The organism is Anaerosphaera multitolerans (genome assembly GCF_004006535.1).
In the GTDB taxonomy this organism is placed as follows: Bacteria; Bacillota; Clostridia; order Tissierellales; family Peptoniphilaceae; genus Anaerosphaera; species Anaerosphaera multitolerans.
On sequence record NZ_RLIH01000001.1, the window covers coordinates 1 to 57,671 of the forward strand.

The 57,671-nt window shown below is 34.0% G+C and carries 51 protein-coding genes, 1 tRNA gene and 1 pseudogene (1 of these 53 running past the window's edge); 20 read left to right on the forward strand and 33 right to left on the reverse strand.

Annotation, left to right across the window (positions count from 1 at the left end; translation table 11 throughout):
- Window positions 1-7: 7 nt before the first annotated feature.
- Both EF514_RS00005 and EF514_RS00010 read right to left on the reverse strand, forming a co-directional pair.
- Window positions 8-889, reverse strand: coding sequence for a DegV family protein (locus EF514_RS00005; RefSeq protein ID WP_127722536.1), 882 nt, complete (start codon window positions 887-889; stop codon window positions 8-10).
- A gap of 141 nt (window positions 890-1,030) precedes the next feature.
- Window positions 1,031-3,061 (reverse strand): urocanate hydratase, encoded by a 2,031-nt coding sequence (locus tag EF514_RS00010; protein ID WP_127722543.1) that lies wholly within the window; start codon window positions 3,059-3,061, stop codon window positions 1,031-1,033.
- Between the two features lie 274 nt (window positions 3,062-3,335).
- Here EF514_RS00010 and hutI point away from each other — a divergent pair, with 274 nt between their 5' ends.
- Window positions 3,336-4,601, forward strand: a complete 1,266-nt coding sequence (gene hutI / locus EF514_RS00015) for an imidazolonepropionase (RefSeq protein ID WP_127722545.1) — start codon at window positions 3,336-3,338, stop codon at window positions 4,599-4,601.
- A 99-nt stretch (window positions 4,602-4,700) separates the two neighbouring features.
- Window positions 4,701-4,777 (forward strand) — tRNA-Arg (locus EF514_RS00020).
- Window positions 4,778-4,968: 191 nt separating this feature from the next.
- On the opposite strand, the gene EF514_RS00025 is transcribed toward EF514_RS00020, so the two are convergent.
- Entirely contained in the window at window positions 4,969-5,253 is a 285-nt protein-coding gene (locus EF514_RS00025; RefSeq protein ID WP_127722547.1) for a hypothetical protein, read from the reverse strand.
- A 161-nt stretch (window positions 5,254-5,414) separates the two neighbouring features.
- On the opposite strand from EF514_RS00025, the gene EF514_RS10700 reads away from it, so the two are divergent.
- The 3 genes from EF514_RS10700 to EF514_RS00030 all read left to right on the forward strand — a co-directional run bounded on the left by EF514_RS10700 (window position 5,415) and on the right by EF514_RS00030 (window position 7,880).
- Complete coding sequence (locus tag EF514_RS10700) at window positions 5,415-5,564, forward strand: hypothetical protein (protein ID WP_164845500.1); 150 nt, start codon at window positions 5,415-5,417, stop codon at window positions 5,562-5,564.
- A 626-nt stretch (window positions 5,565-6,190) separates the two neighbouring features.
- On the forward strand, window positions 6,191-6,364 hold the full coding sequence (locus EF514_RS10705) for a hypothetical protein (protein ID WP_164845501.1): 174 nt from the start codon (window positions 6,191-6,193) through the stop codon (window positions 6,362-6,364).
- A gap of 115 nt (window positions 6,365-6,479) precedes the next feature.
- Window positions 6,480-7,880, forward strand: a complete 1,401-nt coding sequence (locus EF514_RS00030; protein ID WP_164845502.1) for an aldehyde dehydrogenase family protein — start codon at window positions 6,480-6,482, stop codon at window positions 7,878-7,880.
- A gap of 215 nt (window positions 7,881-8,095) precedes the next feature.
- Here the strand turns inward: EF514_RS00030 and EF514_RS00035 are convergent, their stop codons facing one another.
- Both EF514_RS00035 and EF514_RS00040 read right to left on the reverse strand, forming a co-directional pair.
- A complete protein-coding gene (locus EF514_RS00035) occupies window positions 8,096-8,704 on the reverse strand; it encodes a LexA family protein (protein ID WP_127722551.1) in 609 nt (202 codons plus the stop codon).
- Between the two features lie 158 nt (window positions 8,705-8,862).
- The gene (locus EF514_RS00040; protein ID WP_127722553.1) at window positions 8,863-10,407 is read right to left on the reverse strand and encodes an AbgT family transporter; all 1,545 of its coding nucleotides are present in this window, start codon (window positions 10,405-10,407) and stop codon (window positions 8,863-8,865) included.
- A gap of 284 nt (window positions 10,408-10,691) precedes the next feature.
- Between EF514_RS00040 and sdaAB the strand changes: the two genes are divergently transcribed.
- The 3 genes from sdaAB to EF514_RS00055 are packed head-to-tail and all read left to right on the forward strand — an operon-like array spanning window position 10,692 to window position 13,472.
- Window positions 10,692-11,360, forward strand: a complete 669-nt coding sequence (gene sdaAB / locus EF514_RS00045; protein WP_127722555.1) for an L-serine ammonia-lyase, iron-sulfur-dependent subunit beta — start codon at window positions 10,692-10,694, stop codon at window positions 11,358-11,360.
- A 3-nt stretch (window positions 11,361-11,363) separates the two neighbouring features.
- Window positions 11,364-12,236 (forward strand): L-serine ammonia-lyase, iron-sulfur-dependent, subunit alpha, encoded by an 873-nt coding sequence (gene sdaAA / locus EF514_RS00050; protein ID WP_127722557.1) that lies wholly within the window; start codon window positions 11,364-11,366, stop codon window positions 12,234-12,236.
- Window positions 12,237-12,251: 15 nt separating this feature from the next.
- Window positions 12,252-13,472: a dicarboxylate/amino acid:cation symporter gene (locus EF514_RS00055; RefSeq protein ID WP_127722559.1), complete on the forward strand. Its 1,221-nt coding sequence runs from the start codon at window positions 12,252-12,254 to the stop codon at window positions 13,470-13,472.
- A 24-nt stretch (window positions 13,473-13,496) separates the two neighbouring features.
- Here EF514_RS00055 and EF514_RS00060 read toward each other — a convergent pair whose 3' ends face one another.
- Together EF514_RS00060 and EF514_RS00065 are read right to left on the reverse strand one after the other, a co-directional pair.
- Window positions 13,497-14,231: an acetyltransferase domain-containing protein gene (locus tag EF514_RS00060; RefSeq protein WP_127722561.1), complete on the reverse strand. Its 735-nt coding sequence runs from the start codon at window positions 14,229-14,231 to the stop codon at window positions 13,497-13,499.
- On the reverse strand, window positions 14,224-15,072 hold the full coding sequence (locus EF514_RS00065; protein ID WP_127722563.1) for a deoxyribonuclease IV: 849 nt from the start codon (window positions 15,070-15,072) through the stop codon (window positions 14,224-14,226). Before EF514_RS00065 ends, EF514_RS00060 begins: the two co-directional genes overlap by 8 nt.
- A gap of 140 nt (window positions 15,073-15,212) precedes the next feature.
- Here EF514_RS00065 and EF514_RS00070 point away from each other — a divergent pair, with 140 nt between their 5' ends.
- The 8 genes from EF514_RS00070 (at window position 15,213) to EF514_RS00105 (ending at window position 22,724) form a co-directional block, all read left to right on the forward strand.
- Window positions 15,213-15,902, forward strand: a complete 690-nt coding sequence (locus tag EF514_RS00070) for a response regulator (RefSeq protein ID WP_127722565.1) — start codon at window positions 15,213-15,215, stop codon at window positions 15,900-15,902.
- A 2-nt stretch (window positions 15,903-15,904) separates the two neighbouring features.
- Window positions 15,905-17,683: a HAMP domain-containing sensor histidine kinase gene (locus tag EF514_RS00075; protein WP_127722567.1), complete on the forward strand. Its 1,779-nt coding sequence runs from the start codon at window positions 15,905-15,907 to the stop codon at window positions 17,681-17,683.
- Window positions 17,684-17,691: 8 nt separating this feature from the next.
- Window positions 17,692-19,068 (forward strand): hypothetical protein, encoded by a 1,377-nt coding sequence (locus EF514_RS00080; RefSeq protein ID WP_127722569.1) that lies wholly within the window; start codon window positions 17,692-17,694, stop codon window positions 19,066-19,068.
- A gap of 1 nt (window position 19,069) precedes the next feature.
- Window positions 19,070-19,921 carry a two-component system regulatory protein YycI gene (locus EF514_RS00085; RefSeq protein WP_127722571.1) on the forward strand — a complete coding sequence of 284 codons (852 nt, stop codon included), beginning with the start codon at window positions 19,070-19,072 and terminating at the stop codon, window positions 19,919-19,921.
- A 77-nt stretch (window positions 19,922-19,998) separates the two neighbouring features.
- On the forward strand, window positions 19,999-20,784 hold the full coding sequence (locus EF514_RS00090) for an MBL fold metallo-hydrolase (protein ID WP_127722573.1): 786 nt from the start codon (window positions 19,999-20,001) through the stop codon (window positions 20,782-20,784).
- 8 nt (window positions 20,785-20,792) lie between these two features.
- Window positions 20,793-21,542 carry a 5'/3'-nucleotidase SurE gene (surE, locus tag EF514_RS00095; protein WP_127722575.1) on the forward strand — a complete coding sequence of 250 codons (750 nt, stop codon included), beginning with the start codon at window positions 20,793-20,795 and terminating at the stop codon, window positions 21,540-21,542.
- Window positions 21,535-21,837, forward strand: a complete 303-nt coding sequence (locus EF514_RS00100) for a hypothetical protein (protein ID WP_127722577.1) — start codon at window positions 21,535-21,537, stop codon at window positions 21,835-21,837. The genes surE and EF514_RS00100 overlap by 8 nt, the downstream gene beginning before the upstream one ends.
- Complete coding sequence (locus EF514_RS00105; RefSeq protein ID WP_127722579.1) at window positions 21,834-22,724, forward strand: alpha/beta fold hydrolase; 891 nt, start codon at window positions 21,834-21,836, stop codon at window positions 22,722-22,724. The genes EF514_RS00100 and EF514_RS00105 overlap by 4 nt, the downstream gene beginning before the upstream one ends.
- Before the next feature lie 18 nt (window positions 22,725-22,742).
- Here EF514_RS00105 and EF514_RS00110 read toward each other — a convergent pair whose 3' ends face one another.
- Window positions 22,743-23,759, reverse strand: a complete 1,017-nt coding sequence (locus tag EF514_RS00110) for a threonine aldolase family protein (RefSeq protein WP_127722581.1) — start codon at window positions 23,757-23,759, stop codon at window positions 22,743-22,745.
- Between the two features lie 130 nt (window positions 23,760-23,889).
- On the opposite strand from EF514_RS00110, the gene EF514_RS00115 reads away from it, so the two are divergent.
- A complete protein-coding gene (locus EF514_RS00115; RefSeq protein WP_127722583.1) occupies window positions 23,890-24,963 on the forward strand; it encodes a pyridoxal phosphate-dependent aminotransferase in 1,074 nt (357 codons plus the stop codon).
- 27 nt (window positions 24,964-24,990) lie between these two features.
- Here EF514_RS00115 and EF514_RS00120 read toward each other — a convergent pair whose 3' ends face one another.
- The 3 genes and pseudogenes from EF514_RS00120 to EF514_RS00130 form a co-directional block, all read right to left on the reverse strand.
- The gene (locus tag EF514_RS00120; RefSeq protein WP_127722586.1) at window positions 24,991-26,181 is read right to left on the reverse strand and encodes a M20 family metallo-hydrolase; all 1,191 of its coding nucleotides are present in this window, start codon (window positions 26,179-26,181) and stop codon (window positions 24,991-24,993) included.
- 32 nt (window positions 26,182-26,213) lie between these two features.
- Window positions 26,214-26,684 (reverse strand): annotated as a pseudogene (locus tag EF514_RS00125) (NAD(P)-dependent oxidoreductase); the annotation flags it as partial.
- A 12-nt stretch (window positions 26,685-26,696) separates the two neighbouring features.
- On the reverse strand, window positions 26,697-27,155 hold the full coding sequence (locus EF514_RS00130; protein WP_164845503.1) for a Rossmann-fold NAD(P)-binding domain-containing protein: 459 nt from the start codon (window positions 27,153-27,155) through the stop codon (window positions 26,697-26,699).
- 120 nt (window positions 27,156-27,275) lie between these two features.
- Between EF514_RS00130 and EF514_RS00135 the strand changes: the two genes are divergently transcribed.
- Window positions 27,276-28,877 (forward strand): SH3 domain-containing protein, encoded by a 1,602-nt coding sequence (locus tag EF514_RS00135; protein WP_164845504.1) that lies wholly within the window; start codon window positions 27,276-27,278, stop codon window positions 28,875-28,877.
- Window positions 28,878-28,970: 93 nt separating this feature from the next.
- On the opposite strand, the gene EF514_RS00140 is transcribed toward EF514_RS00135, so the two are convergent.
- The 9 genes from EF514_RS00140 to EF514_RS00180 all read right to left on the reverse strand — a co-directional run bounded on the left by EF514_RS00140 (window position 28,971) and on the right by EF514_RS00180 (window position 43,141).
- On the reverse strand, window positions 28,971-30,269 hold the full coding sequence (locus EF514_RS00140) for an SLC13 family permease (protein WP_127722594.1): 1,299 nt from the start codon (window positions 30,267-30,269) through the stop codon (window positions 28,971-28,973).
- A gap of 2 nt (window positions 30,270-30,271) precedes the next feature.
- Complete coding sequence (locus tag EF514_RS00145) at window positions 30,272-31,102, reverse strand: DUF6282 family protein (protein ID WP_240648975.1); 831 nt, start codon at window positions 31,100-31,102, stop codon at window positions 30,272-30,274.
- 1 nt (window position 31,103) lies between these two features.
- The gene (locus tag EF514_RS00150; protein ID WP_127722598.1) at window positions 31,104-33,407 is read right to left on the reverse strand and encodes a hydratase; all 2,304 of its coding nucleotides are present in this window, start codon (window positions 33,405-33,407) and stop codon (window positions 31,104-31,106) included.
- A gap of 136 nt (window positions 33,408-33,543) precedes the next feature.
- Window positions 33,544-34,461, reverse strand: coding sequence for a LysR family transcriptional regulator (locus tag EF514_RS00155; RefSeq protein ID WP_127722600.1), 918 nt, complete (start codon window positions 34,459-34,461; stop codon window positions 33,544-33,546).
- 252 nt (window positions 34,462-34,713) lie between these two features.
- Window positions 34,714-38,214: a pyruvate:ferredoxin (flavodoxin) oxidoreductase gene (gene nifJ / locus EF514_RS00160; RefSeq protein WP_127722602.1), complete on the reverse strand. Its 3,501-nt coding sequence runs from the start codon at window positions 38,212-38,214 to the stop codon at window positions 34,714-34,716.
- A gap of 24 nt (window positions 38,215-38,238) precedes the next feature.
- Complete coding sequence (locus tag EF514_RS00165) at window positions 38,239-38,889, reverse strand: aspartate/glutamate racemase family protein (protein WP_127722604.1); 651 nt, start codon at window positions 38,887-38,889, stop codon at window positions 38,239-38,241.
- 79 nt (window positions 38,890-38,968) lie between these two features.
- On the reverse strand, window positions 38,969-40,162 hold the full coding sequence (gene megL, locus EF514_RS00170; RefSeq protein WP_205666340.1) for a methionine gamma-lyase: 1,194 nt from the start codon (window positions 40,160-40,162) through the stop codon (window positions 38,969-38,971).
- 195 nt (window positions 40,163-40,357) lie between these two features.
- Entirely contained in the window at window positions 40,358-41,569 is a 1,212-nt protein-coding gene (locus EF514_RS00175) for a Na+/H+ antiporter NhaC family protein (protein WP_240648968.1), read from the reverse strand.
- 30 nt (window positions 41,570-41,599) lie between these two features.
- The gene (locus EF514_RS00180) at window positions 41,600-43,141 is read right to left on the reverse strand and encodes a sigma-54 interaction domain-containing protein (protein ID WP_205666341.1); all 1,542 of its coding nucleotides are present in this window, start codon (window positions 43,139-43,141) and stop codon (window positions 41,600-41,602) included.
- Between the two features lie 221 nt (window positions 43,142-43,362).
- Here EF514_RS00180 and EF514_RS00185 point away from each other — a divergent pair, with 221 nt between their 5' ends.
- Window positions 43,363-44,670, forward strand: coding sequence for a Na+/H+ antiporter NhaC family protein (locus tag EF514_RS00185; protein ID WP_127722608.1), 1,308 nt, complete (start codon window positions 43,363-43,365; stop codon window positions 44,668-44,670).
- A gap of 20 nt (window positions 44,671-44,690) precedes the next feature.
- Here the strand turns inward: EF514_RS00185 and EF514_RS00190 are convergent, their stop codons facing one another.
- Window positions 44,691-45,203 carry a dihydrofolate reductase gene (locus tag EF514_RS00190; protein ID WP_127722610.1) on the reverse strand — a complete coding sequence of 171 codons (513 nt, stop codon included), beginning with the start codon at window positions 45,201-45,203 and terminating at the stop codon, window positions 44,691-44,693.
- Between the two features lie 14 nt (window positions 45,204-45,217).
- Window positions 45,218-45,529: a hypothetical protein gene (locus tag EF514_RS00195; RefSeq protein ID WP_127722612.1), complete on the reverse strand. Its 312-nt coding sequence runs from the start codon at window positions 45,527-45,529 to the stop codon at window positions 45,218-45,220.
- A 375-nt stretch (window positions 45,530-45,904) separates the two neighbouring features.
- Here EF514_RS00195 and EF514_RS00200 point away from each other — a divergent pair, with 375 nt between their 5' ends.
- Window positions 45,905-47,521: an alkaline phosphatase gene (locus tag EF514_RS00200; protein WP_127722614.1), complete on the forward strand. Its 1,617-nt coding sequence runs from the start codon at window positions 45,905-45,907 to the stop codon at window positions 47,519-47,521.
- Window positions 47,522-47,748: 227 nt separating this feature from the next.
- Here EF514_RS00200 and EF514_RS00205 read toward each other — a convergent pair whose 3' ends face one another.
- The 11 genes from EF514_RS00205 to EF514_RS00255 form a co-directional block, all read right to left on the reverse strand.
- Complete coding sequence (locus tag EF514_RS00205; RefSeq protein ID WP_127722616.1) at window positions 47,749-48,687, reverse strand: magnesium transporter CorA family protein; 939 nt, start codon at window positions 48,685-48,687, stop codon at window positions 47,749-47,751.
- Between the two features lie 306 nt (window positions 48,688-48,993).
- Window positions 48,994-49,626 (reverse strand): V-type ATP synthase subunit D, encoded by a 633-nt coding sequence (locus tag EF514_RS00210; RefSeq protein WP_127722618.1) that lies wholly within the window; start codon window positions 49,624-49,626, stop codon window positions 48,994-48,996.
- 10 nt (window positions 49,627-49,636) lie between these two features.
- A complete protein-coding gene (locus tag EF514_RS00215; RefSeq protein ID WP_127722620.1) occupies window positions 49,637-51,016 on the reverse strand; it encodes a V-type ATP synthase subunit B in 1,380 nt (459 codons plus the stop codon).
- Between the two features lie 4 nt (window positions 51,017-51,020).
- Complete coding sequence (locus EF514_RS00220) at window positions 51,021-52,784, reverse strand: V-type ATP synthase subunit A (RefSeq protein ID WP_127722622.1); 1,764 nt, start codon at window positions 52,782-52,784, stop codon at window positions 51,021-51,023.
- The gene (locus EF514_RS00225) at window positions 52,781-53,407 is read right to left on the reverse strand and encodes a hypothetical protein (RefSeq protein WP_127722624.1); all 627 of its coding nucleotides are present in this window, start codon (window positions 53,405-53,407) and stop codon (window positions 52,781-52,783) included. The genes EF514_RS00220 and EF514_RS00225 overlap by 4 nt, the downstream gene beginning before the upstream one ends.
- An 11-nt stretch (window positions 53,408-53,418) precedes the next feature.
- Complete coding sequence (locus EF514_RS00230) at window positions 53,419-53,727, reverse strand: V-type ATP synthase subunit F (RefSeq protein ID WP_127722626.1); 309 nt, start codon at window positions 53,725-53,727, stop codon at window positions 53,419-53,421.
- Entirely contained in the window at window positions 53,727-54,149 is a 423-nt protein-coding gene (locus EF514_RS00235; protein ID WP_127722628.1) for an ATP synthase subunit C, read from the reverse strand. Before EF514_RS00235 ends, EF514_RS00230 begins: the two co-directional genes overlap by 1 nt.
- Window positions 54,150-56,084, reverse strand: a complete 1,935-nt coding sequence (locus EF514_RS00240; RefSeq protein WP_240648969.1) for a V-type ATP synthase subunit I — start codon at window positions 56,082-56,084, stop codon at window positions 54,150-54,152. It lies immediately after the preceding gene.
- Between the two features lie 14 nt (window positions 56,085-56,098).
- Window positions 56,099-57,127 (reverse strand): V-type ATPase subunit, encoded by a 1,029-nt coding sequence (locus EF514_RS00245; RefSeq protein WP_127722632.1) that lies wholly within the window; start codon window positions 57,125-57,127, stop codon window positions 56,099-56,101.
- Entirely contained in the window at window positions 57,120-57,449 is a 330-nt protein-coding gene (locus EF514_RS00250; protein ID WP_127722634.1) for a hypothetical protein, read from the reverse strand. The genes EF514_RS00245 and EF514_RS00250 overlap by 8 nt, the downstream gene beginning before the upstream one ends.
- A 97-nt stretch (window positions 57,450-57,546) precedes the next feature.
- On the reverse strand, window positions 57,547-57,671 hold the final stretch of the coding sequence (locus EF514_RS00255) for a glycoside hydrolase family 73 protein (protein ID WP_127722636.1). The gene runs 451 nt beyond the window's last position; only the last 125 of its 576 coding nucleotides appear in the window; the start codon falls outside the window, past its right edge; its stop codon occupies window positions 57,547-57,549.

The following is a 57,671-nucleotide window of genomic DNA, read 5'->3' on the forward strand; positions in this document are numbered from 1 at the left end:
ATTATATTTATTCCAAATATTTATGAAACTTTTCCGGTATCTCCTTATCCAAATATCCTGCTCCGGCTATATCAGGTCCCGTGTGGGCTCCTATGGCACATCCCAATTGCTGAGGCATAATATTAATCACCAAATTTTCCTCCAGCAACTTTAAAAAGGGTTCAATTGCAGTAATTTCTTCTCCATATATAGGAAAGATATAATCATAGGACCTACTTTTTTCTATAGAAGTCTTTATTATTTCAAGCATTCTCTTATAGGCTTTGTGGTTCCCTCTGGATAATTCTTTAACTTGTAATTTCTTATCTGTAACGTCTATTAATGGTCTTATATTTAAAAGTTTTCCTACAGAACGTGCTGTCCTTGAAACTCTTCCTCCTCTATATAAGTACTCCATATCTGATACTGTAAAAATGTGTTTTATGTTTTTAACTAAAAAATCTAAAAGTTCCACCAATTCATTAAAATCAGCTCCATTTTTAGCAGCCATAGCCGCATAGTAGGTTACAAGTCCAAAACCCACTGATGCTGATTGAGAGTCTATTGAAACCATTTCTCTATTAGGGTACTTTTCTTTTATACTTTCTATTGCCAAAAGTGAATTGCTATATCCACCTGTAATACCTGATGAGAGAGAAATATATATGAAGTCTCCTTCCTCGGCAGCCTTTTCAAAACTTGTCAAATAATCATACATGGGGATTTGAGCAGTTTTAAAATCTTCCCCCAGTCTTTGTTTTTTAAACAGTTCGGTATTTTTTAAATCTAAACCGTCTCTATATTCTATTCCTTTATTAGTTACTATTATATTAAGGATATCTATATCAAATTTTTCTACAACTTCTTTAGGCAAGTCGCAACCTGAATCTGCAATAATTTTTACTTTCATTCTCCAACCTCTCTTTACTTCATATAATTTTATACTAACAGGTTGCATTTTTCTATGACTTTTAAAATAATTAGAAATTTTTTAGAATTATTAAAACTCAAAAAAGGAAGGCTAGATGCCTTCCTTAAAATATTTTATATCTTACTTTTCAAATACCTTTGCAACTGATTTTTTAACTAAATCTTCATCAGCTAAATAAGGAATAGTAATGTGAGCTTCGTCTTCGTGTTTCTTGTTAAACTCAATTGATGTTGACATTGCATTGTCATTTCTTGCCCAGTTACGTCTTGCAACTCCACCAATTACGTCCCAGCTCATTGAAAGTTTGATTATTTCATCAACTCTTTCTGAACCGTCAAGTACTAGTCCGAATCCACCGTTAATTGATTTACCAATACCTACTCCACCACCGTTGTGAAGAGCTATTAAACTCATTCCTCTTGCAGCGTTTCCGGCATAACATTGAACAGCCATATCAGCAGTTACGTTTGAACCGTCTTTAATATTAGAAGTTTCTCTAAATGGAGAGTCAGTTCCAGATACGTCATGGTGGTCACGACCTATCATTACAGGACCAACTTTTCCTTCTCTTACTAACTTGTTAAATGCAAGCGCAATGTTAACTCTTCCCTCTTCGTCTTGGTAAAGAATTCTAGCTTCAGTTCCAACTACTAATTGGTTCTTTTCAGCATCTCTAATCCAGTTATAGTTATCTCTATCTTGGTATCTTCTTGTAGGATCAATTGCTTCCATAGCAGCGTGGTCAGTAGTTACTAAGTCTTCATGTTTACCGCTTAAGCAAACCCATCTAAATGGTCCATATCCGTAATCAAATAGAAGAGGTCCCATAATATCTTCAACATATGAAGGCCAAATAAATCCGTCTTTATCGTCTACGCCGTTTTTAGAAATTTCCTTAACACCGGCATCGTAAATAGCTTTCATAAATGAGTTACCGTAGTCAAAGAAATAAACTCCCTTAGAAACTAATGATTTAATTACGTTATAGTGTCTTACAAGTGTTTCATCTACTAATTTAACGAATTGATCGTGATCTTCTCCAAGCATTCTTGTTCTTTCTTCAAAAGTAATTCCTGCTGGACAATATCCTCCACCATATACGTTATGGCAAGAAGTTTGGTCGGAAAGAAGATCTATATGGAAGTTATGCTCATCCATGTACTCAAGCAAGTCAACTATATTACCATGATATGCAATTGACATAGCTTCTTCTTTTTCAAGGTATTCCTTAGCTATTTCACAAGCTTCTGCAGGAGTTCTAGCAAGTTTAGAAATCCAACCTTGCTCAAGTCTGGTTTCAATTCTTGAAATGTCAACTTCAGCTACAATTGCAACTGCATTTGCAATTTCTCCAGCCTTACCTTGAGCACCACTCATTCCGCCAAGTCCTGATGTAACGAATAACTTTCCTCTTAAATCTCCCTCAGCCGGGATACCTAGCTTTAATCTACCAGCGTTAAGAATAGTATTAAATGTTCCGTGAACTATTCCTTGAGGTCCAATGTACATCCAACCACCAGCAGTCATTTGACCGTAGTTAGTAACTCCCATTTCCTCAGCAACTTCCCAATCTTCAAGGTTATCATACTCACCAATTAATAAACCGTTTGTAATTATAACTCTTGGAGAATTTGGTCTTGATTTAAATAGTCCAAGCGGATGACCAGATTCAACTACTAAAGTTTGTTCTTGAGTCATTTCCTCTAAATATCTCATAATTAAATTGTACTGCATCCAGTTTTGGCAAACTTGTCCTGTTTCACCATAAGTAACTAATTCATAAGGATAAAGAGCAATTTCAAAGTCAAGGTTGTTGTCAATCATAACTTGGAACGCCTTTCCCTCTATACAATTTCCCTTATACTCGTCAATTGGTTTTCCGTAAATTCTTCCCTCAGGTCTAAATCTGTAACCGTAAATTCTTCCAGTAGTAGTAAGTTCTTCTAGGAACTCAGGAATTAATTCTTCATGGAATTTTTCAGGAATGTATCTTAGTGCGTTTTTTAGAGCCACTTCAGTTTGTGCTTGAGATAGACGGAATCCTCTATCCGGAGCTCTACGAATTCCCTCTTGGAATTTTGGCATTTCTGGTAGTTCGTCAAATTCAAGTTTAATTTTCATTGAACTTGCAATTTCATTGTTACTAATCATTTTTTATTCCTCCTCTTTATATTAAAATATTCTAATAACTGGTCTTTTGATAACATCTTACTTATTGTCCGTCTTTAAATTGTCTACTCATATAAATTTATTATTTTAATTATTTTCCACGTAATTGCAAAAGTTTGCAAATCATTTTAAATTATTTGACACTTATTAGATATTAGCTCTTTATTATGATTATAACAGTATTAGTGATATAATTGTAGTTGAATGGGTAAAATTACAGTAAATATTAATTTGAAAATAATAATAGGAGGTTATAATGGCAGCTAATAAAATATTATATAATTTAAATGAAATTTTTTGTCCAGTAGACCCTGGCCACCCTTTAAAAGGTGCTGAAATGAACGAAGCCAAAATACTGAAAAACGGTTATATTGCCATAGCCGACGGAAAAATTTTAGAAGTTGGAGAAGGAGAGGTTCCTAAAAACCTTATTGACGATAAAACAGAAATGGTTGACCTAACAGGTCGTATTGCAACTCCAGGCTTAATCGATTGTCATACTCACTTGGTATACGGCGGAAGTAGGGAAAATGAATTCGCTAAAAAATTAAACGGAGTTTCCTATATTGACATATTAAAAGAAGGTGGAGGAATTCTTGCAACTCAAACTGCAACTCAAAAAGCTTCTTTTGAAAATCTATACGACAAATCCAAAAAACTACTTGAGCATATGATGTACCACGGAGTAACTACAGTTGAGGCAAAATCAGGTTACGGTCTAGACTGGGAAAATGAAAAGAAACAACTTGAAGTTGCTAAAAAACTAGACGAAGATATGCCAATTGATTTAGTTTCCACTTTTATGGGAGCTCATGCAATACCTAAGGAATACATTGACAATCCGGATGCCTTTATTGATGAAGTAATTGGAATGCTTCCAAAAGTAAAAGAGGAAAATCTTGCGGAATTTGTAGATATATTCTGTGAAACCGGAGTTTTTACAGCTGAACAATCCTATAAACTGTTAAAGGCAGCTCAAGAACAAGGATTTAAAACACGTATCCACGCTGATGAAATCGACTCTATTGGCGGAAGTGTTGTAGCAGCAGATTTAAAAACTACAAGCGCCGAACACTTAATGGTAATAACTGATGAAGATATTAAAAAGCTTGCAGATGCAGGAGTAATCGGAAATTTACTTCCGGGAACTACTTTTTCATTAATGGCTGAGCAATATGCTCCGGCTAGAAAAATGCTTGATGCAGGTATGGCTATAACTTTAACCACAGACTCAAACCCGGGTTCATGTCCTATGGCAAACTTACAATTTATAATGCAACTTGGATGTCTTGCTATGAAACTTACACCAATTGAAGTTTATAATGCAGTTACTATAAACGCTGCTTATTCAGTGGCAAGAGCTGATAGAATCGGTAGTTTAGACGTTGGTAAAGACGCTGATATAACTATCTTTGATGCTCCGAACTTAGACTACACACTTTATTTCTTTGCTACAAACCTATGTAGTGAAGTTTATAAAAAAGGTGAATTAGTAGTTAAAGATCGTCAAATAGTTAAATAAAACTTTAGGAAATTTTTAAAGGGCAAAGTGTAACTACATTTTGCCCTTTATTTGACTTTGAATTTATATTATAATAAAATACATCAAGTTATTAAGTAAGCATGCATAGCTCAGTAGGATAGAGCGACGCTCTCCTAAAGCGTAGGTCGGGGGTTCGACTCCCTCTGCGTGCACCAAGTATAAGTGTATTTTCCTAAGTGGTTCTATATCGTTGGAAAATACACTTTTTATTTTTATGTATCGTTGCATTGCGCTAGCATTACACAGCAAATAAAACTCCAAAATAAATGTAAAAAATATACATCCAGCATAAAAGTATAGAAGATAAAATAAATCTAATCCAAGATACTAAAACAATCTCCCTTAATTACAAAATATAAAATTTAATTGTTGCAATTACTATTATTAATAATATCAGTTGAAGGGCAAATAGCAGCAGAGGCATTCGTTTTAATATTTCTCTCTTTATGATGCCATACAATATTACAAAAATAACATAGCCAATACATATGTAATATAAAAGTTTAAACCATTTTATATCAATATTAACTATTGATTTACTCAAAAAAACCATTGCTTGAAAGATTAAAATCAAAAGACAGCTTAAGATTAAAAAAACATATATCCTTTTATTTACTTTTTTATTTGCCATAACATTCACTCCAAACTAACCCTAACAATTAATAATTTAAATAATTTTATATTCTCTAGTAAAAGTACCTGCCCATAATATATAGTTCTATTAAATTTCATTGATAAGTCTTTATATGTAACTTATATAATAATATTCTATTTTAAAATACCGCTAAAGTTATGCCACGCTACATTAAAATTGGAGGTGATACTGTGTTTGATATTTATACCCTTAAAAATTATTTAAATAACGAAAATGCAGGCTTTGAAATTATAAATCGTTCTACCACTATATTTACACTTAAAGATGCTAAAAAAACTTCGATATGAGTAAAGCAGCTCCAACATTAACTGTAGAATGTGAAAATCAACTTATGTCATTAATTACAACATCAAAATCCAAAGTTGATCTTGATAAATTTAAGAAATAGATTACAAAATAGGTTTCATCCCTCTAGTCGCTCTTAATATTCCCTGTATCTTTAATAATGATCTCTTAGTCTTAAACTATATCTATAGTGAAACAGGAGATGAATTTTGTACTTTAAAAATCAAACCTCATAATGTGAACAATCTAAATAATCTAGTATATATTTTTAATGGCGATTAAAATAAACCTGAGGAAAAAGTTAATCCTCAAGCTTGTTGTTTTTAACTTCTTAATTTAATGAGTTGCTTTCTTTGTATTGTTTTCTCTATCTATCTTCTTTTCATATAAAATTTTCTTTAGCTTTCCCAGTAATTAATATATTTACTATTAGAAAACTACAAAGGTATTTATTATAAATTCTGTTCCTAATTTAAGCTACTATATCCATAAGTTTACTTCTTTAAAAAATAGGAATTTCAAGTTACTCTTAAATGCGAAATTTTAAAAATTTTAAAGCCATTAGCTCTCTAAAGTTTGTAATCAAGCGTTTTTCAAGCTATAATTATTATAAGGATAGGTGATTATTATGAAAAAGAAAGAGAGGATACAGACGTCTTTTAAGTTAGATGCTCAGGTGTTAAAAGAGTTGAAAATATACTGTATAAATCATAATACTACCATGCAAAAATTAATAGAGGACTATATAGTTAATTTATTGAAAGAAGAAGGAAATCAACAGCTGTCAATGTTTAAATCTTAGAGTTTTCTTTCACAGATTAACTTAGATTTATATTAAATTTTTATGCCATAACTCTTTTCATTTCTCAAAACTTCTTTTAATGGGTATATATGGAAAAAAGAATGGAGGTCCTATTTTGAAAGATTATAATTTATATATTAATGGAAAATGGATTCCCTCACAAGGCAATGACTTTATAGAGGTTGAAAATCCTGCCACTAGGGAAATCCTCGCAAAAGTGCCGGCTGCAACGGAAAATGATGTTCTACTTGCAATAAAGGGCAGCAAAAGCAGCTTTCCAATGTGGAGTAAGACCGACCCCTTAGAGCGCTTAAACTATGTAAGAAAAATCTATGACTACCTTGTTAAACACAAAGACGAAATTTCCAAAACACTTTCATTGGAATTAGGTTGTCCTCTAAGTTTTGGAAAGAATCGCCATGTTGAACCCTATCTTGCTAATATTGAAAATTACTTTGAAATTGCAGAAAATTATTCCTATGCGGAAGACAATAAGGATTTTAAAATCTACAGAGAACCTGTAGGTGTTATAGCTTGTATAACACCGTGGAATTATCCCTTCGGTCAAATTGTAAAAAAAGTAATTCCGGGACTGTTAACGGGAAATACGATTTTATTAAAGCCAAGTAAGAGAACTCCTCTTACAGCTTACTACTTTGCAGAAGCGGCTGAATACGCAAAACTTCCTCCGGGAGTGTTTCAACTGTTGCCGGGAAGAGGCGGAGAAGTGGGAAATATTCTTGCAAGAGACAGCGATGTGGATATGGTAACTTTTACAGGCTCCACTTCAGGCGGTAAAGAAATCGGAAAGCTGGCCTTGGATACAGTTAAGAAAATCACCTTGGAGTTGGGCGGAAAATCTGCGGCAGTTGTACTTGAGGGAGCTGATTTAAAAATGTCTTTGAAAAAGGTATTGGACACTGTATATTTAAACGTAGGCCAAACTTGCTCCGCTAAGAGCAGATTAGTTGCTCCCAGAAGTCTAAAGCCAGAAATTGAAAAACATTTAATTGAACTTACAAAGAGCTATAAATTCGGTAATCCCGAAGATGAAAGTACAGATGTCGGTCCTCTGCAATCAAAAGCCCAGTTTGAAAAAGTAAGCAGATATATTGAAATAGGAAAAGAAGAAGCTAGATTACTATATGAGGGTGAGATTCCTAAAGGTGAAGGATACTATATTGGACCTGTAATATTTACAGATGTAGCTCCTAAATCAAAAATAGCACAGGAGGAAATCTTCGGTCCTGTACTCTCTGTAATTTACTATGATACTTTGGAAGAGGCTATTGAAATAGGAAACGACAGCATCTACGGCCTTTCAGGTATGGTATTCGGACCTGAAAAAGAAGCTCTGGAAGTTGCAAGACAAATCCGCACCGGACAAATTCAAATAAACGATGGAGTCTTCAGTCAAAATGCTCCTTTTGGCGGCTATAAGCAGTCCGGTCTCGGTAGAGAGGGAAGTAAGTACGGTTTTGAAGAATTTTTAGAAATTAAAGCAATATTTATGTAATATAAACCCATAGCAATGCTGTGGGTTTATATTGTCTTCTTATTGAAATACTTTTAATCCCGTTTTTTGCTACCTATTATAAATATTAAAATTATAATTACAAAGGGCGCTGTAAGTTTATAGATATATGAACTTAAAATAGTCCCGCCAAATACAGGTTCCTTTATTCCCCGTGGAACTAAGCTAGATTTTATTTAAGACAAATAAATCTATTCTTAAATTTTAACTCTAATTTCTACAGCCACTCCGATTATTTCCACAGACAATTCCTTAATTTCTTCATTGCTGTAAAAATGAGGCGGATATACAGAAGTGTTATAGCCTATAAGTTCAATTCCCTCTTTATACTTCTTTACTTGTTTTAATGTAGCTATGTCATCTCCTACTAAGACTATTGCCAATTCACCATTTTCACAGTCACTTTGTCTTTTTACAATTGCCACATCGCCATCTACAAAACGCGGCATCATACTTACTCCCTTAATTCTAAGAGCAAAAAATTCTCCTTTATCCTGCCATTCACTGGGGATTTCTTCATAACCTATTATCTCTTCTCTTGAAAAAATTTTACTATTCCTTGAAATAATACGATATAGGGGAATTTCAACTGTCTCCCTTTCCCCTTTTTTATTTAAACCCAATAAGTACTTTGGTGATACTTCTAAAATTTTCGTAAGTTTAATTAGTTCTTCATCTCTTATTGCCCTGCTGCCCTTTTCAATTCTATTCATTACACTTACGCTTATGTCCATTTTTTGCGCCAAATCTCTTTGCGTTAAATTTAACTCTTTTCTCTTGCTTTTTATTCTGTTTTCTATACTCAAGCTCCCACCCCTTATCCCTTTTAAATTCTACGCTAATTCTATGATATTTCTAATTTTGAAATTTTTCAACTAAAAAGATAATTTAAACAATAAAAACACCCTGTATTGAAATTTATTGTAAATCAATACAGGGTATTTAACCTTGTCAATTTTTAATCTTAGATAAATAATGGAGCTTCAGGTCCTACAGGAAGTCCAATTAACATCCAAAGTATCATCATAATTGTCCAAGAAATTAAGAATGCCATTGAATAAGGCAACATCATTGAAATCAAAGTTCCAAGTCCGGAATCTTTTTCATATTTTTGCATAAATACAACTATCATTGCAAAGTAACTCATAAGCGGAGTTATTATATTAGTAGAAGAGTCTCCTATACGGTAAGCCACTTGCGTAAGTGCCGGATGAAGTCCCAACTTGTACATCATAGGCACGAATATCGGAGCCATTATCGCCCACTTTGCAGAAGCTGAACCCATAAAAAGATTTAGGAAAGCTGCCACTAAAATAAACAATATAATTAGCGGTATTCCCGTAAGTCCTATACTTTCTAAAAATTCCGCTCCCTTTACTGAAACTATAACTCCCAAGTTAGTCTTCCCAAAGAATGCCACAAACTGAGATGCAAAGAATGCAAGTACCATGTAAGCTCCCATGGATTCCATTGCACTTGTCATAGCTGTTACCAAATCATGCGTTGTTTTAATTTTCCCAACAGTCTTACCGTAAACATATCCGGGAACCAAGAATAAAAGTAAAATCGCAGGAATTAAACCGTTGTTTAGGAAATTATTTAATTTCATTTTACCTGATGCTTCATCTAACGCTCTAAATACTGCATTTTTAGGGAACATTAAGAAAGCCATTATTGCTACAAAAATTAAAAGTGCTATTAAGGCATTTCTAAGGCCTTTATTTTCCAACGGAGTAACTTCACTTCTGTCAGGCTCATATTCACCTGTATAAGTACCTAAATTCTTTTCTACTATTTTGTCAGTTACAAATGTACCAACTATAGTAAGTACAAAAGTTGAAACAAATAGGAAGTACCAGTTACAAGTAGGCGCCAACACCATGTCTATTCCGCCTGCCTTTAAAGCTTCATTGGTAATTCCTGTAAGTAAGGGATCTGTAGTTCCAAGCGCCAAGTTTGCAGAGAAACCGCCTGATACTCCGGCAAAAGCCGCTGCAAGTCCTGCAAGAGGGTGACGTCCCGCCATTGCAAATATCATTGCCCCTATGGGAATAACTACAACGTATCCCGCATCAGATGCAATATTTGACATAATACCTGTAAATACTACTATAGGTGTCAATATTTTCTTATTTGCATTTAAAAGTAATTTTTTAAGAGTTGCATCAAAAAGACCAGTCCATTCAGCCACACCAACTCCCAGCATAGCTACAAGCACTGTTCCTAAAGGAGCAAATCCCGTAAAGTTTGTCGTTGCAGAGTTGAAAATATATGCAAGTCCCTCTGCATTGAAAAGTGATAATGCACTTACAGTAACCTCTTCAGCCGCCTTAGCATCATAGTAGGTTACAGTTGTACCCATTCTTGATACTATTTCGGAAGCTATAATTACTACAACCGATAAAATAACAAATAATATTGCCGGGTGTGGAAGCTTATTTCCAATTCTCTCAACGCCCTTTAAAAAGCCTCCTACTTCTTGATTATTTTTGCTTTGTCCTTTTTTCATAATTCAAACTCCTCCTCGACTAAAGTATACTATAAATTTTTATTTCCTTGCAATCGTTTCTTCAAAAGGTAGTAAGAATATACATTAATTTACTTAGGTAAAGGAATTATTTATTTCCTCCTTTATTCTTTCTCTATATTTGCCGAAAAATAGACTATAGAATTTACCTAAAGGACCTGTTAAATTTATTATTTTTTTACTTATCAGCTCCCTTTGTTTATTGCAATGAATGTGAATTTACTGTATTATAATGTAAGTATAAATATTTTGAGGGGGTTTTGATAATGGTAGAATATAGTGCTTTTGATGTACTTGGTCCTATAATGGTCGGTCCTTCCAGTTCACATACTGCTGGAGCTTGTAGAATAGCCAATACAGCACAGAAAATTTGTGGCAACGATTTCAAGTCCGTTGAATTTCTTCTCCACGGTTCCTTTGCACTTACATATAAGGGCCACGGAACGGATAAGGCTTTAGTTGGCGGAATTATGGGATATGAACCTGATGACGATAGAATAAGGTCTTCTTTTGAAATTGCCAAGGAAAAAGGAGTGGACTTTAAAGTAAAAACAGTTAATCTTGGAGAGGAATACCATCCCAACAGTGTAAAGGTGGTTTTTCACTTTGAAGACAAGCCAGATGAATATGTAATAGGTTCCTCCATAGGCGGTGGAGCTATAACCATAGTAAATATCAATGGAATTCCCATTGAATTTAGAGGAGAATTTTCCACACTTCTACTTAAATACAACGAACAACAGGGAGTTCTCTCCTTTGTATCTTCCCTTTTAGCTGAACGTAACTACAATATTGAGTCCATTAATACGGAAAAAGACAAATTAACTGATGTAGTTACTTTGACCATTGAAATAGACAAACCGCTTACAGAAGATTTAAAAACTGCAATTTTAGATGACGATAGATTTTTAACTACAAAATATGTGGAGGTGTAATATATGTACAATACTGCTAAGGAGATTATAGATACTTGTAAGGAAAAGAATTGTCATATATATGATTTGGTTTTAGATGAAGAGATGAAAAGATCTAAAAAAAGTGAAGCTGAAGTAAGGGCACACCTTGATGAAATTATAAAAGTTATGACCGATTCCGCTTTGGAAAACTTAAATAAAAAAAATACTACAAGGTTTCAAATGACTGACGGCTTTGCACAAATGTGTAATAAGTATCAGGAAAATGAAGAACCTATAATAGGTAAGTTTTTAATGAAGACTATGGCTATGGCCTTTTCCACAAGTGAAGTAAACGATGCTATGGGAAAAGTTGTAGCGGCCCCTACTGCCGGTTCATCGGGAATTATGCCCGCTACTATTGTAGCTGCTAAGGAAAAGTATGATTTGGATAATGAAGTTATTCAAAACGGACTATTGACTTCTATTGCAATTGGGCAGATAATAGCTAAATACGCTACTTTCGCTGGCGCAGAAGGTGGCTGTCAGGCAGAATGCGGTTCAGCTTCAGCAATGGCTGCAAGCGCTCTTGTATCTATGCTTGGCGGAACACCTGAACAAGCTCTTCACGCAGCAAGTATTACCTTGGTAAATATCCTTGGACTTGTATGCGATCCTATAGCCGGACTGGTACAGTACCCTTGCACCTTTAGAAATGCTTCAGGAGTAATTAATGCATTTATTTCAGCTGATATGGCACTGGCTGGGGTTACATCTTTAGTTCCTTTTGATGAAGTTACTCAAGCAATGGGAGAAGTAGGACGTGCAATGCATGAGTCTTTAAGAGAAACAGGTATAGGCGGACTCGCAGGCACTAAGACCGGCAAGAGAATAAGAAGAGAATTCTTAGAAAAATAATAAGGAGCGATTAAAATGGGAGAAACAAAAAAGAAATTTAAGTTAGGACTCATTCCCAAGTTAATTATTGCAATTATACTTGGTATTCTAGTTGGTTCCTACTTACCGGAAATGGTAACTAAAATAGCTGTTACTATTTCAGCAAACTTCGGCAAATTTCTTAACTTCATAATACCTTTAATGATTATTGCCTTCGTAACTAAGGGTATTGCCGATTTATCAGAAGGAGCGGGAAAATTACTGCTTGTAACTGTTTTGTTGGCTTACATTTCAACTTTAATAGGTGGCTCTTTGTCCTTCTTTATGGCAAAGACAATTTTCCCTAGTTTCTTAGATCCATCTATGGTTGAACAAATTCAAAGTGCAACTGAGAAAAATTTAACAGCTATATTTGAAATACCTCTGGAACCTATTATTGATGTAACATCAGCACTGGTACTTGCATTTCTACTTGGTCTATGTGTTTCAATTTTAAGACAGACAGGTTCAGGAGACGGTTTTTATAAGTTGATAAATGAATTTAATGAAATTATTAACATGGTACTTTCAAAAGCAATCATACCTTTACTTCCATTGTTCATTTTCGGAAACTTTACAAATATGGCCTACTCCGGTTCAGTATTTGCAATACTTCAAATATTTATAAAAATATTCGTATGTATTATAATACTGCACATACTTTATATTTCAGCCATGTTTATAGTGGCAGGAGCATATACGGGAAAGAATCCTTTTAAAGCAATTAAAAATGCATTCCCTGCATATTTAACAGCTGTTGGTACTCAATCCTCTGCTGCAACTATTCCTGTAAACGTGGAATGTAACAGAAAAATAGGAGTATCTAAACAAATTAGAGAATTTGTAATTCCTCTATGTGCCACTGTTCACTTACCGGGCTCTATGATTACACTTACAGCCTGCGTATACACTTTACTTGAAATGTATCAAATGCCTCATGGCTTTGGTCTGATAATTCAATTTATAGCCATCCTTGGTATTGCCATGGTTGCAGCACCTGGAGCTCCGGGAGGAGCAGTTATGAGTGCTCTTCCATTCCTACCTGTAGTGGGAATTGCAACTGACAGTCCACTGGCTTCAATATTGATAACTCTATATATCACCCAAGACAGTTTCGGTACTGCTGCCAACGTTACAGGTGATAATGCCATTTCAATGATGGTGGAAAAAATCTACTATAAACACATTGTAAAAAGACCTATACCTACAGAAGATTAAAAAAAGAGCCTCAGGGCTCTTTTTTTAAACAAACCTACTTACTATATAAATTACTCCATAGATTACCACTTGGTGTGCTAAGTAGATAATTAAACTTTTCTCACCTATATAGGATAGGATATTCGGTCTTCCCGCCGCTTTTAAATATCCTCCTTTTAAAAGTATAAAGCCCAAATAAAATCCTGCTAAAAAAATTAAAAACCAAGGTATTAAAGGAAAGTAATCAAGAGAAGTAAAGGTGCTATCAGGAAGTCCTATAGGAAATGTATATTTAGAGATATAGAGGATTCTCGGAAGAAAAATTCTATAGTTCCCAAAGCCCAAGTAGCCCCTTGGGAGATTAAAAAATATAAAAAATAAAATAGTAAATAAAACCGCACCTAACTTACTGTTTATTTTTACAAGATACTTTTCTAAAAGGCCTACTAATATTATTGACGCACCTATAAGGCTTAAAATTCCAAACAATACATATTCTTCGGGATTAAAAATATAAGTTATAATCGTAATTATAATTCCCAAAATAAATATTTGGAGCCCTCTTTTTTTATAGTCGCTGTAAAATCTTAAACTCACGCCTGAAACCAATAGAAAAATTACAACAGTGCCTCTTTGCCAAAGACTGATTCCAAAACCTCTAAAAAAATTGATGTCATAGTTAAAAAAATAAACTAAATCGTAAAATAAATGGTAGAGAATCATACTTAAAACCATAAGTCCCCTAACCATATCCAAGTAATAATTTCTCCCCTTATTCATAGTCGTCCCTAAGAGATTTTAAAAGTAACACTTCATCCCTATGCCCCCAATTGTCCAAAGGTGTCTCTAAGTAGAAAGGCAAATTTCTTAAATCCCTATGGTTTATTATTTTTTTAAAGGCCTCTATTCCTAAAGTTCCCTTTCCTATTTCCTCATGTCTATCTTTGTGTGATCCCATTGGGTTTTTAGAATCATTTAAGTGAATGGCCTTTAGTTTTTCAAGTCCTATTATACTGTCAAATTCCTTTAAGACACCCTCTAAATCAGAAACTATATCGCACCCTGCATCATAGATATGGCAGGTATCTAAACAAACTCCCAACTTATCTTTTAACTCCACTTTGTCAATTATTTTTTTAAGCTCCTCAAAACTTCGCCCCACTTCAGTACCCTTGCCGCTCATAGTTTCTAAAAGCACAGTGGTCTGCATCTCAGGAAATAAAATTTTATTTAGAAGTGAAGAAATCTCCTCAACAGCATAATCTATTCCCTGTTTTAAGTGGCTTCCCGGATGAAAATTATAAAGATGTCCCGGAAAGTATTCCATTCTTTTAATATCATCTTCCATTACTTCAAAGGCAAATTCCCTTACATATTCCTTATCGGAACAGGGATTTAAAGTATAGGGAGCATGACAGAGCATTGGACCGAAGGAACTTTCCTCCATTAGTTCCTTTAACCTGTCGGCATCTTTATAGTCAAAGTCCTTAGCCTTTGAACCTCTCGGATTTCTCATAAAAAATTGAAATGTATTTGACTGCGCTTCCACTGCATAATTAAACAGCCCTTCAAATCCTTTGTCCATAGATTGATGAGCTCCTATTATAAATTTATCTTTCATTCTATACCTCTAATTTTTATTCTTGTCTATAGTTATTATAATACCCTAAAAATTAAAAAAATTATTATTTTATGAGCAAATCTGCTACAATGTGTATATGCGAGAATTGAACCTTTGAATATACTGACAAGGAGGATATTATGAACGAAAAAATTCTTGTAGTAGATGATGAAGAGGCGATTGCCGAAATAATTGAATATAATTTAAAAAGAGAAGGATACAGCGTAACTCTTGCCTTTGACGGTAAAGAGGGCCTTGATATTTTAGAAAAGGAAAGCTTTGATTTAATAATATTAGATGTGATGATGCCGAAAATTGACGGTTTTACAGTTTTAAAGGAGCTTAGAAAAAATTTTCGAACTCCTGTAATTATGCTTACAGCCAAAGATGATGAAGTAGATAAAATTCTAGGTCTTGAACTTGGAGCTGACGACTATGTAGTAAAGCCTTTTTCCATGAGAGAATTAGTGGCGCGTGTTAAAGCTATTTTAAGAAGACGCGATTTTGAAGTGTCCAATATTGAAGAGCCTCAAATTATAGAAGCTCAGGACTTAATTATAGACCTTACAAAGTATGAAATTCGTAAAAAGGGAAAGGTTGTAGAGCTTACTTTAAGAGAATATGAACTTTTAAAGTATCTGGCATCCCATCCGGGACAGGTTTTTTCCAGAGAAGTTCTTTTAAATGAAGTTTGGGAATACGGATATTACGGAGATATTAGAACAGTGGACGTAACTGTTAGAAGACTTAGAGAAAAAATAGAGGATAAGGGAAAGGATTATAAATATATACTTACTAAGCGCGGAGTGGGTTATTATTTTGGAGGATAGTCATGTTTAACAGTATAAAGTATAGATTTATAACTATATATTTTCTACTTGTACTCGTATGTATATCCATAGTTGGAGCCTTTATTGTAAATAGACTGGAATTTCAACAAATTCAAAATATCACCGACAATATGAGCCAAAGTCTTACGTCTATTACCAATACCTCCCATTATATGAGCAGTTCCGATTGGAAGGAACAAAGTTTTCAATTTGAAAATACTTTTGAAAGCTGGCAACTTCCTTCAGGAGAGGTTATCTATGCCATAGATGCCAGTGAACCTCCTGTTATTATTGCATCTTCCAATCGAAATAAAAACATACACGGGCAAAATGCTCTTTCCTTTAAGGCAACAGATCCCAGTTTAGTTTTAAAAGGGCTTTCGGGAGAGGAAGCAAATGCCACTATTTCCAATGAGGATTCCGACAAAAGAGAAAAACACATTGTAAAACCGATTTTCACCTCTGAGGGAAATGTAAACGGAATTCTCTATATGACTTCACAACTATCACCTGTATATCAAATAATAGATTATGCAAAGGTGATACTGGGTTATGCCACTGCACTGGCGCTTTTAGTAACTATAATTTTAGGTTATATACTTGCCAATTCCATTACCGAGCCCATAAGAGACCTTACAAGTAAGGCTTCAAAAATGGCAAAGGGCGATTTCAGCCAGAAGTTTGAAGTTAAAAGCGATGATGAAATCGGACAACTGGGCTCCATGTTTAACTACTTAACTGAAGAATTAAATACCACTATAAATCAAATGAATTTGGAAAAAAGTAAGCTCAACACCATTTTTAACTATATGGCAGAGGGTGTAATTGCCGTGGACAGACAGGGGTTTTTAATCCATGCCAATCCCATAGCAAGACAAATTTTAATCTTAGGCGATAATTACCTCTATAAGAAAATCGACCTTACGGAATTAAATATTTCCAATATTAACTACTATGACGACTCCACTCTTGAGGGAGAAAACAAAATTGAAATTGATGACAATTTTTACAAAGTCAAGTACGCTCCCTATAAGAGAGAGGATAACGCCAACTTGGGATTGATTGTAGTGTTACAGGACATTACCAACGAACATAAATTGGATATGATGAGAAAGGAATTTGTGGCCAATGTGTCTCATGAATTAAAGACGCCTATAACCACTATTAAGTCCTATAGCGAAACCCTACTGGAGTCTTCCTTGGAAGAAGAGGAAGTCAACCACTTTATAAGTATTATAAATAGAGAAAATAACAGAATGGAACGTATAGTTGCCGACTTACTGCAACTGTCCAATATAGATTATGGAAATTCCAATTGGCATATTGAAGAAATTGACACCTATTCCGCCATAGGCGAGACCTTGGAAAGTCTTTCACTGCTTATTGACGAAAAGAATCTTTCCATTAAATTGGACATTCCAATGGATATTAAGGACATATTTGCCGATAAACATGCCCTTAATCAAATCCTTATGAATATAATTTCCAATGCGGTGAAGTACAGTAACGCAGATGGGAAAATAAATATTTCCGCCACTTCAAATCACTTTAATGTAAATATAAAAGTTCAAGATAACGGAATCGGCATTCCGGAAGAAGATTTAAATAGAATATTTGAAAGATTTTACAGAGTTGAAAAAAGCAGAAGCAGATCCATGGGCGGTACAGGACTGGGACTTTCCATTGCAAAGGAACTAATTGACGCCATGGGCGGAGACATTAAAATTCAATCTCAGCTAAAGGAAGGAACTACTGTAACTTTGACTTTCAAAGCTGCATAGGTGGTAGTATGAAGAAAAAAGATATTTTATTAAATATAGTACTTGTACTTCTTGTGGCTCTTACTATTTTTCAATCCAGCTACCTTTGGTTTAGTTTTCCAAAATCTAAGGACAGCGGACTAAGTGAGGAAATTTACAATCCCGAGGAACTTTTTATAGAAATTTTAAAGCCGAAAAAGCTGATTGTCAATTTCGGAGAACACAGACACACAGTACTTCACAACTTTGACGATATCTATAGGGAATATTTAGATACAATTTCAATGATATACAACGAAACCAAGGAAGAGGATTTAATTTCCATAACCCTTGATGAATACTTGGAGCTTCAACAGCAAAGGTCCATTGTTTTTGAATTTAACAAGGTAGTTACTGGAAATATATTTAGAAACCTATTGGGATTTTCAAATAATGAAAATAATGAAACTGAAAATATTCCCATTGAGAAAGTCTATATCTCCAATTCCGAAATAATTATTGGAAATAATAAGGGTTATTTTAGAACCAAGGTCCCAAATCAAAAAAACATAAGTAATACCCTAAGCTATATTGAGGGTGAGGGCTATAATAATTACAACAATTTTTATGAACTTTATGGCATTAAAAAAAATCTATACTATCCTCAGAAAAATATTATTCCCATTAAGGACGTTTATTTTTCAAGCAGTCTGCTAAATGAGGAAGATATAAGGGAACAAAATAAAATTAAAAATACTTTGGCAGAGCGATTTTTAAATCAAAATATTGATTATATTAGAGAAACCACACAGGATAACGGGACTCGCTTTGACTATGATGGGAAGGTACTGACTGTAACTGATAATTCCATTATAATATTTCAAGATTCTTCCAACTTTGAAGCAATTGAAAGAAATCTTTATATTTCTCTAAAGCGCGCCATAAATTTTATAGCAAATAAAGTTGGGATACCTGAAGACCTTTATATCAGCTCCGTAAACCCCATAAAAGACGGAGATAATTTAGGTTATAAAATAACTTTTAATTTAACGGACAATTCCGTTCCTATAGTAGTAGACGATGAAGAAATGCAGAATTACATTGAATTGGAAGTTTACCTGGACCATGTAAAGTCCTATAGACAGGTTTACAGACAGACTGAAACCGACCCTGATATAAACTATGAAAATACTAGAATACTGCCTTTGGAAACCATTGTATCAAATAATAAAGTCCTCTTTGTAAATGATGAGTCCACAAAAAGTACAGAGGATATAATTTTAAATATTTCAGATATAAACTTAGTATACCTATACAACTCTGCCTCTGAAGATGAAAACAAACTGGATATTGCAATGGAAATAGACTATGAAAAAAGAACTTTGTTCTTTTCTTTGGAATCAGGTAAATTTATAATGGAGAGATAAAATGGATTGGTCAAAAGCTAAACGAATTTTAATTGTTGCTTTGTTAATTACAAATGTAATCTTATTTGGAAATCTCTCTTTTAACTACTACTACAAGAGAGATAAGACGACTACAAATGAATTTATAGATAAGACTGTAGAATTGCTTGGAGAAAAGGATATAAAAATTGATGCTTACATTCCCAAAAACAAAAGCAATCTTCCCTCTTTAAGAGTGGAATTTGAAACCTATTCCGCTTCCAATATTAATGAGAGATTTTTTGATTCCCTGGGAACTATTACTGAGCCCAGTGTAGATTACAATAAGATAAGTTACGGCGATGAACTTATAAGTATTATAAACTCAAGAACTATACGCTATGAAAATTCAAGTACAAGGGGAGATTACAATATTGAAAACTCAACTCAGGCGGAAAATTTAATAAAGGATTTTTTAATAGACCATAAATTCGACTTTACAAATATGCAGCGTACTTTTGTATCTGAGGAGGACGGAAGATATTATATAAACTATTCCAAAACCTATGACGATATAGTAATTGAAAGGTCTCACTGTCGCTTTGTAGTGGATAAATCCATTGGAATTATTTCTATGGACAGACTTTGGTTAAATGTAATAGATAAATCACAATCGGAAATCCATTTAAGTTCTGCTCCCAAGGCGCTGCTTACCTTACTTGACGACAGCGAAAACTACGGAAAGACCATAGTAAATATAGATGAATGCTTTTATTTCGACCCCGAAGCTCAAGGCTACGTTGAAGATATTACTAAGGCAACTCAGGGAAGAGCCATTCCCGCATGGAGAATCCAATTTGATGATGGCGAAAGTATAGAGGTGGATAATTATTAATCCGCCTTTTTCAAATTTACAATTAAAATACACTAACCTACTACTTTTTATGGTAAAATGTATCTCTGGAGGTTCATATGAAATTTTGTTCATTAGCAAGTGGCTCAAGTGGAAACTGTGAATACATTGAGTATAAAAACACTAAAATTTTAATAGATGCCGGATTATCGGGAAAAAAAATAGAAGAACTGCTTAACTCAATAGATGTTAAAGCCAGTGAAATAGATGCAATATTTGTAACTCATGAGCATATTGACCATATAAAAGGTGTGGGAGTTCTTTCCAGAAGGTATGGCACTAAGGTTTTTGCAACGCCTGAGACCTTTAATAGGATGTTGCCTACAACTAAGGAAATAAAAACTGAAAATTCTTTTTTCTTTGAAAACTCAAAACCCTTTCACTTTAAGGATTTATTTGTTGAACCCATAAGTTCCTTTCATGACTGTGCCAATGGAACTTGTTTTAGTATAACGGGCAGCAAAAAAGTTTCAATAGTTACCGACACCGGATGGATCAGCAGCGAAATGCTTGAAAAAATGGCAAATTCCGCTCTCTACTATATTGAAGCAAATCATGATTATGAAATGCTTATAAATGGAAGTTACCCCTGGAGTTTAAAACAGAGAATAAGCTCCAACAGAGGTCACCTTTCCAATGAAAACACAGCGGAAATTCTTCAAAAACTTATTACTAGAAGAAAAGAGGTTGTAATGCTGTCCCATCTTTCAAGGGATAACAATCTTCCCATGTTGGCTACTAGAACCGTAAGGGATTTTTTATCTAATAAAAATATTTTAGAAGGTACAGATTATATATTAGAAGTTTCTCCTCGTGAAGAAGCTTCAAAAGTTCATAGACTTTAGGAGGTTATATGAAAATACTACTCACAAATGATGACGGTGTTTTTGCACCCGGAATAAAAGAACTTGGTAAACAACTTATAAAAGAAGGGCACAATGTTACCATAGTTGCACCGGAAGAGGAAAATTCCGGCAAAAGCCATGCAATTACACTTATGAAAAAATTAAATTTCAGTCTTGTAGATATTGAAGGTTTGGACTGTATGGCCTACAGTGTTTCCGGTACACCTGCAGACTGTGTAAGAGCAGCTCTTGAAATTCTTGGAAATGGTTTTGATTACTGCTTTTCAGGTTGTAATTTAGGATATAATGCCGGCATGGACATACTTTATTCCGGAACTGTATCTGCAGCTATAGAGGCCAATGTATTCGGCATTAATTCAATTGCAGTATCTTCACAATTCAGCTTTACAGAACCTAACTATAAGACTGCGGCAAAAGTTGCCATTGACACCTTTAATAAGATTTACGATAAAATCGATCAGGTACAGGTACTAAATATAAATGTTCCAAATGTTGAATATGAGGAATTAAAGGGTATAGAAGTATGTAGAATAGGCGGCTCCGTTATGGACAAGTACACAACTTACAAAACATCAAACGGCTATTCTTTGGAACTACATGGAAGAAACCACTGTGACCATCCCGAGGAAACTGACCGTTACTTTTTAGAGAAGGGCTATGCCACTATTACACCTCTTCTCTATGACCTGACTAACGACCGCTTAATTAAAAATATTAAGGAGCATATGTATGGATAATAAGGTTAAGTTATGGAACAATAGAGAACAATTTGCCTACAGAGTACTTTTAATTACGCTTGCAGTGGCAATTTTCTTCTCATTTTTCATAGGAGAGACGGGAAATACAATAAGCCTTTTAACCTACCTATCCCTTGGAATTTTAAATGCTAACTTTTTAGTCTTTATACTTTTTAAAACCATGGGACTGATTCGAAATAAAGGTATCAATGTAAAGTCGACAATTTCCTTAGTAATAGATGTTGTAATGGCAGGATTTTTAATCTATACTTTTTGGTTTAAAATGTCGCCATGAAGGAAATTTTAAACTACAAGTCAAGTAACGGCATAGATACCATCTATGCCGAAATTTACACATGTGAAAACCCGAAATTTATTTTGCAAATTTCCCATGGAATGTGCGAGTATATAAGTCGCTATGAGGATTTTGCAAATTTTTTAAATTCAAAGGGTTTTATAGTTGCAGGAAATGACCATCTAGGTCATGGAAGAAGTAGCAAAACTTTGGGATACTTTGGAAAGGGAGATATTTTAAACTACGTGATTAAAGATATAAACCACCTTTCCACAATTTTAAAAGACAGATATGACTTACCCATATACTACATGGGCCATAGTATGGGTTCTTTTATTATGCGTTACTATATTTCCAAGTATAAGGTGGAAAAATGTATTTTAATGGGCACAGGCTATATTGGAGAACTTCCCGCTACAATTCTAGTACTTTTATCTAAATTAATAGGTGCTTTTAAAGGCGATAAATATGTAAGCAAGTTATTAGTCAGCCTTTCAACAGGTGCTTATGCCAAAAGGATTAAGGGAGATACCTATGATTGGATAAGCTACAACGAAGAAAATATTAAAGCTTTTGCAGAAGATCCTCTATGTAATTACTTTTTCAGCGTTAGCGCCTATAAGTACTTGGGAAAATATCTTTTAAAGATAAATAAAAGAAAAACCATTGAAGATACAGATAAAGACACTGAAATTCTCTTTGTATCCGGCTCCGATGACCCTGTAGGGAACTTTGAAAGAGGCGTTTTAAAAGTCTATAATAAGTATAAAAAGTTTGGCTTTAAAAATCTTAAAATCCGCTTTTTTAAAAATATGCGCCATGAAATTTTAAATGAAAAGGACAACTTAGCGGTCTATAAATTTCTTTCGGATTTTTTGGCAAAGTAAAAGTCTCCCCTTGGAGACTTATTTTAAATTTATTAAACTTGCCTTAAGCCCTTCTATTTCTTCTTCTGTTGTTCTGTAATTTGTAACAAATCTCAGAACTCGATTTTCTTCATCATAGGGCATTACTTCAAAGGCATTGTCCTTAAATAGTTCATCTATTTTAGATTTCGGATATACAATGAAAATCTGATTGCTTTCAGGTTTTTTATAGAAGGAAACTCCCGTCTCTTCCACTGCCCTTGATAATTTTAAACTGTTTTCATAGGCCCTTTTACCAAGTTCATAGTAAAGACCATCTTCAAAAAGCGCTTCAAACTGAGCTCCCAATATAAAACCCTTAGCCATTACAGCGCCTCTTTGTTTCATAAAGTGTCTAAGATTTTCCTTTAATTCATCTTCCACTATTACAAGCGCCTCACCATATAGAGCTCCGTTTTTAGTTCCACCCAAGGTAAAAATGTCGCATAGGTCACATAAATCTTCCACTTTAACATCTGAGGCTGCAAGTCCCACTGCCATTCTCGCACCATCTATGTAAAGATAAAGTCCATATTTTAAACATACGTCATAAATTTCCCTAAGCTCATCATAGCTGTAAACCGTTCCCAATTCTGTAGTTTGAGAAATATAAACCAATTTTGGTACTATATGGTATTCCTCGCCGAAATCTTCCATCCTTTTCTCCAAAAGTTCTCCGCTTAACTTTCCGTCCTCGGAGTAAATTAATTCCACTTTATGACCTGTTGCTTCTATGGAGCCCGCCTCATGTCCTACAATGTGACCTGATTCAACGGCAATAATTCCCTCATAGGCCATTAAATTAGCCGATATTCCAATTATATTTGCAATGGTTCCGCCTGCTAAAAATTCAATTTGAACATCGTCTCTTTTTAAATCCCGTTTTATTAACTCCTTGGCTCTTTCAGTATATTCATCGCTACCATAGCCCGGATTTCCCTTTTCTTTTACAGTTGCAAGTTTTTTATAGACCTTTTCGTGACATAGGTCATTGTAATCATTTAAAAAAATATTCATTTAAGCACCCCCATTTAAGATAATTATAACATAGACCTGCTGATGAGATAAATAAAAATTCCCCAAAACAAGGGAGTTTCCCCTTTAAGCTGTGATATAATAATACTAGTAACTAATTAAGGAGGAAATTATGAAAACCAGTCACGGCGCAAATATTTTTGAACTATCTCGAAAATACGGCTTTGAAATTGAAGATATAAGAGATTTCTCATCAAATATAAATCCTCTGGGCACTTCAGAAAAAGCTCTTACTTATTTAAAAGACAACTTGGAACTTGTAAGTACTTATCCTGACCCCGAGTACTTTGACCTGAAAAATTCAATTTCAAATTACACAGATTCCAACGTTGATGATATATTTTTAGGAAGCGGAACTACTCAACTTTTAATTGAATATATAAATTATATTAATCCTAAAAGGGCGATGATTTTATCACCTTGCTATAGTGAATATGAGGTAGAACTTAAAAAAATAAACTCCCATATCTTTCACTATAAACTTAGCGAAGAATTGGAATTTAAAATAGATATTGAGGACTTGGTAAATCAGCTGAAAGAAAATAAAATTGAGCTTTTAGTTTTTGCAAACCCCAACAACCCTACGGGAACTATACTGTCAAGAAGTGAAATTGAAACTATTTTAAACGATACTGACACCAACCTTTTAATTGATGAAACCTATGTGGAGTTTACTAACACTGCTCAGTATTCTTCCATTCCCCTTACAAAGAAGTACGAAAATCTTTTTGTTGTAAGAGGTGTAAGTAAATTTTTTGCAGCTCCGGGAATTAGGCTTGGCTACGGTATAACTTCCAGTTTAAAAACCAAGGAATACTTTAACTCCAATTCCATGTTGTGGTCCATTAATATATTTGCCGATCTTATGGGACAGGTAATGTTCAGTGACAGAGAATATTTATTAAAAGTCTTTGAATTTATAAGTTCCCAAAGACAATCTATGATTTCTCAACTTTCAAAGTGTGAAGCATTGAAAGTTTACAGTTCACAGGGAAATTTTGTACTCTGTAAAATTCTCAAAGAAGTTACAGCTTACGAATTAAGGGAGCATCTTTTAAAAAAGGCCTTAGTTATAAGAGATTGTTCAAACTTTGCAGGACTTACTAAAAATCACTTTAGATTTTGTATTTTAAAGGAGAAAGACAACGACAAATTAATAAGAGAAATAGTTGACTATTTAAAATAATCCACTGAAAAACAGTGGATTTTATAATTACAACCTTTTATCTAAATTCAATAGCGTATTAAAAAGCACTCTTGCTCCCTTTTCAATTTGCTCCTCATTGGTATATTCCTTAGGCGAGTGGCTCACTCCTCCAATACTTGGCACAAATATCATTCCCGTAGGAATTAAGTGACTTATTTCCTCGGCATCATGACCTGCGCCGCTGCTCATTACCTTGTAAGTGTATCCCTCCTGCTCAACGCCCTTTATAATGTCCTTCATAATGTCTTCATTTAAATAGGCGCTGGAATTTCCTATGCTCTTTACCATTTCATATTTAAAGCCGGAATTTTCCAAAAACTTTTTAATTTCTCCAAAAAATTCCTCAATATTGTCCTCACTTAAATCTCTGGACTCTATAAATAATCTAACCTCTTGAGGAATAATGTTGTACATACCGGGAGAAACTTCTATATCTCCAAGTGTCATTACAAAAGGCTCCGGATATTTAGCCGCTACTTCATATAGCTTTTCTATTACAGCAGGTAGCTTTTTCATTGGATCATCTCTTAGTTTCATAGGGGTTGAACCGCCATGATTTGCAGTTCCTTTTAAAATTACGTCATATCTTCCAATTCCCACTATCCCCTTAACTACACCTATGTCCAATTTTTCACTGTCTAAAATACCACCCTGCTCTATGTGAAGTTCTAAAAATGCCTCTATATCTTTAAAGTCCATTTGGGAACTTTTTACATCGTCTAAGGTTAAACCGTAAGTTCCGATTTTTTCCGGGAAAGTACTGTCTTCTAAATTATTTCTTCCGCAAATAGTCTTACTTCCGAAAGTTCCCCCCATCTCACTTCCCTCTTCTGCATTAAAAACAACTACTATTATTCCATGATTTAACTCAATCTTATCCTCTCTAATGCTATCAAGTACTTCAAGAGCTGAAAACACTCCCAAGGCACCGTCATATAAACCTCCGTTTTTAACTGTATCCAAGTGGGAGCCCATCATTATGTACTTTTTACAGTCTCCCGGATTATAAGTTATAAACAAATTCCCCACTCTGTCCACATGTGTACTGTAGCCCTTTAATTCCGCCAATGCCTTTAATTTCTTTTGAGCAGTATAAAATTCTTCAGTAAAGGCCATTCTAGTAATACCACCCTCTTCACTTTTCCCAATTTCTCCTATTTCAGTTAAATTTCCCATTAACCTTTTAATACTTACCATATTAACCTCCTTAAATAAAAATAATCTTTTAATTAATACCCTTTTTTAAAGTCTACTACATTTATTAAAGGTCTTTTTTCCTTTAAATTTTTTAAATTTAAAATTACCGTCCTCATAACTCTGCTATCCATATCCTCAGAAGTATAAGATATGTGGGGAGTAATATATACATTTTCCATTTCCCAAAGCGGATTTTCCTTTGGAAGAGGCTCTACCTCAAAGACATCAAGGGCAGCGCCGCTTAATTTCCCATTTTTTAAAGCCTTAACCAAAGCTTCTTCATCAATTACACTGCCTCTTGATACGTTTGCTAAAGCAGCTCCATCTTTTACCTTTTTAAATTTTTCCTCATTTAAAAATCCATAGGTACTTTCAGTAGAAGGTAAAGTTACAACTATAAAATCCGCCTTTGCAAGTTCCTCATCAACTCCATTTTCATCTACACAGTAGTCAAAATAATCCTCATCCCTACCCTTGGTATTAAAACCTACAATCTCCATATTAAATCCCTTTAATCACTTTGCCCCCTCCTTAGCTATAGAGCCTGTACCTAGAAACAAAACCTTTTTCCCATAGAGGTTCCCACATATTAATTTCTTTTCCCAGTAGAGCTCCCTTTGATTTAAGATATTAATCTTAGCTTTCTTAACCAGTTCCAGAAGATTAAAAACTATCCATTCTCCCATAGGTTCCGAATAAGCTCCGCCGTTATTACTTACAACTATATTTTTTTCAATTACATAATCCAAAGGTAGATGTTCAAAGCCCATAGAAGTTAAGAATATATATTTTAAATTTTTAAACTCTTCTATTTTTAAACCTTTCATATATATTGAGCCGCAGACTATTTCGGCATCTCTGTTGTAGTTCCCCTTTTTCATCTCTGAAACACTTACAACTTCCACCTCATAACCCATTTCAACAATTTTTTCCAATTCCACTTTACCGATTTTTCCAATAATTATTACTTTCATTTTACACCTCACTTTTATCATATATACCCAAAGGACAATGGGGAAAATTCCCCTAAATCATATTAATTGAAAATGGTCTACATATATAATATAATATACTAAGATTAAGGAGGAATGTGCATGGATTCTAACTTCCAGACCTTACCCACTAATGTTTCTTTAATTCCAAATCAACCTCTTCAAATAATAAGAGCTGAAATTACTAGTGATTTAAACTTAGCCATAGATTTAATAAATATAAGCAGTAAACCCATAAGCAGAGTAATATTTGCCGTTGTATATAAAGATGAACATAACAACTATCTTTTCAATGCAACGGAAGTTTACTATGACATTAAAAACTTGGATATACCGCCTAAAAAAATCTATTTTTTAAATCCCTTCAGTATAGATGAAAGATTTAAAGAAGCGCGCGGTATTGATATAAGAATCAAGGAGCTTTATTATTCAGACAGTGACAGTTTAATATTAAACACCAAAGATGAAAAACAATTTACTTTGCCTCTAATTTCAGAGACTAAGAGCGAAAAAATGAAAACCCTTTTCGGACCGGAAATAATAAGTTATGGAGAAAACTTTATGAACGGTTGGAGATGTGTATGCGGTTTTTTCAATAAAAAAGAAAATGAGGAATGTTCTTTTTGTGGCAGAAATAAAAACTTCGTTTTAAATAACTTAACAGAGCCGCTTATTAATATGAAGTTGTTAAATGTCCTTTCCAATACTGAAGATGACAAACCTGAGGAAGCAAGTATGGCAAGTCATTTAACTCAAACTCACTTGACAAAAGTAGCTCCGACTACTACTTCATTAAGTGAAACCAGAATAAATGAAAGTACGGAAGAAGGCCTGGAGGAAAAATCTATTTTCTCCGTGCTTACTAAAGTAATCTATAGGTCAATTATCGCTCTACTTTTAGTTGTAGTTTTAATATTTGCCTTTCAAATAAGCAAATCTCTTTTGTCTAATCGAGACATTTCCAACGCCAAAACTTTAATTTCTCAAGGCAAGTACGAAGATGCCTTAAAAGTTTTAAATAAGATTGAAAATGAAAAATTACAAGATGAGGTACAGGCTGAAATTGAAAAAACCCAAAAGCTTATGGAATCTCAAAGGTATTTTGACTTAGGAAATAGTTTAATCCTACAGGATAAATACATTGAAGCCATTAAAAATTTCAATAAAGTCAGTTCCGAGGATTCCATTAATTTTGCCAGTTCTCAGGATAAAATCGAAGAGTTGGAAAAAATAATTTTAAATAAGGCAAATACGGAATATACTAATGGTAATTATGAAAAGGCATTAAGTATGGTAAATGAATACTTGGCCGCAGTACCTGAGTCGGCAAATGCCACTAATTTAAAAAATCAAATTATAGGAACTCAAAGTGAGGAAGAAAAAACAGAGGAGGAAGAACTGATTTCCGGTTCCCTTATTGATGAGGAAGCTGTGGAATTGGACAAGAACAGGGCGGAAATGACTAAGAAAGCAGAAGCTCTTTTAAACACATTTCAAAAGGTAGTAGCTGAAAAGGCCAATCTAAGAGCTGAACCCTCCACTGACGCCAAAATCATAACCGTACTTCCTACAGATTCGGACCTCTATATTCAGGAAACTCAAATTGAGGGCAGTGAAAGAATTTGGTGTAAAGTTGAAGCAGAAGATGCAAAAACCGGAGAAATTTTTCACGGGTGGATTTCAAATATTCTAATGGAAGAGTAAATAATAAGATCAACTTTTATCTTATTCTCCTAATTTATATTTAATAGATACTATTACAATTGGGATGTGTAAATTTACACATCCCAAATTTATTTACAATATCAGCGTTAAAACCATAGTCGCAATTAACGCCACCACTATACAAAAAGGAACAGCCCTAAACATAAGTCTTGGAAACATCTTTTCTCTTTCTAACTCATTTGTCATAGAGCCTAAAATCAAGCTACCTCCTGATGAAAAAGGTGATATTGAGCTAGACTGTGCACCAACTACTATTGCAGTAAATAACAAACTCGGACTTAAATTTGTAGCAGCTGCGATTTCAGGAACTACAGGAAATAGAGCCGGCGTCACAACACCTAAAGTTGAACTGAAGAAAGACATCGCCGCTCCTATTAACGCTAAAGCATAAGGTACTAATATTCTAGGTATATTTGTTGATACAAAACCGGCTAATAAATCTATAGTTCCGGCTTTAATAGCCACTTGAATTAGCATCCCGACACCGGAAATCATTATTAAAGTATTCCAAGGAATTCTAACTATAACTTCTTTTTGATCTCCTAACTTTAGCAAGAAAGCAATTACGGAAAATATAATAGCTACTAATCCTATATCTAACTTAGAATTTATAAAGTTTATAGCCGTATTACTTGGGAATATGTTATGTAGTATTGGAAAAATCAACACCAATGCAATCATTGCTATTATTAGATATAAATTTATTTTTTGATTACTGTCAAATTTTTCAGGCTTTTCAATTTCTAAAACCTTGCTACTTTTACCTCTATTACTGAATAAAATCATCAAAATTATCACTACAATAGGCATAATAAAAGTAGTTCCAAATATATATGTAGCATCTGAAAAAGCTTGTTCTCCCAAACCTGCATCTGCAATTAATCCTCTAAATATTATTCCGCTTGCAGAAACCATAAAATTTGCACCTGCTAAAGCTCCATAATTTACTGCTATTGCTCCCAATAACTTACTCGTTCCTGTTTTATCACAAAGTAATATCGTAATTGGAGCAAAAAAAGCTAATATAGTAAAGTATCCCGCTCCCAGCCCAGCTGTTAATGTTGCCGCAAAATATATTACTAAAAGTATTAAATGTGGAAATTTCCTACTACCGTAGAGTAAGTGGAGAGCCAATTTTTCCAATGTTCCATTTACTACAGCAAAATTATAAAATAAGGATACAGACATAATAACAAAGAATATACTTATAGGCCAAGTGGCTATTATTTCCTTCGTACTCATATCCAATAGAAAAGCACCTATTAAATAAGCAAAACCTATTGAAAATAACCCAGTATTTATTCCCGTCTTATATCCTAGAAATATTGATATTGCAATAGCAGCTATTACTAATAAACTTATATAATCCATAATTAACCCCCTAAATCAACATTCAGTAGACTCGCTGGAATAGTTCTTGTCATATGATACAAATCTTTCTCACTAATTCCATTGTCTAATAAATATTGCATATATTCCCTTAGAGCATCTTCCCAAGGCGGATTTTCAATTTGACCGCCATCAGTATCTACCATTACATTCTTATATCCCACCAATTTTATTACTTGTAGATTATCATCCAAGTTACTTTTATATTTACCTCCGCCTAAAGGTTGAGCATAACATCTTTCTAAAATAACATCATAGTCTTTTACTATCTTTTCTTGTTCTTCGTGTGTCATATTTACAACCCAAAACTCAGGATGTGTCACTACTATTTTTTTTATTCCCATATCTCTTGCCTGTTCTACAACTTTAAATATTTCTTCAGGTGACAAGTGAGCTGTGGCTAAAACCACATTATAGTCTTTAATCAATTTAAATATTTCCTTTAAAGGCTCTACAACAATCCCTTTATTATCTAAACATTCAATACCTCCTTTTTGACCGTATTTTTCTCTATGATTTTTAGCATCTACCGTTGGTAACCAAACAACTTTTGCTCCCATTTTTAAAGCTGTTTCTACTGCAACTGGGTTTAAACCGCCAATCGCATTATTTAAAGTCACAGATCCTATCATTTCAAAGTCATTTTTCTCATGGACTTTTTTATTGTACAAATTGCACAAAAAAGCTCTATTCATAGTTGTTCCATGGTGAGACTTTAAAACAATGGCTCTGGCATTTACTCTGATTCCAGCTTCTAACATATCGAAATCAGTATAACGTCTTTCTCTAATATCTGGCGACGTATGAACATGCATGTCAATCACATTGGTTAAATCTACTTCTTTCATTTTTTACCTCCAAATTATTTTTACTTTTATTTAAATTAATTAATGACCCTTTAAGAAGTATCTCTTTTTCTAAATCTGTTAAATAACCAATCCTAAGAAAAGTTTCTATTATCTTTCCTTGTTCCAATATAATGTAGGCCTTTATAAAATCTACTTCCGCTGTAATGCTTTCTCTAATATTTGGAACATATACATAATTTCCGTCTTTGTATATCTCACATTCTTCAGTTAGAAATGGAATAATCCCCCAATTAATTAAATTAGAACGATATCTTTTTGTAGCATAGCCTTTCGCAAAGTTTGCTATTCCACCTAAAACTTTTTGACTTGACGCAGCTTGCTCTCTCGCTGAACCATCTCCTGGACTATTTGCATAAATTCCACTACCATAAGTCAAATTATCTAGTTTGAAATTTCTATCTATACTTTGTATAATAATATCTTTAATCTCTAAAATATCCTTTGAAGTTTTTAAATCTTCGCTTTTACCTCTTATGCTTTTTGCCTTTTCAACGTAACTTGGATATCTCCGACTTAATGTAAATTCAGCCAATCTTTCAGGATTTGATCTATATACCGATGTTTCTCCAGAAGGTATTAATTCATCTGTAGTTGTAACTTCATCTGTGATATGTGCAGCTATCTTAACAAGTAAATTTTCTTTTAATTCTTTAAATTCAGGCCAATCTTTTATATTAGGACCATATATTAATTCAACTGACTCATTTGCATTGCCATAACAATTTAATACTCGTTTTTCATAAATTTTTTTATTAAATTTATAAGGTTTTATTTTTGGCGAATAATCTAATTCATCTGCAGCCGTTAACTTTCCTCTATTTAACGCTGTTGCGGCAATACTTCTTGCATCCATTAAAGCAACTAAAGCCATTTGTCCTTCTGTAGGTTTAGAGCCTTCTCTGTTAGGAAAATTTCTTGTTACATGTCTTATAGAAAATCCATTATTCTCTGGAGTGTCACCCGCTCCAAAACAAGGACCACAAAACGCCGGTTTTAATAACGCTCCCACATTCATTAAATCTCCCGCTGTACCATTATTTATCAATTCGTAAAATACAGGCTGGCTTCCTGGATAAATACTTAATGAAAAATCTCCATTTCCTATGGAGTTTCCCCTTAAAATATTAGCCATTTCTTCAATATTGTCATAAGTTCCACCTGAACATCCTGCTACTATACCTTGATTTACATAAAAATCTCCATTTTTAAAATTAGAACTTAAATCAACATTTATCTTTTGATTTTCAAACACCATTAAAGCCTCATCTTTAATTTTGTTAATTATATTGTGTATATCTCCCTTAAAATCTTCAATTGAATATACATTTTTAGGATGAAAAGGTATAGCTATTGATGGTTTTATCTTACTTAAATCAACTACAATAACACCATCATAATAAGCTACTCTATCTGGTTTAATCTCCTTATAATCATGTGATCTACCATGTATTTCATAATACTTTTCAACTTCTATATCCGTTTGCCAAATTGAACTTAAACTACCCATCTCTGTAGTCATTACATCTATTCCATTTCTATATTCAATTGACAAATTTGATATGCCATCTCCAATAAACTCCACAACTTTATTTTTTACAAACCCAACATCATAGACTGCTTTAATTATATTTAAAGCAATGTCTTGGGGACCGACTCCTAAATTCGGTTTCCCTTTTAAATATATTCCTATAACTTCAGGATATCTAATATCATATGTATCTCCAATTATTTGCTTTACTAATTCTCCTCCACCTTCTCCAATACCCATAGTTCCCAATGCACCATATCTAGTGTGAGAATCTGAGCCAAGTATCATGTTTCCAACTTTTGCCATCATTTCTCTATTAAAAGAATGTATTACAGCAAGATTAGGTGGAACAAAAATTCCTCCATACTTTTCCACTGCTGATAGAGCAAACTTATGATCATCTTCGTTAATAGTCCCTCCAACTGCACATAAACTATTGTGACAATTAGTTAGTATATAGGGTTTTTTAAAATATTTCATCCCACTTGCCCTTGCTGTTTGAACTATATTTACATATGTAATATCATGAGAAGTTAAGGAATCAAACTCAATTTTTAAATTTTCTTCACTATCACTTAAATTATGACTGCTTAAAATTTTATATGTCATAGTTCCTTTTCTTGCCCTATTTTCATTAAATTTATCCTCAAAGTATTTTAATACTTCTTCATTTTTAAAAATTTTGCCATCAATTAAATAACAATTTTCTAACAGTTCAATCATAGCTTACTCCTTATTGTATAATTAAAACGATTTCCTTTAATTGCCCTTATCATTAAAATAAAGATATCATCTAATAGTTATTAAGTCTAATAGTCAAAAATAATAAAAGTTATAGTCTATAAGCTATAACTTTTAATTAATTTTTAAGTTTTTCTATCATGATTTTTAACATTTCTCTCTCTGCATTGCTCATATAATATTCTTTCCTACAGTAAGCGTATATTTCTCTTTTTAAAAGTTTTCCCTTATTTGTCTTAATATAAAAATACTCTAATTCATTTCTGTATTTTAAGACCTCTCTTGTTCTTGTAGGAACAATAGTAATACCAAATCCCTTACTCGCCAAAAGAGCGGAATATATATGACTATCGGTTTCCATATAAATATTCTGATTCCCAAATTCTCTTAATATTAAATCTAAGGTAAATCTCATTGCATGTCCTTTCCTCAGCATTATTATAGGATATTTTACAATGTTATCAATTAAAAAATTTCTTTTACTCTTTCCAACTAAATCTTCTTCTTTTATTACACCTTTTTTAGCAGCAATTAAAAGCTTTTCATTATAGATGAATTGTCTTTCTAAGTAGTACTCAGTAGATTTTTCATTTTCTGGAAGTAATAAAATATCCACTTCTTTATCTAATATCATCTTTCTCAAATTTTTACTACTGTTTTCAATAACATTTACATCATATTTTGGATATTTAGTTTTAAATTCACCTAGTATCAAAGGAATTACATGCGCTGCTCGCTCAGTAGGCATTCCCATTCTAATAGTTCCCATCTCTTTATGACTTATATCTTCTAACTCTTTAATTAAGTTATCTCTCAAACCAAGAATTTCTTTTGCAACTTTTATATACCTTTGACCAGGATAAGTCACCGTTATTGGAAATGTACTCCTATCAAATAATTTCACCCCCAATCTCTCCTCTACATTTGTTATAGTTTGGCTTATAGTAGGTTGTGATACATAAAGTTTTTCAGAAGCCTTAGTGAAAGATCTGCACTCAGCTACAGTTATTACATACTCAAATTCTCTAAATTCCATTTTTCCCCTTTTTTAATATCTAATATAGACACCTTTTTAACTATCCAACCCCATTTTATTTATTCTAATCAATATACTAAATTTTATGAGTATTTGCTATATTTATATTAATTAAATACAAAATATAATTAGTTCTCATAACAAAAAAATTAAAACTTTTCGAAGTGTTATAGATAAATGAGAGAAAATAAAAAGCACCCTGTATTGATTTTTATTTTTACAATAAATTCAATACAGGGTGCTTTTTATACTTTAATTTTCAGCCATTTTCTTATATCTGTTATACCTTGCCGCAGAATCCTCTTCAGCCATATCATATAGCTCTTGAGCTATTTCCGGGAATGTCTTCTTTAAAGAAGTATATCTTACTTCTGAATCTAGGAAACTTTGGAAAGGAAGTGTTGGTTCTTTGGAATCCAGTACAAAAGGATTCTTACCATCTTTTTCAAGTTCAGGATTATATCTGTATAAGTGCCAGTAACCTGTGTCAACGGCAAATTTTTCCTGAGCTACCGTCTTACCCATTCCATTTATTAAACCATGGTTAATACATGGAGCATAGCAGATTACAATTGAAGGTCCGTCGTAACTTTCAGCTTCTTTTAAAGCCTTTATCAATTGATTCATATTTGCTCCCATGGCAACTTGGGCTACATATACGTAACCGTAGGTCATTAACATTGCTCCAAGATCTTTCTTTCTAACTCTCTTACCACCTGCAGCAAATTTTGCAACTGCCGCTCTTGGAGTTGATTTAGAAGATTGGCCTCCTGTATTTGAATAAACTTCCGTATCAAATACTAATATGTTAAAGTCTTCTCCTGATGCCATTACGTGATCTAATCCGCCATAACCTATATCATAAGCCCAGCCGTCACCGCCGAAACTCCAAATACTTTGTTTCATTAGGTAATCTCTAAGCTTGTAAATTTCCTGCAGATTTTTATCTGTTGAATCCCTAGTAAAGTCCTCAATAGGTTTTTTAAGAGCCTTTGTCTTGTCAGGATCCTTCATGTTCTCTATCCATTCCTTAAATATACCTTCCGCTTCACTGCCAGGATTGTTTTTCATATACTCTTCCATTTGAAGTTTAATAGTATTTCTAAGTTTTTTAACTGCCAAAGCCATACCGTAACCGTATTCGGCATTATCTTCAAAAAGTGAACTTGCCCAAGCAGGTCCTCTGCCTTCTTTGTTCTTACAGTATCCTGCAGATGGGAATGAACCTCCCCAAATTGAAGAGCAGCCTGAGGCGTTGGCTATTAACATTCTATCTCCAAATAATTGAGTTACAAGTGTGGCATATGGAGTTTCTCCACAACCTGCACAGGCCCCATGGAACTCAAGTAAAGGTTGTTTAAACTGACTGCCCTTTATAGTGTTATCAGGCATTAAGTCTTCCTTAGGCTCTATGGTCATGGCAAAGTCCCAATTTTCTTCTTGGTATAATTCTTCTTCCAACGGTACCATTACCAAGGCTTTTTCCTTTGCAGGACATACATCGGCACAGTTTCCGCATCCGGTACAGTCAAGTACTGACGGTTGAATTCTATATTCCAAACCTTCAAGTCCCTTACCCTTTGCAGCAATAGTTTCAAAGCTCTCAGGTTTATTTGCAGCTTCCTCTTCATTTAATAGGAAAGGTCTTATAACTGCATGAGGACATACGAAGGAACATTGATTACACTGTATACACTTAGATGCATCCCATTTAGGAACGTGTACGGCTATTCCCCTCTTCTCATATCTTGCAGTACCTGTAGGCATTATTCCCTCTTCCACTCCTTTAAAAGCGGATACAGGTGTCTTATCTCCCTGTTGTGCATTTAATGGGAAGAGTATATTTTTAACGTACTCAGGATAGTCCTTTTCTTCAACTTCATCTACTGCATCTTTCCAGCTTTCAGGAATTTTTATTTCCACAACTTTGTCAAAGCCTTCATCAACAGCTTGATTGTTCATATTTACAATCTTATCTCCCTTATTTCCATAGGTTTCTTTTATGGAAACTTTAAGCCTTTCATTAGCTTCATCTATTGGAAGTACTTTTGAAAGTTTAAAGAACGCAGCTTGCATAATCATATTGGTACGATTCCCAAGTCCGATTTCCTCTGCAATTTCAGTGGCATCTATGGTGTAGAATTTAATCTTCTTTTCATAGATTTCCCTCTTTAATTTTGCAGGAAGGTGTTCAGTTAGTTCTTCTTCATTCCAAATTGTATTAAGCAGGAATACTCCGCCTTCTTTTATGCCTTCTAAAAGATTGTAGTTATATACGTAGGATTGTTTTGAACAACTTACAAAATCCGGCTTTGTTATAAGGTATGTGGATTTTATAGGTTTATTTCCAAATCTTAAGTGGGAAATTGTAACTCCACCACTTTTCTTGGAATCATAGGAGAAATAAGCTTGAGCATACATATCAGTACCGTCTCCAATTATGGCAATGGCACTTTGGTTTGCCCCAACTGTTCCGTCTGAACCGAATCCCCAAAACTTACACTTAATAGTATCTTCCGGTTCTGTGGAAATAGTTTCTTTTATTTCAAGGTTAGTGTGACTTACGTCATCAATAATTCCTATAGTAAATCTATCTTTAGGTTTAGCTTCCTTCATATTGTCAAATACCGCTTTTATTTGACTAGGTGTAGTGTCTTTAGATGCAAGGCCATATCTTCCGCCGACTATTACAGGTTTTTCAGCTTCATCAGCATAGGCGCCTATAATATCTAAGTGTAGCGGCTCATAAGGACTTCCCTTTTCCTTAGTTCTGTCTAAAACTGAAATATATTTTACAGTCTTCGGAATTTCTCTAAGTAGAGCTTCCTTGCTAAACGGTCTGTAAAGTCTTACTTTAATCATTCCAACTTTTTCGCCCTGCTTAATTAGATAATCTACAGTTTCTTCTATAGTTTCATTTACAGAACCCATTGCAATAATTATTCTCTCAGCATCTTCTGCCCCATAGTAGTCAAAAGGCTTGTAATATCTTCCTGTAATATCTCCCAATTTTTTCATATAATCTTCAACTGCGGGAACTACAGCTTCATACATAGGGTTTGACGCTTCCATTGCCTGGAAGTATACGTCCGGATTTTGAGCAGTACCTTTAGTATAAGGTCTTTCAGGATTCATACTCTTCATTCTAAAGTCTTGAAGAGCTTCTCTATCTAATAACTTGCCATAATCTTCATAATCTACAACTTCCACTTTTTGAAACTCATGAGAAGTTCTAAAGCCGTCAAAGAAGTGTAGGAAAGGTATTCTGGTCTTAATAGCTGTAAGATGAGCTATTGCTCCTAAATCCAGAATTTCTTGAACGGAACTTGAAGAAAGCATTGCAAATCCCGTCTGTCTACAAGCCATTACGTCTTGGTGATCTCCAAATATTGAAAGAGCCTGTGTTGAAAGGGCTCTTGCCGCTACGTGAAGTACACCCGGCAATAACTCTCCACTCATTTTATACATATTCGGAATCATAAGAAGCAAACCTTGAGATGATGTAAAACTTGTTGAAAGCGCTCCTGCCGAAAGAGCTCCGTGCATTGCACCTGCCGCTCCGGCCTCTGATTGAAGTTCAGTAACTTGAACTTCTTCTCCAAATATGTTCTTTTTCCCATTTGCAGCCCATGCATCTATATGTTCCGACATATCTGACGATGGAGTTATGGGAAAAATTGGCGCCACTTCAGTAAAGGCATAGGCAACTGTTGCAGCAGCCGTATTTCCATTCATCGTTACCATTTTTTTCATTAATTTAAAACCCCCTGTAAATATTTAAATTCTATCTATCATATCTTCCCCAGGATCAATTACCCTGAGTGTTGTCAAACTTCTAAGCTGATCCTTTATATAAGGAAAATGAGTACATCCAAGTAAAATAGTATCAATTTTATATCTCACATCTTCAATTTCTTCAAAGTACTTAACCATTCCCTTAAGGTTTAATCCCCTAATAATTTCCTCCGGCTTTAGTCCCTCTTCAATTGATTCCACAATGCTCATATTTCCCATGGATATTACATTTCTACTACTATCTGAATCTCTTATAATCCTATCTATCTCATATGCAGATATTCCATTGGCAGCAATAACTGCAATATTTCTACAACTCTTGGGCAGATTGGCATAGGTTTCCAAGGGAGTTATAATTTCCATCTCCGTCTCCTTGGAAATTTTTTTATAGTCTATTGAGGCGCTTAAAGAGTTGCAGTATATAAATACTTTTTCTGCGCCTTGAGATTTAGCTTTTAAAATCTCCTCTCCCGCTCTTTTCTCAAGTTCCTCTGATGAAAAATACTGCATGTCAGTTTGATCTGTACAACTGTCGGCCATAGCTATGGATATGGTTTCAAAGCCCTTGCTTTCTAACAGGTCCGCTCCCATTTTCGTATCCACATTAGTTCCGGCCATTACTGCAATTTTCATATTTACACCTTCTAAAATTTGCAATATAGGTAATTTAAGAATTACCTATATTGCCTGCTTACTATTTTATTTTACTACATTAAATAATACTATCAAGAGCTTGTTTTAAGTCAGCAATTATATCTTCAACATCTTCTAGACCTACAGATATTCTAACTAATCCTTCAGCTATTCCTGATTCAGCTCTTTCTTCCGGTGTATATGGAGAGTGAGTCATACTTGCAGGATGTTGAATAAGTGTTTCAGTATCTCCAAGACTTACTGCAATTGAGCAAAGTTCTACAGAGTTCATAAGCTTAATTCCGGCTTCAATTCCGCCCTTAACTTCAAAGGAAATCATTCCTCCCGGAAGTCTCATTTGTTTCTTAGCTAAGTCGTATTGAGGGAAGGATTTTAATCCCGGATATTGTACTGATTCCACTGCAGGGTGAGCTTCTAAGAATTCCGCCACCTTCATTGCATTTTCAGAATGCTTTTCCATTCTAACTGAAAGTGTCTTCATTCCCCTTTGAATTAAAAATGCTTCAAAAGCTCCAAGTACTGCACCTGTACAGTCCTTTACTCCCAACAGTCTAACTTGGTCAATTAACTCCTTGCTTCCAACTGCAAACCCTGCAATAACATCGCCGTGTCCGTTTAAATACTTAGTTGCTGAGTGAACTACTATGTCCGCTCCCAATTCAATCGGTTTTTGAATATATGGAGTGTTGTAAGTATTATCAACTACTAATACACAGTCCTTGTTTTCATGTGCTATTTTAGATACGGCTTCTATATCTGTAATATACATATTTGGATTTGCCGGTGTCTCTAAATATACAACTCTTGTATTTTCCTTCATTGCATCTTTAAAGTTCTGAGGATCTCTCGGATCTACAAATGTAACTTCAACACCAAACTTTGTAAGTCCATGACTTAAAAGAGCAAAGGTACATCCGTAAAGTGTCTTTGAAGCTATTACGTGGTCTCCGGCTTTAAGCATAGTCCACATAACTGAAGATATGGCGCCCATTCCTGAAGCAGTTGAAACTGCAGCTTCCGCTCCTTCAAGCATTGCAACTTTTTCTTCCACTACTGTGTTAGTCGGGTTACCAAGTCTTGAGTATATGTAACCTTCTTCTTCCAATGCAAATCTTCTTCCGCCTTGTTCCGCAGAATCAAAAATAAATGTAGATGATTGATAAATTGGAGTTGAAAGTGCTCCAAATTGGTTTTTTTGTACTCCTGCGTGAATTTGTTTTGTTGAAAATCCTTTATTTCCCATATTTTCCATTTTTAATTTCCCCCTAATAAATTTTTATTTTAAATTTTAATTAACTTACTATTTTGCTTTTAATTCCCATTTGTCAAAATCCCATGGGTGTTTATTTATATAGCCGTTTGCAAACGGTACGAATATTGACAGTATTGCAAAGAAGGCAAGTGCAAATTGATACCAAAGTAATGGCATTACATCAAAAGGACTGACTTATCCATTTGTAAATTGAATTGCCATTAACAGTTGAGCTCCATAGGGTATAAACCCCTGCATAACACAGCTGAAACTATCCATCAACGAAGCTGAACGTCTTGGATCAACTTTATATTCCTCACAGATATTTCTAACTATAGGTCCATCTATTATTATGGCTACGGTATTATTTGCCGTTGCCGCATCTGTTAACATTGTAATTAATGCAATTCCCACTTCTGCAGATCTGGTTCCCTTAATAAATCCTCTTATCTTATTAAGTAGCCATTCCAATCCGCCACCGTGAGATACTAAAGCTGCAAGTCCTCCCGTTAACATTGAAAGCAGGAAGATTTCAAACATTCCGTTAAATCCTTCAAAAACTATATTTGAGTATTCCAGTGCTCCAAAGGTACCGTAGTAAAGCCCTATGCCGCCGGCTAGTAACGTTCCCAATGTAAGTACGACAAATACGTTCATTCCCGCCAAAGCAGCTATTAGTACAAATAAGTAAGGGATTACCTTTATAATGTTATACTCATAAACTTCAGCTGCCGGTGCAACTTCAGGTCTTCCAAATATAAATAACAATACTATGGTAACTATTACTGCAGGTAATGCAATCATAATATTAGTTCTAAACTTATCTCTCATTTCAACACCCTGAGTCTTAGTAGCCGCTATTGTAGTATCTGAAATTATTGATAGGTTGTCTCCAAACATGGAACCTCCTATTAACGTAGCTACTATTAAAGGCATTGAAATTGTAGTCTTAGCGGCAAATCCAATTGCAATCGGTCCAAGTGTAGTAATAGTTCCCACGCTGGTTCCCGTAGCAAGTGATAGAAAGGCAGCTATTATAAAAATTCCAATAGTTATAAGTCCCGGAGGTATTATTGAAAGTCCAAGATTAACTGTAGACTCAACACCGCCCATAGCTCCAGTAACAGTTGAAAAGGCACCTGCAAGTAAGTAAATAATACACATTATAATTATGTTCTCGTCACCGCAGCCTTTTACAAATACGTCAAATTTATCATCCAGCTTTCCCTTTATAAGGAAAAATGCAACTATAATACCCACTATTGAAGCAATGGGTGCCTTAAATCCGTAAAAGCCCATTGGATCTCCGCCGGCGATTAACATAACTCCTATTCCAAGATATGTAACAATAAAAACTATAAACGGAATAAGTGCAATAAAATTACCCTTACTATTTTTGTTATCCATAATCGTCCCCCTTGTATTCAATTTTAAATCCTATTTCCATTCTTCATCTTCTATTTCATATTTTTTAATCCTATTTAACAACAGAGTATGCGTTACATTTAACTCCTTTGCAGCAGCCCTTACTGAGGGATTCTTCCTCAAAGCCTTTAAAATAAAATTTCTTTCAAAGGCACTTACAGCAGAATTTAAGTCACTACATTTAGCAACACCATCTTTTGCTTCACTATCAAAAATAATGTCCTCTTCTTTTATTTCCTCAGACTTTGAAAGAACTATTGCTCTTTCAAGGACACTTTGCAACTCTCTAATATTTCCGGGCCAACTGTAAAGTTTTAATTTTTCCTTAGCTTCTTGTGACAACTTTAAGTTTCCTCTATCATACCTATTGGAAATCACTTTTAAAAAATGGTCTATAATTATATCAAAATCCCTAGGTCGTTGCCTAATTGAAGGAATTTCAAGGGTAAATACATTTAACCTGTTGTATAAGTCCTGTCTGAATTTCTTTTCTTCAATTGCCCTTTCCAAATCCTTACTAGTTGCCGCTATAATTTTTACATTTAAGTCTATTTCCCTATCTGAGCCTATGGGCTTAAGTTTTTTATCCCTTATTACTTCAAGTAACTTTGTCTGTAGGTGGATGTTCATCTCACCTATTTCATCTAAAAATACAGTTCCGCCATTTGTTAAATCAAAGATTCCTCTTTTAGAACCTCCTTTAACTCCTTCAATGCCGCCGGATTCATATCCGAATAAGTCGGACTCCAATAGTTCCTCCGGAATTGTAGCACAGTTAATACCCACAAAGGGTTTTGAAGCTCTATCACTTTCTGCATGAATAGCCCTTGCAAACATTTCCTTACCTGTACCCACCTCCCCTTTAAGAAGTATGGGATTATCCATATAGGCAAAACTTTTAGCCGCTTCCGTTACTTTTATAAAATTTTCATCTTCTCCGATAATATCTTCAAAGGTTATGTAGTTATCAAAGGAATAACCCAATACAGCTTCCTTTAAAGTCAGCAAAAAGCCACAAAATATTCTCTCTTCCGAATATAAATCATTTATGCTTAATAAGTAGGTTCCAGTTTCCAAATCAATTTTTTTATCTTTAAAACTGTTGAAACTTCTAATACTTCCATTTCCGCCAATATATTCCGCTAAATCCGAATCTGCTATAAACTTGGAAATTTCCGCTCCCACTTCAAGCCCCTTTAAAGCATCTAGGGCCTCGTTGTTAAAATATTCCACGACACCTTTCGTACTGAGCATTACCACCCCTTCATTTAATAAGTTCAATACTCCCTTTAACTCTATGTCCTTTTCTTCAAAAGCCATTATGTCAACTATTTCCATGTAGTCAAAACCATAGACTTCCTTCCACTCTTTTTCAATTATTTTAAGAGCGTCTTCTGAAATATAGGGCAGCTTTAAATAAATTATATTGCTATATACTTCCATAGATATAATATAGACGTCATATTTCTTTAATATACTTAAAATATCAAAGGTAAGATGAGGCCTATTAATATGAAATATTATTTTAATTCTTATTATTTCCAAAACTCCCACCTAACTTCCAAGTCTTTGGTTTAAATTCATTCCATTTTCCCTTTGAGTATTGCCACCTTTTTGTTAAATGGTTTAAATTTATTCCTTCTAGTTTGAATTATACACCAACTCCACTATAAATTTCCACTGTTTTTTAAAAAATAATACTTTTTTAAAAAAATTTTTAGAAATTTAAAACTTTTCCTATATAATCAAAGTAGAACTTTTAAGGAGGAATTTTTTTGGAAATTGTAGTTTTAACCTTATTTACACTTTCGCTTTTAATTTGTATTTTTTTTAATATATCCATTTTATATGCATTAATAATCGGATATATTATATTTTTCTCCTATGCACTACTAAAAAAACACAATCTTTTAGAAATTTTAAAGATGTCTTTTTTGGGAATTCTAACAATTAAAAATATTTTAATCGTTTTTGTTTTAATAGGTATGTTAACGGCAGTTTGGAGAGCATCGGGTACCATTGCTTTTATAGTTTTTCATAGCTCCAAATTAATAAGCCCCTCTGCATTTTTACTGGCTATTTTTTTATTAAATTGTTTAATCTCTCTTCTAATGGGAACATCCTTTGGTACAGCCGGTACCATGGGTATAATTTCAATGATAATGGCCAACACTTTAAATATAAATCCCCTTTATTCAGGAGGAGCCATATTATCAGGCTGTTTCTTTGGAGATCGTTGTTCTCCCATGTCTACAAGCGCTCTACTAATAAGTGAATTAACTAGAACAGACATCTATACAAATATTAAAAATATGCTTAAAACATCTATAATTCCCTTTATTGCCGTATGCCTACTCTATATAGCTCTAGGACTTAAGTACAAAGTCAGTACTGTTGATGCAAGTATTTCCAACCTGCTATCCAGCAATTTCAATTTACATTGGGTAACTGTAATACCGGCTCTTTTAATAATTATCCTATCTCTTTTAAAGATAAGCGTTAAATACACAATGGCTTTAAGTATTATAATTTCAAGTATAATCTGCCTTAAACTACAAAATTTGGAATTATCTCAACTGTTAAACTTCCTGCTCACAGGGTACAAAACTTCCAATTTGGAAGTAAACAATATTATTAGCGGTGGTGGAATTGCCTCAATGGTAAATGTATTTTTTATAGTCCTTATATCTTCATCCTATGCAGGAATATTTAAGGGCACAGGTTTATTAGATAACATTAAGGAAAAGATTTTTAAAATAAGTAGAAAATTAAATCCTCTAAAAACTACATTTCTAGTATCAATAGTCACCTCCATAGTTGCCTGTAATCAAACTTTGGCAATTATACTTACTGACCAACTTTGTTCCGACATCTATGAGGATAAGGAGATTTTTGCTTTAAATCTTGAAAATACTGTAGTAACTATTGCTCCTCTAGTTCCATGGTCCATAGCCAGTGCAGCTCCTCTATCAGCAATAGGAGCCCCCACAGGCAGCATTGTTTTTGCCTTTTTCCTATACCTTTTGCCCCTTTGGACTTTACTTTATGATTTTAAATTTAAAAAAAATAAAAAACCTGCTTAATCCAATAAGCAGGCCTATTTTTATTTACCTATTCTTTCATAATCTACATATTTGTACTTAATTCCTTTATAGTCTTTAATTTCCGACTCCCAAACCACTTTCCAATTTTTATCTTCATCTAAATTTATCATTACAGTGTCACTTTTTTCATAGCCTTTTAAAATTTTCGTAATATAAGCCTTGCTGCAATTATTATAAAGCTGCTTAAGTACATTTGCACCGCCAATTACAAAAATTTCTCTACCGTCATCTAATTTATTTAACAAGTCATCTAATTCCTCTAGGCTGCCAACAGTATAAGTATCTTCACCATGAATTTCTCTGCTTTTAGTCAATATTATGTTAGTTCTTCCCTTTAAAGGTCTTTGATTTGGCAAAGCCTCAAAAGTTCTTCTTCCCATAATAATTATATTGCCGTAGGTCAATTCCTTAAATCGCTTTAAATCTTCCGGAATTTCAACGATTAAACCTCCATCTAAACCTATTGCCCAATTTTCATCAGCAATAAAAATTAAACTCATATTATCTTTCATTTTCCACCCCTTCTTTAATTATATTTTTTCTGAACTATAAAAAAATTTATTACAGCTACAGCTATGGATAAAATAAAAACTATATTTCCCAATTTCACTATATTAAAAAAATAGCTTAGACCAATGGCCGCCATTCCAAGAGCTAAAAAGTAAATTACAAGGGCAAATTCCTCACAGTATTTATCTCTTTCCTTTTTTCTAACATTTTTATATAGAAAGGGTCTTAATAATTCAATTTTATGCTTTTTTCCTATTAGATATCCTCCATAGAAAAATATAACGCCCACCACTATAAATATAAGTGCCATTATTGAAGTACTGTCCATCTTATCCTCCTAGAATTATAATAATTAAATTATAGCACATTATCTTTTAATTATTTTAACTCTAATTACTCACATACTAAAAGTTTACAAATATCCAGGACTTTACTAAAAATTTAAAATTACATTAACTATACAATAGTTACCCACTGAAATTAATATTCTAAACTCAGATTTAAAATTTGTCTGTATTGCTAAAATACTGAAGATACTCTATAAATATACCGCCAATAAATCCTATAATTTAAAAAATTAAAACTTTTAACAAAGAAATAACTTTACATTTCGACAAAATACTATACCTTTTATTTACTCCATATACATAGTTTATTTACTTCTCTTTGATATATTCTATTTAAATTAACAAGGAGGATTTATATGAAATTTAGTAAAAAGTTGTCAGTTATTGCCCTTTCGGCTGTCTTGCTACTACCTTCCAACGTATTTGCAAAGACTGAAGATTACGGCAGTGCCAAAAATGTAATAGTTATGATTCCCGATGGAATGAATATTGAATCTCTTACCACTTCCCGATGGATGAGTGATGATTTCAGCCTAACTCTTGATTCAATGGCTACGGGATTAGTTAGGACTAACAACGCCAATACGCCAATTGCAGATTCGGCTCCTGCAGGAACTGCCATGGCTACAGGAGTTAAAACGGAATCTCCCTTTGTAGGAACCTACCCTTCAAGTGCATCTATGCCCGGAGCGGAAACCTTTGAAGAAAAGCGAAGTAAAATGCCTATTGCAAACGTACTTGAAGGGGCTAAAAGATTGGAAAAATCTACGGGAATAATTTCCACTTCCAACATTCAACATGCAACACCTGCTGACTTTTCAGCTCACCATATTAACAGAAATGCCATGGAGGAATTAGCCGAGCAGCAAGTATATCAAGATATGGATGTAGTATTGGGAGCAGGTTCCAAGTACTTGGAAAAGGAAAATCGTAAAGATGGAGAGGATTTAATCGCTGAATTAAAAACTCTTGGATACGATTATATAACCACACCCACCGAACTAAAAAACTCCACTTCAGATAAAATTTGGGGAATGTTTGGCGAAACAGAGCTTAGCTATGATATTGACAGAAATCCGGAAGAAGAACCCTCTCTTGCTGAAATGACAGAAAAGGCTCTTGAAGTACTATCTAAAAATGACAAGGGATTTTTCCTGATGGTTGAAGGTTCTAAAATAGACTGGGCGGCTCATGCCAATGATCCTGTGGGAATAAAGTCCGACGTACTTTCCTTTGACAAAGCAGTTAAAGTAGCTAAAGAATTTGCCGATAAAAATAAGGACACAGTAATTATTGCTGCAGCCGACCATGGAACGGGAGGAATGACCTTTGGAAATAACACCATAGCCAAAGGATATGACAAGGCTCCCTTAGAAGAATTTACTAAACACATTAAAAGCGCAAAATTTACAGGGCAGGAATTTGAAAATAAACTTAATGCTGAAAAATCTAACGTTAAGGAACTCATGGCTGAGGGTTACGGAATAGAGGACTTAACTGAAGAAGAAATTAACTCCGTAAAAACAGCCAAGGATGTACAGGCAGCTGTCGGAAAAATAGTAAGCTCAAGATCTAACATAGGTTGGACTACAGGAGGTCACGTTGGAGGAGATGTGGCACTTTACTGCTACTCCACTGCAGAGGGCGCAGAAGTTTTAAGCGGAACAGTTCACAATGCCGAAATCGGAAAATATGTAGAAGATCTATTTGATATGGACCTTAAAAAACTCACTGATGAACTTTACATTCCTGCCAGAGAAGGCTTTGAATCAAAGGGAGCTACAGTGGACTATGTAATGGAAAGCAAAGGAAATGCAGAGCTAGTAGTTACTAAGGATACTACAACATTAAGATTTCCAATGTATAAAAACTATGCAATAGTTGGAGATAAAGAAGTGGAATTAAATGGTCTTGTAATTCACAATGGCGATAAAGTCTACGTTCCTCAAAGCGCCATAGATTTAATAAAGTAAAATTTTAACATGCCTTCCTATTTAAATATAGAAAAAAGTAACGGGTTAAACGGGTACCCGTTATTTTTTATTAAATCTAAAACTTATAAACACTCCCTCTCTTTACTCTAAGATAATTCTAAGAAAAACTTTATATTTAAAAGTTTAAAATAAAAAACCATGTACCTATTCCCTTAGAAAAGATACATAGTTGTACTAAATTAATTTTTATAATAAACTTTAAATTTTTAAAGCACTTTTTTCTTCTTTAAAATTGTTATAGTCAAAATTACACTTAAAATCATTATTAAAAGGGCTACATAGTAGCCATACCTGCTTTTCAATTCAGGCATATATTCAAAATTCATTCCGTATAATCCCGTTATAACTGTTAGAGGCGTAGCTACTACAGTAAGTATTGTAAGCTTATTTACTAGATTATTAGTATGAGAAGTTACACTGCTATCGTATATTTCCATTAAATTTTCAGCCATTTCATAAATATCTGCAGAATATTCATAAAGCTTATTTATTTTAGCGTCAATATTGTGCAAGTATCTTAAATCATCTTTATCAAAAAACTCATTGTCATTTAATACCAGTTGATCTCCTACATATAAAAGCTGCCGATTTAATTTTTGAACTTGAAAACTTTCATTTTTTATACTAACTATGGAAGTTAACTCAAAGTTATTATGATCCTCTAAAATTAAGTTTTCAATATTTGCAAGCTTGGATTCAAAAAAGGAAAGGGCCTCAAACATTTTAGAAAAAACTCTATTTAAAAATTGATAGTATATAAATACTGTGGGATTGAATTTTTGAAAATCTGCAGCCATAAATTCCTCTATAATTATCCTTATGTAACTATTATAAATATAATGTAGCTTATCCGATAGAATAATTATCATATTCGGATTTAAAATAATATTTACCTTATCAAAGGACAGTTTTCCATCAATACTTTCATAGTAAATAAAATTTAAAAAATCAAAGTCCACCATGGATTCATAATGCACTTCCTCGGAAAGCTCCACATATCTGCCATATGATTTTAAGGAGGGTAGATTTTCCTCAGACCAAATCTTAAATTCTTCAATATCGGACATTATTAAATAGTAATTGTTTAAATTCAAATTATTTAAGTCCATTAATTGAATTTTTTCCGTAAGATTGTATATTTTCATAAATTCACCTCATAAAAAGTATAATATTGCCAGCATAATAATTTTTAAAACATCCCACTTTAACTTTTAATACCCAAAAAAGATAGTCAAACTTTAAAATCCAATTTGTTTATAGTATTCTAGCAAATAAAATCCATTGTAGTTTATATTCTAACAGATATTTAACTATCAATGTCTCTAAGTTGCTTATAGGGCTTTACTATTTATTTTTCACTTTAATTTTAAACCTGCCAATTAAAAAACCAACCTATTGAATTTCTTCAATTTTGGTCGGTTTAATTAAAACTATTTATTCTTCTATAAAAATTAACTCTTAATCACTTTTTTCTGTTTCTTGTCTTTTACCTTTTTCAACCTAAAGAAATCCTCTCTTTCTTTTTCAGAAAGAATTTCATCTATTTCCTTAACTATTTCTTCATACTTTGGAATTTGAATTTTTTCAAGGCCGTTGGCTCTTTTCTGTGTTTTTTTTATTTCCTGAGCTAATCTAAATACGCTGGTTTCAACCTGAGCCAATTCATATATCAGGTAACGAATGTTCTCCATATTTAAAGAGGCATCATCAAAGGCCGTAGTAGTTCTATGGAAGGAGTATTCCAAATTTTTACCCTTTTCCTCATAGTGAACTTGAGGAATTTCAACTCCCATTACGGACTTGGAGATAATCTCATAGTCCGGCTCCGGTTTTGAAGTCCTGGCAATGCTGTAAATTTCCTCTGCCCCCATAGTTACTATGGCATTTTCAAGAGATTCATAAGCTGCCCTAAAGGATTCTTCAATTTTATTTTGTAAATCCTGAGCTTTTTTATTAAGGTCCATCATCTCCTTAATTAAAACCGTCCTCTTTTTGTCCAGTAGGTTGTAACCCTTTTGAGCTAAATTTAAAGAGGACTTAGCTGCTATTAAGTTGGCCTTTGTAGGTACTACTTTATTTGCCATTTTCCTCACATCACCTTATATATTTTTCCTTTAACTTAGGATCAATTCTATCTAAACTTTCTTCAGGTAAAATCTTTAACAATTCCCATCCTAAATTTAAAGTGTATTCCATATCTCTATTTTCTTCAAAACCCTGGTTTAAAAACCAGCTTTCAAATTCATCTCCGAATTTTAAATACTTTCTATCTTCTTCAGATAGGTCTTCCGAGCCTATTATTTGTGCCAATGCTCTTATATCCTGCACCTTTGAATAGGAGGCAAATAATTGAGAGGATAAATCTCCATGGTCTTCTCTAGTATATCCCTCTCCAATTCCGTCTTTCATAAGTCTTGAAAGTGATGGAAGTACATCAATGGGCGGATAGATTCCCGATTGGTTTAAATCTCTTGAAAGCACTATCTGCCCCTCTGTAATATAACCTGTAAGGTCGGGAAGAGGGTGAGTTATATCGTCATTAGGCATAGTTAGAATCGGAATTAAGGTTACAGATCCTTCAATTCCCTTAATCATACCGGCTCTTTCATAGAGCATTGCCAAATTTGAATATAGGTATCCCGGATAGCCCTTACGCGAAGGAACTTCTTCTCTTGAAGAGGAAACTTCTCTTAATGCTTCTCCATAGGAGGTAATGTCCGTCATTATAACCAATACGTGTTTATGTTCCTCATAGGCTAGGTACTCCGCTGCTGTCAAAGCGCATTTAGGAGCTATTAACCTTTCCATTATGGGATCATCTGCATAGTTTACATACATTACCACCTTTTCAGATACTCCGGCATTGTTAAAGGTTTGGAAAAAATAATTTGCCTCATCATGTTTTACTCCTATTGCTGCAAATACAATGGCAAAATCTCCTCCTTCAGAACCCTCCTCAGCTATTTTAGCCTGTCTTACTATTTGAGCTGCAAGTTCATTATGAGGAAGACCTGAGCCAGAAAATATGGGAAGCTTCTGTCCTCTTATTAAAGTCATAAGTGCATCTATAGAGGAAATTCCCGTTTGAATATAATTTCTGGGATAGCGTCTTGATACGGGATTTATAGGTCTTCCGTTTATATTGTAAAATTTATCGGAATAGATGTCTCCTCCCTTGTCAATAGGTCTTCCTATTCCGTCAAAGGTACGTCCCAAAATTTCCTTTGATAGCGGAATTTCAAAGGGTCTGTTTTCAAAAAGCACTCTGGAGTTATTTGTGGAAACGCCTAAATTATCTCCAAAGACTTGTACTAAGGCGGAATCTCCATCTATCTTTACAACTTGTCCCATCATTTCCCTGCTGTCTTCAGTGGACTTTATCCTAACTACCTCGCCAAAGGAAACTCTGTGTAAATTGGAAAGTTCAATAAGCGAGCCTTCAACTTTATCTAATTGTAAATATTCTTTTTTCATTTAATCACCCGCCGTACTTAACTTCTAAATTACTGTAGAAGTCCCTAATTTTATTATTTAATGTTACAAACTTTTGAAGTTGGTCATTTTCAATATCATACTTCATATTTATAACTTCTCCGTAAATAGAAGAATCCCTTACCTTTGATATTGGAATTGATTTAGCAATGGCGCTTTTCCCGCTTTCATAAAGTATATCTATGGTATTTAACATTTCATATTGCTTTTCCAAGGGTACAAAAGTATCAATTTTATTAAAGGCATTTTGCTGTAAGAAGCCAACTTTTAAAACTCTACAAATTTCCAGCACCAGCCTTTGGTCATCAGGCAGCACATCTTCTCCCACAAGCATTACAATTTCATTTAACTTGGTCTCTTGATGGAGTAAATCTAAAAACTTAGATCTAAGTCCCATTAAATCTCCATCTAATCTCATATCATAGTAATCTTCAAGTCTTGATGTATAACCTGAATAGGAATTGTTCCAATTTATGGCAGGGTAGTGTCTTGAATAGGCAAGCTCCTTGTCCAAAGCCAAAAACACATTAACAAATCGCTTTGTATTTTCCGTAACAGGTTCGGAGAAATCTCCTCCCGCAGGGGATACTGCTCCAATTAAAGTTACGGAACCATCTTTTCCGGAAAAAGTACTTACATATCCCGCTCTTTCATAAAACTGGGCAATACGCGATGGCAGATAGGCAGGGTACCCCTCTTCTGCCGGCATCTCCTCAAGTCTTCCGGATATTTCACGAAGTGCCTCTGCCCAACGGGAAGTTGAATCTGCCATTAGAGCCACATGGTAGCCTTGGTCTCTAAAATATTCCGCCATAGTAACTCCTGTGTAGATGCTGGCCTCTCTTGCTGCCACAGGCATATTTGATGTGTTTGCGATTAAAATAGTCCTAGCCATTAAGGACTTTCCCGTATTGGGGTCTATAAGTTTTGGAAATTCCTCTAAGACGTCAGTCATCTCATTTCCTCTTTCTCCACAACCTATATAGACAATAATGTCAGCGTCACAATACTTGGCAATCTGATGTTGGGTCATGGTCTTACCCGTTCCAAATCCTCCCGGAATAGCCGTAGTTCCACCCTTTGCCAAAGGAAAGAATACATCAAAAACCCTTTGTCCCGTTACCAGCAACTTATCTATGGTCTTTCTTTCCTTAACAGGTCTTGAAATACGAACAGGCCAATTTTGGTACATCTTCACCCTGTGAATTTTACCATCTTTATCTTTAACTTCAATTAAATTTTCTTCTATATTGTAATTTCCGTTTTCAACAGCTTTAATTACCGTTCCATTAACCCCAATGGGAATTAAAAGTCTATGCTCAATAATTTCAGTTTCAGGTACTGTTCCAAAAATTTGACCTTCTTTTACTTTGTCGCCTGTTTTAACATTTAAGCTTACTTTCCATAGCTTTTCTTCATCTAGGGAAAGTAAACCTATTCCCTCAGGCATAAAATTCCCGTGATCCGCCCTAATTTTATCCAGCGGTCTTTGGATACCGTCAAACATATTGGAAATCATACCCGGTCCCAACTTCACCGAAAGAGGACTTCCCGTAGGTGTTATCTCCTCATCTCTTTTTAAACCCTCAGTTTCTTCGTAGACTTGAATAGTTCCCAAATCTCCATCTATGGAAATAACCTCTCCTATTAACTTCTTAGTTCCCACTACTACCATTTCCCTAAGCTTAAATTGGGACATACCTCTTCCAATTACCACCGGACCGTTAATGGTCTTTATATAACCCTTCACTTATCTTCACCAGCTTTTTTTAATGCGAAATGGAGAAGTTTACCAATATCATACCTGCTGTCCTCTATTTTATTCCTTAAAGTACAATCTATAACATAGGTGTTTTCAAAATTTGACAATGTAAATCCGCCGATGTCTCTTAAAGAAAGTTCTTGAAATTCCAGTTTCATTCCTTTCTTCTCTCCAATTTCTCTAAACTTCTTTGTAAATTTCTCCTCATCTTCTTTTAAAATTTCCACTTTGTATTCTCCCGGACCAATATCTTCAATAGCCCTTTTAAATACACCTTCTATAAAATACTCATATTCCTCGGTTTTTGTAAAGTTAAAAGCCTTTTCACAAAGCTCTTGGATAAGCTCACTTAAAAGTTCCTCATCTTTTTGAAGTTCAAGTATTCTCCCCTCTTCATTGGCTTGGGTGATTCTCTCACTTCCCTGTCTCTTTGCCAAATGAATTCTTCTACTTATAACTTCGGATTTCATATCCTCTAGCTCTTTTTCTTTACTTTGCAATTCTATTTTAATTCTGTCTTGCTCAGCTTTAAGCTTTTCCCTACATTCCCTTTCCTTATCAAGAAATACGATTTTTTCAAAAATATTTATTTTATTTTCAAGTAAAATCATGCCATCCCTCTTTAATCAACTTTAATTCCCACAGACTCTTTAATATATCTCATTATTAAATCTCTGTCCTTTAAACCGCTCCTATCAGGTACTGCCACTACTAAGGGCAACTTTCTCGAAAGCTTCACCTCTATAACGTCTCTTTCAATTTCCTTAAAGTCATCTTCCGTTAAGATAATAATTCCAATATTTTCACTGTTTTTGTATTTTTTAAAATTCTCTTTAAGAACTTCTTTATTTTTACAGTAAATGCCCTCAATTCCTGAAAGTCTAAGCCCTGCTAAGACGTCCATATTTCTTGAAATTACCAGTGATTTCATTACAATCTACCCAATATTAAGATGGATATTATAAGTCCGTAGATGGCAATACCTTCAGCCAATCCTATAAATATTAAAGTCTTACCGAAAAGGGAGGGATCTTCAGAAACTGCACCTATGGCTGAAGAGCCTACATTTCCTACTGCAATTCCCGTTCCCAAAGCTGCAAGTCCTGTTGAAAGTGCTGCTCCTAAAAAGCCAAGTCCGCTTGATGAAGTAGGTGTTGCCGATGCGGCACTTACACTATGAGGTATCACTACTATTAAAGCCAAAGCTAAAGTCGGTATAAAGGCTAATAGATTAAACTTTATAAATCTTTTTAACTTCTTGCTACTCCCCTCTTTTGCCGCATAATTATAATATATTCCAACTCCAATAGTACTTAAAATTATTATTGTAGCTACAATTAAAATCTTTTCCATTTATTTTTCCTCCAATTCCACTTTCTCGGCCACAAATTCATAGCCGTCACCTTTATAGTACTTACTGAACATTTCATAATATTCAAGTCTTAAACTTTGAATAAATACTATTAAGCCCTCTAAACCTATAATTAATATATTTCCAAATAGCAGTGCTATAAAATTTCCTACGCTGTTTCCCGTCATCTCTCCAATAGTTTGGAAAGCCAAAAACAAACCTACGTGGTTAATGGCAAAGGCCCCCACTCTTATAAAGGAAATAATATTACTTAAAATTGATATTAAAGCCTCTATAAGTGAAAAAGAACCCTCCACATAATATCCGCTTACATCTCCGTTTTCATAGCTTATCTTTTTCCCCATAAGCTTTTGAGTTAACGGTCTTTTGAAAATTAAAAGCAGTATGCAAATTAAAAGCAGTCCAAGAGAAACACCTGTGGGGATAATGGTAATATCACCCATAAACGAAACTCCCAAATTTGTAATTACTAAAAAAATTACAAAACCTGCAATACCTTCTTTCCCAAAAAGCAACTCCTCAATTTCTTTTGACCTGTACTTATTTATAAAACCTAGAAAATAGGATATTGACAATAACACTATTCCAAAGGCTATGGAAATAATCAAAACCTGATTTATATTGTCAAAGGGACGTATCCACAAAGCAGGGATTATTTCCTCGGAGCCAAAAACAGAACCGTAAAGCACTCCAAAGATCATAGATGCAATCCCAAGTCGCGTGAGTATTCTTCCCAAATCCACACCCTTTACCTTGTAGATAAATAGTCCTCCCAAGAAAAATACCAATCCCTGTCCCAAATCTCCAAACATAGCTCCAAAGAGAATCATATAGGTAATCCCCAAAAACAATGTGGGGTCTATTTCCTTATAATTTGGAACTCCGTACATTTTTAAAAGTGATTCAAAGGGTTTTATAAAACTGTTGTTTTTTAACTTTGTGGGAGGTACCATCTTCTCCTCGTTGGGATCCTTAAAGTTAAAACTTACACCTTTATGCTTTGATAAAAGTGAAGCTATTTCATCACAATCCGAAACTCCCACCCAAGCTGCCAAGTAAAAGTACCTTCTAGACCTTGCCATACTTCCCTTTACTTCTTCAAGTTTTTCATTTAAAAGCATTCTAGCCAAAAGTTTCTTTATTAAATCTTCTTTATCTCTTAGCAAGCTATCTCTGTAATTTACTATCTCCTCTTCTTCTTTTAAAAGTTCCTTAGTTTCCCTTTCAAAATCCTCTAAAACTTCTTGTGCAGTACCTGTGTACTTGCCCGTAATGTCCACTTCTTCCCAGTTTAAGCTTCTGAGAATTCTATCTATCTCATTGGAAACTTCCTTCGGATAAATTGCAAGATATACCTCGCCATCTTCCGTGGACTTGGTGTGAAAAATTAAGGCGGCAATATTTCCATAATTGTTTTTTAATTTTAATCTGCCCTCTCTGTCAAGTACTCCAAATCGAACGTTAAAATATTCCAAATTGGCAAGCTGCGAAAGATCTATATCCACATTTTCAAAATACTTATAATTGCCACTAATTCTTTCATTGGTTTCAAGTTCTTCTCTAATTTCTTTAAGTCTGTCCACTTTCGGCTTTAAAATCTCATAGTACTTATTAAAGTCAATTTCCAAATTTGTACTTTCCACAAATTCTCTTTCAATGGACTTAATTCCGAAAAATTCCATTAGCTCTTTTGCTCTTTTTACAGTTACCTCTTTACTTTCATCTTTTTCAAAGGGAACTACATAGTTAAACTCCAAAATTTTTTCAAGTTCTTTTTGATCTTCCAAACTAAAGGAAAATTCATTATTCTCTATTTCCCTCTGGGCATTTATAATATTGACCTTTTTGCTTTTTAAAATGTCAATTAGTACTCCGTCCATTACAGACAGTTTCCCTATAACATTTAATTTTTTCATTTTTTCAACGGCCATTAAACTTCACTTCCTTTATAACTTCTCGCTAAAAATTTAAGTTTTTCTTCAAAAGAAATGTCAAACCTTGTAGTCTCCATTATTGAACTTATATCTTTAACTTCAAAATCCAATAAAAAGGTATATGCTAAATATTTTCCTATAGTTAAGTTTCCCTTTTTAGATTCCCTTTTCGCAAGATAGTACAGGTACCTTCTCAATCTTCTGTCCATATAAATATCTGTATTTTCAGAATCAAAGAGAAATTTATACTCCGAATTTAATACTTGTTCCACTAAACCGTCTACATTTTCCACATAGCACAGTTTTTTTAAATCTTCATACTTTAATTTATTGCCACCTAAAATACAAAAGTTTATTAACTCCTCGGGAAGCAGGTTGTAGTGTTTTAAGCCTCTGTAAATCCAGTTTATATTCAATAGGTCGATTTTACTTCCCACTAACTTTAAAACACTTCCATAATCCTTCTTAGGTAAGGTCTTAGAAGATTCCACTAGAGAATTGTAGTAAAGTTTATCCAGATTCATCTCCATATAAAAAAGTATTACATCGTCGCTTTCATTTTCATAAGCATGTAATACTTTATAATATCGGCTATGTTTTAAACTATTGATAAAGGAATGTAGCGTGGAGTCTTCTGTTAATTTAAAACTTTCCTCCACCTGTAATTTTTTTAAATCAAAATCACTTAATTCTTTTTGTTTTAGAGCTCTAAGTATCCTTTTTATATCAACAATCTCAAATTCTGACATCAATGCTTCTGAAAATTTTCTGTAATCTCCAGAAAAATAATGACTTACCTTTTCTAATTGTCTCTTTCTATACTGCCTCATTTTATATTGAACTTCATAAGTTCTATCATATAGGTTTAATTGACTGCCAATTTCTGAATTGTTTTGCAGGTAGCCAATAATTTCTTTAACTGATTTAAGATGTGAAAGTTCAATATAATCATTATCTTTAAGGAGTTTGGAATTTAACTTTCCAACTTTTGCATTTACAGCAGCTAAACTTGCTGTTCTACTCATTATTACCATCCTTATTTAAAATGAACTCATTAAAAACTTTATCTATTAGGTATTTCTTGTTTTTTTCATAGAGAAGATCCACCTTTTTAAGTTTCTCTCTATTTTCTCTTTCTTTTTTCTCCGCTTCCGCTTTGGACTGATTAATTATTTTGTCAAATTCTTCCTGAGCTGTTATCTTTGCATCTTCTATGGCTTTATTTTCCATATCCGTTGCTTTTTTTCTGAAGTCCTCTCTAAGCTCTTCGATTTTTTCTTCCGTTTCTTTTACCAAGATTTGAGTTTTTTCATCAATTTTGATTATTTCATCAATTTGACCTTTCACTTTATCCCTTCTTTCAGTTCATATTTAAGAACTATATACTGTTATACCACTTTTTAGAAAAAAAGAAAGGGCTTTAAACAATATTTTTCAAAGGCCCTTAATTTATAGTTTCAATATCCAATTCATGGAGATTGTATTCTTCAATTAAATCTATTATCTTTTGAGAATAATTAGGATCAGTGGCATATCCGCTTTCATATAAAGCAACAGCTGCCTCCTCAT

Bases quoted from the DNA above. Each gene is read 5' to 3' on its own strand.
- EF514_RS00005 (WP_127722536.1), bottom strand. From the start codon at position 889: ATGAAAGTAAAAATTATTGCAGATTCAGGTTGCGACTTGCCTAAAGAA.
- EF514_RS00010 (WP_127722543.1), bottom strand. From the start codon at position 3,061: ATGATTAGTAACAATGAAATTGCAAGTTCAATGAAAATTAAACTTGAA.
- hutI (WP_127722545.1), top strand. From the start codon at position 3,336: ATGGCAGCTAATAAAATATTATATAATTTAAATGAAATTTTTTGTCCA.
- EF514_RS00025 (WP_127722547.1), bottom strand. From the start codon at position 5,253: ATGGCAAATAAAAAAGTAAATAAAAGGATATATGTTTTTTTAATCTTA.
- EF514_RS10700 (WP_164845500.1), top strand. From the start codon at position 5,415: ATGCCACGCTACATTAAAATTGGAGGTGATACTGTGTTTGATATTTAT.
- EF514_RS10705 (WP_164845501.1), top strand. From the start codon at position 6,191: ATGAAAAAGAAAGAGAGGATACAGACGTCTTTTAAGTTAGATGCTCAG.
- EF514_RS00040 (WP_127722553.1), bottom strand. From the start codon at position 10,407: ATGAAAAAAGGACAAAGCAAAAATAATCAAGAAGTAGGAGGCTTTTTA.
- sdaAB (WP_127722555.1), top strand. From the start codon at position 10,692: ATGGTAGAATATAGTGCTTTTGATGTACTTGGTCCTATAATGGTCGGT.
- sdaAA (WP_127722557.1), top strand. From the start codon at position 11,364: ATGTACAATACTGCTAAGGAGATTATAGATACTTGTAAGGAAAAGAAT.
- EF514_RS00055 (WP_127722559.1), top strand. From the start codon at position 12,252: ATGGGAGAAACAAAAAAGAAATTTAAGTTAGGACTCATTCCCAAGTTA.
- EF514_RS00060 (WP_127722561.1), bottom strand. From the start codon at position 14,231: ATGAATAAGGGGAGAAATTATTACTTGGATATGGTTAGGGGACTTATG.
- EF514_RS00065 (WP_127722563.1), bottom strand. From the start codon at position 15,072: ATGAAAGATAAATTTATAATAGGAGCTCATCAATCTATGGACAAAGGA.
- EF514_RS00070 (WP_127722565.1), top strand. From the start codon at position 15,213: ATGAACGAAAAAATTCTTGTAGTAGATGATGAAGAGGCGATTGCCGAA.
- EF514_RS00075 (WP_127722567.1), top strand. From the start codon at position 15,905: ATGTTTAACAGTATAAAGTATAGATTTATAACTATATATTTTCTACTT.
- EF514_RS00080 (WP_127722569.1), top strand. From the start codon at position 17,692: ATGAAGAAAAAAGATATTTTATTAAATATAGTACTTGTACTTCTTGTG.
- EF514_RS00085 (WP_127722571.1), top strand. From the start codon at position 19,070: ATGGATTGGTCAAAAGCTAAACGAATTTTAATTGTTGCTTTGTTAATT.
- EF514_RS00090 (WP_127722573.1), top strand. From the start codon at position 19,999: ATGAAATTTTGTTCATTAGCAAGTGGCTCAAGTGGAAACTGTGAATAC.
- surE (WP_127722575.1), top strand. From the start codon at position 20,793: ATGAAAATACTACTCACAAATGATGACGGTGTTTTTGCACCCGGAATA.
- EF514_RS00100 (WP_127722577.1), top strand. From the start codon at position 21,535: ATGGATAATAAGGTTAAGTTATGGAACAATAGAGAACAATTTGCCTAC.
- EF514_RS00105 (WP_127722579.1), top strand. From the start codon at position 21,834: ATGAAGGAAATTTTAAACTACAAGTCAAGTAACGGCATAGATACCATC.
- EF514_RS00110 (WP_127722581.1), bottom strand. From the start codon at position 23,759: ATGAATATTTTTTTAAATGATTACAATGACCTATGTCACGAAAAGGTC.
- EF514_RS00115 (WP_127722583.1), top strand. From the start codon at position 23,890: ATGAAAACCAGTCACGGCGCAAATATTTTTGAACTATCTCGAAAATAC.
- EF514_RS00120 (WP_127722586.1), bottom strand. From the start codon at position 26,181: ATGGTAAGTATTAAAAGGTTAATGGGAAATTTAACTGAAATAGGAGAA.
- EF514_RS00130 (WP_164845503.1), bottom strand. From the start codon at position 27,155: ATGAAAGTAATAATTATTGGAAAAATCGGTAAAGTGGAATTGGAAAAA.
- EF514_RS00135 (WP_164845504.1), top strand. From the start codon at position 27,276: ATGGATTCTAACTTCCAGACCTTACCCACTAATGTTTCTTTAATTCCA.
- EF514_RS00140 (WP_127722594.1), bottom strand. From the start codon at position 30,269: ATGGATTATATAAGTTTATTAGTAATAGCTGCTATTGCAATATCAATA.
- EF514_RS00145 (WP_240648975.1), bottom strand. From the start codon at position 31,102: ATGCATGTTCATACGTCGCCAGATATTAGAGAAAGACGTTATACTGAT.
- EF514_RS00150 (WP_127722598.1), bottom strand. From the start codon at position 33,407: ATGATTGAACTGTTAGAAAATTGTTATTTAATTGATGGCAAAATTTTT.
- EF514_RS00155 (WP_127722600.1), bottom strand. From the start codon at position 34,461: ATGGAATTTAGAGAATTTGAGTATGTAATAACTGTAGCTGAGTGCAGA.
- nifJ (WP_127722602.1), bottom strand. From the start codon at position 38,214: ATGAAAAAAATGGTAACGATGAATGGAAATACGGCTGCTGCAACAGTT.
- EF514_RS00165 (WP_127722604.1), bottom strand. From the start codon at position 38,889: ATGAAAATTGCAGTAATGGCCGGAACTAATGTGGATACGAAAATGGGA.
- megL (WP_205666340.1), bottom strand. From the start codon at position 40,162: ATGGAAAATATGGGAAATAAAGGATTTTCAACAAAACAAATTCACGCA.
- EF514_RS00175 (WP_240648968.1), bottom strand. From the start codon at position 41,569: ATGGATAACAAAAATAGTAAGGGTAATTTTATTGCACTTATTCCGTTT.
- EF514_RS00190 (WP_127722610.1), bottom strand. From the start codon at position 45,203: ATGAAAGATAATATGAGTTTAATTTTTATTGCTGATGAAAATTGGGCA.
- EF514_RS00195 (WP_127722612.1), bottom strand. From the start codon at position 45,529: ATGGACAGTACTTCAATAATGGCACTTATATTTATAGTGGTGGGCGTT.
- EF514_RS00200 (WP_127722614.1), top strand. From the start codon at position 45,905: ATGAAATTTAGTAAAAAGTTGTCAGTTATTGCCCTTTCGGCTGTCTTG.
- EF514_RS00205 (WP_127722616.1), bottom strand. From the start codon at position 48,687: ATGAAAATATACAATCTTACGGAAAAAATTCAATTAATGGACTTAAAT.
- EF514_RS00210 (WP_127722618.1), bottom strand. From the start codon at position 49,626: ATGGCAAATAAAGTAGTACCTACAAAGGCCAACTTAATAGCAGCTAAG.
- EF514_RS00215 (WP_127722620.1), bottom strand. From the start codon at position 51,016: ATGAAAAAAGAATATTTACAATTAGATAAAGTTGAAGGCTCGCTTATT.
- EF514_RS00225 (WP_127722624.1), bottom strand. From the start codon at position 53,407: ATGATTTTACTTGAAAATAAAATAAATATTTTTGAAAAAATCGTATTT.
- EF514_RS00230 (WP_127722626.1), bottom strand. From the start codon at position 53,727: ATGAAATCACTGGTAATTTCAAGAAATATGGACGTCTTAGCAGGGCTT.
- EF514_RS00235 (WP_127722628.1), bottom strand. From the start codon at position 54,149: ATGGAAAAGATTTTAATTGTAGCTACAATAATAATTTTAAGTACTATT.
- EF514_RS00240 (WP_240648969.1), bottom strand. From the start codon at position 56,084: ATGAAAAAATTAAATGTTATAGGGAAACTGTCTGTAATGGACGGAGTA.
- EF514_RS00245 (WP_127722632.1), bottom strand. From the start codon at position 57,127: ATGAGTAGAACAGCAAGTTTAGCTGCTGTAAATGCAAAAGTTGGAAAG.